Annotated in this window: 54 protein-coding genes and 1 pseudogene (1 of these 55 only partly in view); 19 read left to right on the plus strand and 36 right to left on the minus strand. The window is 63.3% G+C overall.

Annotated features, from left to right (window positions below; genetic code table 11):
- From JWP26_RS16920 to JWP26_RS16940, 5 genes are all read right to left on the minus strand, one after another.
- On the minus strand, positions 1–602 hold a 602-nt coding region (locus tag JWP26_RS16920), incomplete at its 3' end, for a carbohydrate ABC transporter permease (RefSeq protein WP_299730387.1).
- Positions 599–1,480, minus strand: coding sequence for a carbohydrate ABC transporter permease (locus tag JWP26_RS16925; protein WP_299730390.1), 882 nt, complete (start codon positions 1,478–1,480; stop codon positions 599–601). The genes JWP26_RS16920 and JWP26_RS16925, both read right to left, overlap by 4 nt.
- Positions 1,481–1,645: 165 nt before the next feature.
- Complete coding sequence (locus JWP26_RS16930; RefSeq protein ID WP_299730393.1) at positions 1,646–2,920, minus strand: extracellular solute-binding protein; 1,275 nt, start codon at positions 2,918–2,920, stop codon at positions 1,646–1,648.
- Positions 2,921–3,021: 101 nt separating this feature from the next.
- Positions 3,022–4,098 (minus strand): ABC transporter ATP-binding protein, encoded by a 1,077-nt coding sequence (locus JWP26_RS16935; RefSeq protein ID WP_299730396.1) that lies wholly within the window; start codon positions 4,096–4,098, stop codon positions 3,022–3,024.
- An 80-nt stretch (positions 4,099–4,178) separates the two neighbouring features.
- Positions 4,179–6,953 carry a glycoside hydrolase family 2 protein gene (locus JWP26_RS16940; RefSeq protein ID WP_299730399.1) on the minus strand — a complete coding sequence of 925 codons (2,775 nt, stop codon included), beginning with the start codon at positions 6,951–6,953 and terminating at the stop codon, positions 4,179–4,181.
- A 159-nt stretch (positions 6,954–7,112) separates the two neighbouring features.
- Between JWP26_RS16940 and JWP26_RS16945 the strand changes: the two genes are divergently transcribed.
- Positions 7,113–8,135 (plus strand): LacI family DNA-binding transcriptional regulator, encoded by a 1,023-nt coding sequence (locus JWP26_RS16945; RefSeq protein ID WP_299730402.1) that lies wholly within the window; start codon positions 7,113–7,115, stop codon positions 8,133–8,135.
- Here the strand turns inward: JWP26_RS16945 and JWP26_RS16950 are convergent.
- From JWP26_RS16950 to JWP26_RS16970, 5 genes are all read right to left on the minus strand, one after another.
- Positions 8,132–9,223: a LacI family DNA-binding transcriptional regulator gene (locus JWP26_RS16950; protein ID WP_299730405.1), complete on the minus strand. Its 1,092-nt coding sequence runs from the start codon at positions 9,221–9,223 to the stop codon at positions 8,132–8,134. The genes JWP26_RS16945 and JWP26_RS16950 overlap by 4 nt on opposite strands.
- A gap of 127 nt (positions 9,224–9,350) precedes the next feature.
- Entirely contained in the window at positions 9,351–10,421 is a 1,071-nt protein-coding gene (locus JWP26_RS16955) for an HlyD family secretion protein (RefSeq protein WP_299730408.1), read from the minus strand.
- A 20-nt stretch (positions 10,422–10,441) separates the two neighbouring features.
- On the minus strand, positions 10,442–12,097 hold the full coding sequence (locus JWP26_RS16960; RefSeq protein ID WP_299730411.1) for an MFS transporter: 1,656 nt from the start codon (positions 12,095–12,097) through the stop codon (positions 10,442–10,444).
- Entirely contained in the window at positions 12,094–12,549 is a 456-nt protein-coding gene (locus JWP26_RS16965; protein ID WP_299730414.1) for a MarR family winged helix-turn-helix transcriptional regulator, read from the minus strand. The genes JWP26_RS16960 and JWP26_RS16965 overlap by 4 nt, the downstream gene beginning before the upstream one ends.
- Before the next feature lie 157 nt (positions 12,550–12,706).
- Entirely contained in the window at positions 12,707–13,657 is a 951-nt protein-coding gene (locus tag JWP26_RS16970; protein WP_299730417.1) for an AraC family transcriptional regulator, read from the minus strand.
- A 126-nt stretch (positions 13,658–13,783) separates the two neighbouring features.
- On the opposite strand from JWP26_RS16970, the gene JWP26_RS16975 reads away from it, so the two are divergent.
- Positions 13,784–14,659, plus strand: a complete 876-nt coding sequence (locus JWP26_RS16975) for an SDR family oxidoreductase (RefSeq protein WP_299730420.1) — start codon at positions 13,784–13,786, stop codon at positions 14,657–14,659.
- Positions 14,660–14,706: 47 nt separating this feature from the next.
- Here JWP26_RS16975 and JWP26_RS16980 read toward each other — a convergent pair whose 3' ends face one another.
- Positions 14,707–15,636: an aldo/keto reductase family oxidoreductase gene (locus JWP26_RS16980; protein WP_299730423.1), complete on the minus strand. Its 930-nt coding sequence runs from the start codon at positions 15,634–15,636 to the stop codon at positions 14,707–14,709.
- Positions 15,637–15,684: 48 nt separating this feature from the next.
- Positions 15,685–16,212 carry a gamma carbonic anhydrase family protein gene (locus tag JWP26_RS16985; RefSeq protein ID WP_299730426.1) on the minus strand — a complete coding sequence of 176 codons (528 nt, stop codon included), beginning with the start codon at positions 16,210–16,212 and terminating at the stop codon, positions 15,685–15,687.
- 141 nt (positions 16,213–16,353) lie between these two features.
- Between JWP26_RS16985 and JWP26_RS16990 the strand changes: the two genes are divergently transcribed.
- The 8 genes from JWP26_RS16990 to JWP26_RS17025 all read left to right on the plus strand — a co-directional run bounded on the left by JWP26_RS16990 (position 16,354) and on the right by JWP26_RS17025 (position 24,207).
- Positions 16,354–16,590 carry a hypothetical protein gene (locus JWP26_RS16990; RefSeq protein ID WP_299730429.1) on the plus strand — a complete coding sequence of 79 codons (237 nt, stop codon included), beginning with the start codon at positions 16,354–16,356 and terminating at the stop codon, positions 16,588–16,590.
- 293 nt (positions 16,591–16,883) lie between these two features.
- Positions 16,884–17,915 (plus strand): LacI family DNA-binding transcriptional regulator, encoded by a 1,032-nt coding sequence (locus JWP26_RS16995; protein ID WP_299730432.1) that lies wholly within the window; start codon positions 16,884–16,886, stop codon positions 17,913–17,915.
- Positions 17,916–18,028: 113 nt separating this feature from the next.
- Positions 18,029–19,702, plus strand: a complete 1,674-nt coding sequence (locus JWP26_RS17000; RefSeq protein ID WP_299730434.1) for an ABC transporter substrate-binding protein — start codon at positions 18,029–18,031, stop codon at positions 19,700–19,702.
- A gap of 53 nt (positions 19,703–19,755) precedes the next feature.
- Entirely contained in the window at positions 19,756–20,739 is a 984-nt protein-coding gene (locus tag JWP26_RS17005; RefSeq protein WP_299730436.1) for an ABC transporter permease, read from the plus strand.
- Between the two features lies 1 nt (position 20,740).
- Positions 20,741–21,772, plus strand: a complete 1,032-nt coding sequence (locus tag JWP26_RS17010) for an ABC transporter permease (protein WP_299730439.1) — start codon at positions 20,741–20,743, stop codon at positions 21,770–21,772.
- Positions 21,762–22,730, plus strand: coding sequence for an ABC transporter ATP-binding protein (locus JWP26_RS17015; RefSeq protein WP_299730441.1), 969 nt, complete (start codon positions 21,762–21,764; stop codon positions 22,728–22,730). The genes JWP26_RS17010 and JWP26_RS17015 overlap by 11 nt, the downstream gene beginning before the upstream one ends.
- Positions 22,712–23,722 carry an ABC transporter ATP-binding protein gene (locus JWP26_RS17020; RefSeq protein ID WP_299730443.1) on the plus strand — a complete coding sequence of 337 codons (1,011 nt, stop codon included), beginning with the start codon at positions 22,712–22,714 and terminating at the stop codon, positions 23,720–23,722. The genes JWP26_RS17015 and JWP26_RS17020 overlap by 19 nt, the downstream gene beginning before the upstream one ends.
- 17 nt (positions 23,723–23,739) lie before the next feature.
- Complete coding sequence (locus JWP26_RS17025) at positions 23,740–24,207, plus strand: GNAT family N-acetyltransferase (protein WP_299730445.1); 468 nt, start codon at positions 23,740–23,742, stop codon at positions 24,205–24,207.
- Here JWP26_RS17025 and JWP26_RS17030 read toward each other — a convergent pair.
- The 8 genes from JWP26_RS17030 to JWP26_RS17065 all read right to left on the minus strand — a co-directional run bounded on the left by JWP26_RS17030 (position 24,204) and on the right by JWP26_RS17065 (position 32,648).
- Positions 24,204–24,836, minus strand: coding sequence for a TerC family protein (locus tag JWP26_RS17030; RefSeq protein ID WP_299730448.1), 633 nt, complete (start codon positions 24,834–24,836; stop codon positions 24,204–24,206). The two genes, JWP26_RS17025 and JWP26_RS17030, sit on opposite strands and share 4 nt — an antisense overlap.
- A 115-nt stretch (positions 24,837–24,951) precedes the next feature.
- Complete coding sequence (locus JWP26_RS17035; protein WP_299730451.1) at positions 24,952–25,728, minus strand: SDR family NAD(P)-dependent oxidoreductase; 777 nt, start codon at positions 25,726–25,728, stop codon at positions 24,952–24,954.
- A 52-nt stretch (positions 25,729–25,780) separates the two neighbouring features.
- Complete coding sequence (locus tag JWP26_RS17040; protein ID WP_299730455.1) at positions 25,781–26,749, minus strand: aldo/keto reductase; 969 nt, start codon at positions 26,747–26,749, stop codon at positions 25,781–25,783.
- Positions 26,750–27,120: 371 nt separating this feature from the next.
- Entirely contained in the window at positions 27,121–28,248 is a 1,128-nt protein-coding gene (locus tag JWP26_RS17045) for a substrate-binding domain-containing protein (protein WP_299730458.1), read from the minus strand.
- Positions 28,249–28,325: 77 nt separating this feature from the next.
- Positions 28,326–29,312, minus strand: a complete 987-nt coding sequence (locus JWP26_RS17050; RefSeq protein ID WP_299730461.1) for an ABC transporter permease — start codon at positions 29,310–29,312, stop codon at positions 28,326–28,328.
- Complete coding sequence (locus JWP26_RS17055; protein ID WP_299730464.1) at positions 29,309–30,292, minus strand: ABC transporter permease; 984 nt, start codon at positions 30,290–30,292, stop codon at positions 29,309–29,311. Before JWP26_RS17055 ends, JWP26_RS17050 begins: the two co-directional genes overlap by 4 nt.
- Complete coding sequence (locus JWP26_RS17060) at positions 30,289–31,800, minus strand: sugar ABC transporter ATP-binding protein (protein WP_299730466.1); 1,512 nt, start codon at positions 31,798–31,800, stop codon at positions 30,289–30,291. The genes JWP26_RS17055 and JWP26_RS17060 overlap by 4 nt, the downstream gene beginning before the upstream one ends.
- Positions 31,797–32,648 (minus strand): sugar phosphate isomerase/epimerase, encoded by an 852-nt coding sequence (locus tag JWP26_RS17065; RefSeq protein ID WP_299730469.1) that lies wholly within the window; start codon positions 32,646–32,648, stop codon positions 31,797–31,799. The genes JWP26_RS17060 and JWP26_RS17065 overlap by 4 nt, the downstream gene beginning before the upstream one ends.
- 356 nt (positions 32,649–33,004) lie before the next feature.
- On the opposite strand from JWP26_RS17065, the gene JWP26_RS17070 reads away from it, so the two are divergent.
- Positions 33,005–34,036, plus strand: a complete 1,032-nt coding sequence (locus JWP26_RS17070; RefSeq protein WP_299730472.1) for an AraC family transcriptional regulator — start codon at positions 33,005–33,007, stop codon at positions 34,034–34,036.
- A gap of 170 nt (positions 34,037–34,206) precedes the next feature.
- Here JWP26_RS17070 and JWP26_RS17075 read toward each other — a convergent pair whose 3' ends face one another.
- The 6 genes from JWP26_RS17075 to JWP26_RS17100 all read right to left on the minus strand — a co-directional run bounded on the left by JWP26_RS17075 (position 34,207) and on the right by JWP26_RS17100 (position 39,903).
- On the minus strand, positions 34,207–34,962 hold the full coding sequence (locus tag JWP26_RS17075) for a sugar phosphate isomerase/epimerase (RefSeq protein ID WP_299730475.1): 756 nt from the start codon (positions 34,960–34,962) through the stop codon (positions 34,207–34,209).
- A 175-nt stretch (positions 34,963–35,137) separates the two neighbouring features.
- Positions 35,138–35,617, minus strand: a complete 480-nt coding sequence (locus tag JWP26_RS17080) for a VOC family protein (protein ID WP_299730478.1) — start codon at positions 35,615–35,617, stop codon at positions 35,138–35,140.
- Positions 35,618–35,696: 79 nt separating this feature from the next.
- Positions 35,697–36,950: an ABC transporter substrate-binding protein gene (locus tag JWP26_RS17085; RefSeq protein ID WP_299730481.1), complete on the minus strand. Its 1,254-nt coding sequence runs from the start codon at positions 36,948–36,950 to the stop codon at positions 35,697–35,699.
- Positions 36,951–36,975: 25 nt separating this feature from the next.
- Positions 36,976–38,076 carry an ABC transporter ATP-binding protein gene (locus JWP26_RS17090; RefSeq protein ID WP_299730484.1) on the minus strand — a complete coding sequence of 367 codons (1,101 nt, stop codon included), beginning with the start codon at positions 38,074–38,076 and terminating at the stop codon, positions 36,976–36,978.
- 4 nt (positions 38,077–38,080) lie between these two features.
- The gene (locus tag JWP26_RS17095; RefSeq protein WP_299730487.1) at positions 38,081–39,010 is read right to left on the minus strand and encodes a carbohydrate ABC transporter permease; all 930 of its coding nucleotides are present in this window, start codon (positions 39,008–39,010) and stop codon (positions 38,081–38,083) included.
- Positions 39,007–39,903, minus strand: a complete 897-nt coding sequence (locus JWP26_RS17100; RefSeq protein WP_299730490.1) for a carbohydrate ABC transporter permease — start codon at positions 39,901–39,903, stop codon at positions 39,007–39,009. Before JWP26_RS17100 ends, JWP26_RS17095 begins: the two co-directional genes overlap by 4 nt.
- A 194-nt stretch (positions 39,904–40,097) precedes the next feature.
- Here JWP26_RS17100 and JWP26_RS17105 point away from each other — a divergent pair, with 194 nt between their 5' ends.
- From JWP26_RS17105 to JWP26_RS17115, 3 genes are all read left to right on the plus strand, one after another.
- The gene (locus tag JWP26_RS17105; RefSeq protein ID WP_299730493.1) at positions 40,098–40,910 is read left to right on the plus strand and encodes an aldo/keto reductase; all 813 of its coding nucleotides are present in this window, start codon (positions 40,098–40,100) and stop codon (positions 40,908–40,910) included.
- Between the two features lie 145 nt (positions 40,911–41,055).
- Positions 41,056–41,499 (plus strand): VOC family protein, encoded by a 444-nt coding sequence (locus JWP26_RS17110; protein ID WP_299730496.1) that lies wholly within the window; start codon positions 41,056–41,058, stop codon positions 41,497–41,499.
- A 97-nt stretch (positions 41,500–41,596) separates the two neighbouring features.
- The gene (locus JWP26_RS17115; protein WP_299730499.1) at positions 41,597–42,610 is read left to right on the plus strand and encodes a LacI family DNA-binding transcriptional regulator; all 1,014 of its coding nucleotides are present in this window, start codon (positions 41,597–41,599) and stop codon (positions 42,608–42,610) included.
- Between the two features lie 215 nt (positions 42,611–42,825).
- Here JWP26_RS17115 and JWP26_RS17120 read toward each other — a convergent pair whose 3' ends face one another.
- The 8 genes from JWP26_RS17120 to JWP26_RS17155 form a co-directional block, all read right to left on the minus strand.
- Complete coding sequence (locus JWP26_RS17120) at positions 42,826–44,214, minus strand: diguanylate cyclase (protein WP_299730502.1); 1,389 nt, start codon at positions 44,212–44,214, stop codon at positions 42,826–42,828.
- Positions 44,215–44,351: 137 nt separating this feature from the next.
- Positions 44,352–44,618, minus strand: coding sequence for a DUF2277 domain-containing protein (locus JWP26_RS17125; RefSeq protein ID WP_299730505.1), 267 nt, complete (start codon positions 44,616–44,618; stop codon positions 44,352–44,354).
- A gap of 9 nt (positions 44,619–44,627) precedes the next feature.
- Complete coding sequence (locus JWP26_RS17130) at positions 44,628–45,431, minus strand: MBL fold metallo-hydrolase (RefSeq protein WP_299730507.1); 804 nt, start codon at positions 45,429–45,431, stop codon at positions 44,628–44,630.
- A 70-nt stretch (positions 45,432–45,501) separates the two neighbouring features.
- Positions 45,502–45,918, minus strand: coding sequence for a DoxX family protein (locus tag JWP26_RS17135; protein ID WP_299730510.1), 417 nt, complete (start codon positions 45,916–45,918; stop codon positions 45,502–45,504).
- A 21-nt stretch (positions 45,919–45,939) separates the two neighbouring features.
- Positions 45,940–46,341, minus strand: coding sequence for a glyoxalase/bleomycin resistance/extradiol dioxygenase family protein (locus tag JWP26_RS17140; protein WP_299730513.1), 402 nt, complete (start codon positions 46,339–46,341; stop codon positions 45,940–45,942).
- A 73-nt stretch (positions 46,342–46,414) separates the two neighbouring features.
- On the minus strand, positions 46,415–47,683 hold the full coding sequence (locus JWP26_RS17145; RefSeq protein ID WP_299730516.1) for an RNA polymerase sigma factor: 1,269 nt from the start codon (positions 47,681–47,683) through the stop codon (positions 46,415–46,417).
- Complete coding sequence (locus JWP26_RS17150; RefSeq protein ID WP_299730518.1) at positions 47,680–48,069, minus strand: YciI family protein; 390 nt, start codon at positions 48,067–48,069, stop codon at positions 47,680–47,682. Before JWP26_RS17150 ends, JWP26_RS17145 begins: the two co-directional genes overlap by 4 nt.
- A 109-nt stretch (positions 48,070–48,178) precedes the next feature.
- Positions 48,179–49,045: an EamA family transporter gene (locus tag JWP26_RS17155; protein WP_299730520.1), complete on the minus strand. Its 867-nt coding sequence runs from the start codon at positions 49,043–49,045 to the stop codon at positions 48,179–48,181.
- Positions 49,046–49,242: 197 nt separating this feature from the next.
- Between JWP26_RS17155 and JWP26_RS17160 the strand changes: the two genes are divergently transcribed.
- Genes JWP26_RS17160 through JWP26_RS17175 form a run of 4 tightly spaced genes read left to right on the plus strand, consistent with a single transcriptional unit; the run spans position 49,243 to position 52,955 of the window.
- Positions 49,243–50,304, plus strand: a complete 1,062-nt coding sequence (locus JWP26_RS17160; RefSeq protein WP_299730522.1) for an aldo/keto reductase — start codon at positions 49,243–49,245, stop codon at positions 50,302–50,304.
- Positions 50,297–50,980 (plus strand): fumarylacetoacetate hydrolase family protein, encoded by a 684-nt coding sequence (locus tag JWP26_RS17165; RefSeq protein ID WP_299730524.1) that lies wholly within the window; start codon positions 50,297–50,299, stop codon positions 50,978–50,980. The genes JWP26_RS17160 and JWP26_RS17165 overlap by 8 nt, the downstream gene beginning before the upstream one ends.
- A complete protein-coding gene (locus JWP26_RS17170; protein ID WP_299730527.1) occupies positions 50,980–52,068 on the plus strand; it encodes an AAA family ATPase in 1,089 nt (362 codons plus the stop codon). Before JWP26_RS17165 ends, JWP26_RS17170 begins: the two co-directional genes overlap by 1 nt.
- Complete coding sequence (locus JWP26_RS17175; RefSeq protein ID WP_299730530.1) at positions 52,065–52,955, plus strand: transglutaminase family protein; 891 nt, start codon at positions 52,065–52,067, stop codon at positions 52,953–52,955. Before JWP26_RS17170 ends, JWP26_RS17175 begins: the two co-directional genes overlap by 4 nt.
- A gap of 163 nt (positions 52,956–53,118) precedes the next feature.
- Here JWP26_RS17175 and JWP26_RS17180 read toward each other — a convergent pair whose 3' ends face one another.
- Both JWP26_RS17180 and JWP26_RS17185 read right to left on the minus strand, forming a co-directional pair.
- On the minus strand, positions 53,119–53,955 hold the full coding sequence (locus JWP26_RS17180) for a transglutaminase family protein (protein ID WP_299730533.1): 837 nt from the start codon (positions 53,953–53,955) through the stop codon (positions 53,119–53,121).
- A gap of 56 nt (positions 53,956–54,011) precedes the next feature.
- Positions 54,012–54,344, minus strand: a complete 333-nt coding sequence (locus JWP26_RS17185) for a nuclear transport factor 2 family protein (protein WP_299730535.1) — start codon at positions 54,342–54,344, stop codon at positions 54,012–54,014.
- 199 nt (positions 54,345–54,543) lie between these two features.
- On the opposite strand from JWP26_RS17185, the pseudogene JWP26_RS17190 reads away from it, so the two are divergent.
- Positions 54,544–56,058: pseudogene (locus JWP26_RS17190) on the plus strand (cation:proton antiporter); its annotated part runs 234 nt beyond the window's last position; the annotation flags it as partial.

Raw genomic sequence — 56,058 nt, forward strand, 5'->3', positions numbered from 1 at the left:
CGGAACAGGATCTTGAACGGGCCGGCGCTGTCCATCTGGGCGGCCTCCCGGTATTCCTTGGGCACCGAGTCGAAGAACTGCTTGTAGACGATGATCACCACCGGAACGATGAGCTGCGGCAGGATGATGCCGGGCCAGGTGTTGAGCAGCTTGAACTGCGCCATCAAGACGAAATGGTTCACGATCAGCGCCTGCATGGGCACCATGAAACAGGCCAGGATCAGCACGTAGATGACGCGCCGTCCGGGAAAATCGAGCTGGCTCAGCGCATAGGCGCAGCCGGCCGAACTGACGATAACGATGACGGTGATGAGCCCCGAGGTCACCAGCGAGTTGATGTACCAGTAGCCGATGCGGGTGTTATTCCAGATGTGCTGATAGGCCTCGGTATTGAGGTGTTTTGGCCAGAGCGACAGGCCGCCGGAGATGACCTCGCTTTCCGATTTGAACGAGGTGATGACCGCCCAATAGATCGGGAAGAAGGCGGCCAACGCGAAGACGATGGTGATGGCCGAGAGGATCAACCCGCCGACATCGATGGTGCGGTCGCGGCGGGCGCGATCAGGGATGGCGCGGCTTTGGGGAATGGCGTCGGCGCTCATTTCTCACCTCGGGCTCGGAGCAGTTGATACTGCAGGACGGAAAGCACGATGATCATGGCAAACAGGATCACCGAGGCGGCAGCGGCCTCGCCGCCCTTGTTCTGCTGGAACGCGGCTTTGTAGATGTATTGGACCAGCACGATGGTGGCGTCCTGCCGCCCGCCGATCGAGAACAGGTAGACCTGGTCGAAAATCTTGAGCTGGGCGATGAGCTGGATGGTCAGCACCAGGGCGGTCACTGGCCAGATCAACGGCCAGGTGATGCGGCTGAACTGGCGCCAGCGGCCGGCATTGTCTAGCGCGGCGGCCTCGTAAATCTCGGGCGAGACGTTGCGCAGCCCGGCAATGAACAGCAGCACGTTGAAGCCCAGTGTCCACCAGATGGTGACCACGGCAACAGTGGGCATGAAGAACGGAATGGTGCGGGTCAGTGACAGCCCCTGGCCGCCATTGAAGGGGCGCACGAGGTATTGAATCATGCCGTATTGCACGTCGATGATCCAGTTCCAGGTGAGGAACACCACCGAGACGGGCAGGATATAGGGCAGGAAGAAACAGGCCATGACGAAGCCCTGTTTCCAGCCCTTGAGGCGGTTGACCGCCATGGCGATGGCTAGCGAGACCAGCGTATTGGGGATGACGGTCAGCAGGACGAAATAGGCGGTGTTGAGGAACGCGGCGCTGAACAGCTTGTGGGTCAGGATCCGGACGTAGTTCTTGAAGCCGACCCAGTCGCCGGGGCCGATCAGGGGCGCATCGGTGAAGCTCATGATCAGCATCTGGATCGTCGGCCAGACGAAGAGCACGCCGTAGATGACGACGAACGGCCCAACCAGAACCGCCGCGGCGAGATATTCCTTGCGCCTGTCCCTGAGCATCTTCGTTCTCCTCGATATCGGGGCTAAACAACACCCCCTCACAACCTCCCCCATCAAGGGGGAGGTGCCGTTCCGTATTCTGAACTCGATCCGGTTCCACCCACCGGCAGGCACCTCCCCCCTGATGGGGGAGGCGGGGAGGGGGTGAAGCCGCTTGCTCGAAGCCTAAAGCTGGCCGTTGAGGTCGTCGCGCATCTGCGTGGCGGCTTCGGCGGGGTCGATTTCGCCCGAGGTGGCGGGCACGATGTAGTTGGTCCAGGCATCGCCGAGCGGAGCGGCCGGGCCGGCGAGGATCGTGCGCGGATCGAAGACGGCGGTGGCGGCGAAGCCGGCATAATCGGACTGGGGCTTCAGGGCCTTGAACTCGGCGCTTTCACGCACTGCGTTGTAGGCCGGGATATGGCCGGCGCCGGCCCAGGAGATGGAGTGCTCGTCCATCCACTTGATGACCTGGAGCACGGCCGCGCGCTTGGCGGGATCGGCTTCCTTGCCGGCATTGGCGGGGATGACGAAGGAGTGCGAGTCAGACCAGGCGGCCGACTTGTCGAACAGGACGGGGAGCTGCACTGCGCCCCAATCGAACAGTTCTCCCTTGGCCTTGAGATCGGTCATGGTGGGGACTTCCCAATTGCCCATGATGAAGAACGCGGCCTTGCCGGAGGTGAAGGTGGCGAGCGCCGCGGGGGATTCGATCTGCTTGGGCGTCCAGCCGTTTTCGACCCAGCGCGCCATGGTGGCGGTTGCCGTGGTCAGCTTGGCGAGGTCTTCGTCGGTGGGGAAGAACCCGCCGGCATCGGCGTCGAACATGGTGCCGCCCTGCTGGCCGAAGAACGAGTAGACGGCGCGGTAGCGGTCGCCGGTCGGCATGGAGAGGCCGACCTGATCGTCATGGGTGAACTTGGCGAGGGCAGCCTCGAAGTTCGCCATGCCGTCGAGGCCCTTGGGCAGGCCGTCGTCGCCGATATAGCCGGCTTCTGCGAGCATGGCCTTGTTGTAATAGAGAATGAGGCCGTGCTGATCGAAGGGCACCGCATAGCGGACACCATCGACCTTGGCGGCTTCGGCGGCAGCGGGGGTGAACTGATCGTCGGCGAGGCCGACTGCGGCCAGTTCCTCATCGGTGATGGGCGACAGGGTGCCGCTGCTGACCGCCAGCGGAATGCGCGACAGGTGGTAGGTGGCGATATCGGGACCTTCCCCGATGGCCGAGGAGGTCTGCAGCTTGGTGTAGAACGGGGTGCCCCATTCGAGCGTCGTGCCTTCGATCTTGATCTGGCCGTCGTGCTCCTTGTTGAAGCCGTCGATCAGCGCCTTCATGCGCACGCCGTCACCGCCGGCCAAAAAGTCCCACCAGACCACGGTCTGTTGCGCCATGGCGCCGGTGGCGAGCGCGAAGAAGGCCGTCGAGGCCAGGGCGAGGCGTCGTATTGATTTTCTCATGCGTATTCCTCCCATTCGGTTTTCGCTCTATGCGGCTTGTCGAGCGGCTGGTGCGTCGCATTGAGCCTGGTAGGCGCACCGCCGGAAACTGAAGGCCGATCTCAATCGGCGTGGTAGGCCACTCCATCGGCATCGAAGAGATGCGTGCCGTCGCTATCGGCGGCGAGCGAGACGGGCGCGCCGGTTTGCAACAGGCTCTTGCCGACGTCCTCGGCCACGACCAGCGTGCCATCGCGCAGGCGGACATGCAGTAGGGTGCGATCGCCCAGGCGTTCGACGAGTTCGATCGTGCCGGTGAAACTGCCATTGGCGGCGACCCGCAAGGCATCGGGGCGGACGCCGAAGGTGAGAGCGCCATCGGGCAGGCCGGCGCTGGGAATGTTGGTGGCGATCACCGAGCCGCCGGTGGTGACGACGGCGCGACCGTTCTGTTCGGCCAAGGCGGTGACGGGCAGGAAGTTCATGGCCGGGGAGCCCACAAAGGCCGCGACGAAGCGCGAGGCAGGCCGGGAATAGACCTCCATCGGGGTGCCGATCTGCTCGATGCGGCGGTTGTTCATCACCACGATGCGGTCGGCCAAGGTCATGGCCTCGATCTGGTCGTGGGTGACGAAGATCATCGTGGTCTTGAGGCGCTGATGCAGTTGGGCAAGCTCCACGCGGGTGCGGACGCGCAGGCTCGCATCAAGGTTGGACAGGGGTTCATCGAGGAGGAACGCCGCGGGCTCGCGCACGATGGCGCGGCCGATGGCAACGCGCTGGCGTTGACCGCCCGAAAGCTGGGCGGGGCGGCGTTCGAGCAGCGCGGTGATTTCGAGCATGCGGGCGGCTTCATCGACGCGGCGGCCGATTTCGGCCTTGTCGGTGCCGACGTTCTGCAGGCCGAAACTCATGTTTTCGCGCACCGTCATATGCGGATAGAGCGCGTAATTCTGGAACACCATGGCGACGCCGCGCTGGCCGGGCGGAAGCTGATCGACGCGGCGTTCGCCGATGCGGATTTCGCCGTCATTGACCTCTTCGAGGCCGGCGATCATGCGCAGCAGGGTGGACTTGCCGCAGCCCGAGGGGCCGAGGAAGACGATGAACTCGCCGGATTTGATGTGCATCGAGACGCTCTCGAGCACGCTCACGGCGCCATAGGACTTGCTGACCTCGGACAGGACGATATCGGCCATCTTGGTTCCTCCTTCGGGCGATAACCCGAGTTCCTCAGTGGACGCGGCGGCTCTGCGGCCGCTCGCGTCCGTTGCAGGCTTCAGGCGCGATCCACTTGCAGTTCCTTGGCGGTCTGCACCACGGCGTCGAACAGGGCGGCGGCGACCGGATCGGCGTTGGGCGCCTCCCGCGTCAGCCGGAAGGTGGTGGCGACGACACCGCCGCGACCGACGCGCTTTTCGCCGATGATGGCGGCGGCCTTGTGCACCCAGCCGACGACGATGCCGGCATGCACGTTCGAGCCGAATTCCCAGGGGCGGAAGCCGGTCAGCAGGTGATGCGGCACCACGTCGGAAAACGAGAGATCGAAGATCGGGCCGCCCGGAATATTGGCGAAGGGGCCGTCACGACGGATCCAGGAGAAGCCGGCGATCCAGTCGCCGCGATAGATGGTACCGTCGCGCTCCACCAGGGTGATGCCGGGCAGGTGCTGCTCGACACTGGCGCGGAACTGCTTGCCGTCGGCGACGATGCTGCGATGGGGCAGTTCGCCATCGGGCATGTCGGTGCGCAGGTTGTTGTTGGTCTTGACCGTGCCATCGGCGAGGATGGCGTAACGCGCGCCAGCCTTGATGGCTTCGACGTCGTCGCCATCGACGGCGTGGACGAGGTGCACATCGGCTTGTTCGGCGGACACCACGCGATAGCCGAGGCCGGTGGCGTAGGCGGCGAGGGTGCTATCGGCGACCGCGAGAGTGGGCAAGGCCGCTGTCTGGCGGGCGGCATAGACCGAGATATCGAGGCTGTTGCGCGACAGTTCGGTGCCGTTGGCGCTCAGCACGAAATCGAGGTGCAGGATGCGGTTTTCGCCGCCAGCCGGAATGGCCAGATTGAGCGCCGTCTGCGTGGTCGAGACCTTGCCGCTGGCGGCGATGGCGATCGAACCCGAGAGGTCGCCGCTCCAGGTCAGCTGTGCACCGGCCGGGATGGTCTGTCCGCCGCTCGCAATGGTGACATCGACGGACAGGCTGGTGCCCGTATAGGCCGAATAGCGCGATGGGCGCGGCACGATGACGATGTCATTGTTGATCTGGGCAAACACGTCATGGAAGACGCGCGGATTGCGCTCGATATCCAAGAGGCCATTGGCCTCCCAGTGCACGTCGGTGAACTCGGTGATGACGTAGCCCATGATCGAGGCATGCTGGCGCATAGTCTCGATTTCGTAGCGCAGGTTCATGAACTGGTACCACTGTACCGCAGTGATGAAGCCATCGAACGAGCCGAAGGTGCGGTGCAGATCGAGCGCGGCGAAACGGTCCTCGATGCCGTGGGGGAGCGCAACGCCGTCGCCCCAGAGCGAGCCGGTCTCGAACCAGTCGGGCTCGCTGCCATCGGGGCGGCGGAGCTTCTTTGGATCGGGAAGGCCCCAAACGCCGAACTCCGAAACGATGAGTGGCTCATCGCCCCGGCGTTCGGCGTCTCCCAGGGAGGAGAAGGTCCAATCGGCGCCGGCGGCGAACTGGGCGGTGATATCATCCCATTCCTGCCGCCGCTCGGGCACCGAGCGGTAATAGTGATAGTCGTTGAGGTCGGTCTTGACGTGGAAATTGGGGAAGCAGGCCGAGTTATCGACGACAAGGCGCGTCGGGTCCTTGGCCTTGAGCCAATCATAGGTGTCCTTGACCCAACTCCGATGCTCGGCATTTTCGAGCATGCGGGTGCCCCAATCCTCGTTGATGATCGTCCAGGCGATGATCGAGGGATGGTTGCGGTCGCGCTTCAGGATGCCCGTCATGGTATCGCGCATGCGCTGGGCGGATTTGGTGGTGAAATTGGCGACGTTCGGGATTTCGGTCCAGACGAGGAGGCCGAAGCGATCGGCGACTTCGTAATAGCGGGGGTCCGGCACCTTGATGTGGCAGCGCAAGAGGTTCAGGCCGAGATGCTTGGCTTTGCGCGCCTGGTCTTCGAGGAATTCGAGCGAAGGCGGGGTGTAGATACCGTCGGGATAGTAGTCCTGGTCGAGGGCGCCGCGCATGTAGATCGGCTCGCCGTTGAGCAGAAGCTGGCCGCCCTTGGCCTCGATGGTGCGGAAGCCAAACGTGTGGGTGGCGCGGTCGGTGCCGTCATCGAGATCGACGACCAGCGAGTAAAGATTAGGGGCCCCGGGGGACCAGAGCTTGGCATTGGCCACGGGCAGAGAGGCCGAGACGTTTGCGGCAGCGGTCAGCTCGGCGGTGGCGACCGTGGCGCCATCGGCGTCGAGCACGGTGAGCTGGACCGGGAGGCCGGCGGCGGAATCGGTGAAGGCGAGGTCAAGATTGACCGTGCCGTCCATGCCGGCGGTGATGATGACATCCTGGGTGCGGCGGCTGTCGCGGGCTTCGAGCGAGACCGACTGCCAGAGGCCGCCGATGCGGCCGTACCAGCTGATCTTGCCGTGCGGCACTTCGCTGAACGGGAAATCCGGATAGGCGCGCTGATCGGCGGTGGGCATGGTGACGCGCACTTCGATCTGGTTGCTGGCCTTGAGCAGGTGTGTGGGCAGCACGAATTCGAACGGCAGGTACGCGCCCTCATGGGTGCCGATGGCCTCGCCGTTGAGCCAAACTTCGCAGAAATAGCTGACGGCGCCGAACTTGAGCGCGAGTTCCTGGCTGCCCCAGCCTTCTGGCACGGTGAAGCTGCGCTGGTAGACCGCATGGCCGCTGGTATCGACGAGATCGGAGAATTCGGCCTGCCATGGGCCGGGGACGTGGGCATCGCGCCACGGGCCGTCCTCGTGGCGGAAGCGCCAGACGCCATCCAGCGACAGACTGCGGCGCGAGGCCTGTTGCGATTGTTCGGATACGGCCAAATTTTGCTGGCTCATGTCCACCCTCCCCTAAAGCAATATTAGTTATATTATTATCAGCATATGGCGACGGCATGCGTCTGGCAAGGGGGTGAATCGGAAGCGCAATCGGTAGCCATTGGGCGCATCGTTCGGCTAAGACTTTCAGGGAATTGAAGGCCGTAGGGGAATTCGCGAATGGAAAAGCGCGCGACCATGCTCGAAGTGGGCGAACTGGCGGGCGTGTCGCAGGCGACGGTGTCGCTGGTGCTCAACGGGGTGGCCAATGCGCGAATATCCAAGGCAACGCGGCGGCGTGTGCTCGATGCAGCTGAGGCGCTGGGCTATCGCCGTGGCAAGGCCCATCCGGTGCCCGAGGGCCGCAAGCGGGTGATTGGGCTATTCATCGACGAAGTGTCGACCACGCCCTTTTCGGCGCAGTTTATCGAGGGCGCGCGCGACGAGGCGGCGCTGCAGGATGTCAGCGTGGCGACGTTCTGCACCCGAAGCGATCCGGCGCTCGAACAGGCAGCCATTGACCTGCTGGTGTCGCAAAAAACCATTGGGGTGATCTACACATCGTTGATCACACGGCAGCTTGTGGTGCCCGAGATGTTCTCGGCGCTGCCGCTGGTGCTGCTCAATTGTTATGAGCGCAAGCTGCGCTATCCCACGGTGGTGCCGGGCGACATCGTGGGTGGTTATGTGGCGACCGAGGCGCTGCTCAAGGCGGGGCACCGCCGTATTGCGCATCTGGCGGGGGAGAGCTTTATCGAGGCGTCGGTTGATCGCCAGAATGGGTTCCGCCAGGCCATGGCGGATTGGCAGGTGCCGGTAGACGAGTCGCTGGTGTCGCTGGGCGGTTGGACCTTGCGGCATGGGCGCGAGCGGGCACTGGCGCTGCTGTCGCGGCCGGATCGGCCTACGGCGGTGTTTTGCTTCAATGACCGCATGGCGATCGGTTGCTATCAGGCGGCGCAGTCACTGGGCCTGCGCATTCCGCAGGACGTTTCCATCATGGGCTTTGATGACGAGGACCTTTCGGGGTTCCTCGATCCGGGCCTGTCCACCATGGTGCTGCCGCATGACGAAATGGCGCGCTGGGCGGTGGGGCAATTGCTCGATGGCTATGACAGTGCCGACCAGGACGAGCGCCTGCAGAAGATCAAGATAGAGTGCGAATTTGTCGAGCGCGGATCTGTTGGACCACCAAACGCCTAGGCCTTGCGCGGGGCGGCGACGGAGTCGCGCTCGACCAGGGGGCATTCGAGCTTGGTGATGGGGAAGCGTTGCGCGGAGGGTTGGGGTTCGCCGAATTGCTCGATGATCCACTGGCCCATGCCGCGATGCGGCAGGATCGAGGTGGTCAGGCGCGGATGCAGGTGGCGCGAGATTTCCTCGTCGTCATAGCCGATGACCGACATATCGCGGGGGATATCGAGGCCGGCCTCCTTGAGCGCCTCGTAGCAGCCGATGGCGGTGCGGTCGTTCTGGCAGAAGATGGCCGTGGGGGGCTCGGGCAGAGCCAGCAGTTTGCGCGTGGCCTCGTAGCCGGCGCTGGCGGACCAATTGCCCTCGACCACGAGAGCGGGGTCGAACGGAATGTCGGCGGTGGCCAGCGCGCGGCGATAGCCCTTGAGGCGATCCTGCGCGGCTTCCATCCAGATTTCGCCCGTAATGGTGGCGATGTGCCGATGGCCATGCTCGATCAGGTGGCGGGTGCTGCGCTGACCGCCGGCGATCTCGCTGGGCACGACAGCCGGATGCGATTGCTTCTCGGTGTAGCAATTGAGCAGGAAGACCGGCACGTCGAGCGCCAGGATCTCGGGCGGCAGCTCGACCTCGCGGGTGAAGATGGTCATGTAGACGAGGCACGAAATCCCCTGGTCGACGAAGGCACGAACCACCTCGGCCTGCGTTTCGGGATCGTTGGAGGTTTGGGCAACCATGACGATCATACCGTTCGAGCGCGCGGCCGTGTGGGCGCCGTCGATGGCAACCGCAGCTTCGGGGCTGGTGGCCAATTGATCCACCACGAAGCCGACGCGGGGGACGGCGGTCTCGCGCTTGAGCGACGCGCCGCTGAGGGGCGCGATATAACCCAGACGCCGCGCCGCATCGAAAACGCGCTGCCGGGTTTCGGCCGACAGCTTGATGCCCGGCGCGCTGTTCAGCACAAAGGACACCGTGGCCTGCGAGCAGCCGGCCTCGCGCGCCACGTCGGTCATGGTGATGCGGCGGGCCCTTTCCGCCCGGATTACACGAGCGGACCCGGCGGCGGCTACAGTGGTTTCGGAGTGCCGCGGCATGCAGTGCCCAATGCGGTTTGGAAGGCAGGTTCGCTAATAGGTATCAAAAATTAATTCATATTAGCAAGCCATCTTCACCCATGGCCCCTGGCGATTGATTGAAACAATCGCCAGGGTGCCGCTGGGTCTAGCGGGTGGCCGGAGCGGCGGCGACCGCCAGTGCAGTGTCGACCGCGACTTCGACCGACATGCCGGGCAGCAGGCTGGTGCTCAAGGGCTGGTCGGCGTCGATCTCGATGCGGATCGGGATGCGCTGGGCAATCTTGGTATAATTGCCGGTGGCATTATCGGGCTTGAGGACGCTGAACTCGGAGCCGGCGGCGGGCGAGATTTCCGAGATATGGCCGGTCAGGCGGGCATGGTTGAGCGCGTCGACGGTGAAGCTCACCTGTTGGCCGACCGCGATGCCGAACATCTGGGTTTCCTTGAAATTGGCGATCACCCAGGTGTTGGGCGGTGTTACCGAGGTCAGCTGGCTGCCCACCGACACATATTGGCCGACCCGCGCGGTGACTTCGCCGAGTGTGCCATCGACCGGAGCGACGATCTTGGTGTTGCTCAGGTTGATGCGGGCGAGTTCCACGGTTGCCTGGGCACCTTTAACCGCGCCCTGGAGCGCAGGCAGGCCGGCATCCACCAGCGCCAGGTTTTGCTGGGCGATGCTCAGTGACGCTTGCGCCTGGGCGACGGTGGATTGGGCTTGCACCAGAGCCTGGCGGACCACATCGGCCGCGGATTGCGGCGAGATGCCGGAGGCCAAGAGGGAATCGCTGCGGCTGGATGCCGATTGCGCATTCTCAAGGGCCGCTTCCGACGCTGTCAGCTGTGCGTTGGCAAGATCGACGCTGGCTTGCTTACTGGCGTGGTTCTGCTCGAAATTGGCCAGCACGTTTTGCTGCTGCTGCAGGGTCGCCTCCGCCTGGGCGATCTGTTGCAGATAGATGCGATCATCGAGCTGCACCAGCACGTCACCCTTGGCCACATGCTGATAATCGCTCACCGGCACGGCTACCACATAGCCGGGGAGCTGGGGCGCGATCAGCGTGACCTTGCCCTTGACGAAGGCATTGTTGGTGGTCTGGACGGTCGAGGTGAAGGGCGGCAGCTGCCAGGCATAGAGCACGGCCGCGATGCCCAGGATGCCGGCAAGCAGGACGGGAATTGTGGCCTTGGAGAGAACGATTTCTTTGATACGCATGGGACTCTTTCGGAGAACGATTAGGCCGCGGCTGTGGCGAGGGGAACTGCGGGCTTGTTGAGCGCCGTCAGCGCCATTTGAAACAACAGGGCCATGATGGTGAGCAGCGTGCCGTAGAAAATGACCAGGAACAGATCGTTATAGGCCAGGACATTGGCTTGCTGGGTGGCGGACTGGCCGAGCAGGGCCAGCCCCCTGGCGTCGCGCTGGGCCGGATCGGTCAGAACGCGCGCATACACGCCGCCATACTGCTGGATGCGCTGCGCCACGATCGGATCGAGCAGGGTAATACCCTGGCTGATGACGTTGGAATGGTACTGCTCGCGGATGGCCACGAAGGTGGTGAACACCGCGCTGCCCAGAATGCCCCCAAAGGTCTGGGTCGTGAGGAATACCGTCAGGAACGACAGGATATATTGCGGTCCGCGGGTCAGGGCCTTGGTGAAGCCATTGAGCAGAGCGGGCGGCAGGAAAATACCACTGGCGATGCCGATAAGCCCCTGGCTGAGATAGAATTGTTCGGGGCGGCTGAGGGCCGTGCTTTGGCTATCGAGCCAGCAGGCGATGGCAATCAGGATCAGCGCCACCAGGTGGATGGCGGGCGTGCGAGACGGCTTGATGATCATGCTGAGCACGGCAGTCGCCGCAAAGGTGGCGACGCCGATAACGCCGAAAATCGGGATCAGCTGATCGTTCTGCACGTTGAGCACGGTGAACAGCCCAAAGACGCCGACCGATTGTTCCGAGAGCAGCAGACGGAAGGCTACCAGCGCGCCGGCAAAGGCCAGCATGTCTCGGCTCGAGAGCCAGCGCAGATCGATGATCGGGTTCTTGCGGTGCAGTTCCACCAGCACCAGCAGCACCGCGCTGCCAATGCCAATGGCCAGCAGGACCCCAAGCCAAGGAACCTCGAACCACCAATAGGATCGGCCCATCGATAGCACGATGGCGAAACACCCAAAGGCAATGGTCAGCAGCGGGAAGCTGACGATATCGTCGCGGTCGAACACCTTCATGCGCGGGGGTGCGGTGAGGGGCACGCTGAACACGACGCCAAGGCTCAGCAGCGCCAGCCCGACTTCGACCAGGTAAAGACCCTGCCAATCGCCCAATTGCAGCAGATCGGGTGAAATCACGCGGGCCAGTGGCAGAGACATGCTGCTGCCCAGCAGGCCGAAGCAGATGCCGATGCTCATCTTTTTGGCCGGGGGAAGCCATTCGAGCATGTAGAAAAACGCCAGTGTGCTCAGCGGCGCCGCGGCCACGCCCATGATGGCGCGGACCAGAATGGCGGATTGCAGGTCATGGGTGAACAGGTGGGCGATGACCACCAGCACATAGACCAGGATGCCGATCTCGGCGAAGCGACGCAGGCCGAACTGGCTGCGCACCTTGAACATGAAAATGGTGCCGGCCATGTTGGTGGCGAAATAGGCGGCTGGCAGCCAGCCCATTTCCTGCTGGGTGGCGCCGAACGAGGCTTGCAGGCCGGGCAGGTTGGCGGTGATGAGATTGAGGCCCAGCCCTTGGGTAATGCCGAGCAGGACAGAGCTCAGCGCATAGATCGCCGACCAGAACACGGATTTGGGCACGAAAGGCGGGGGCGCAGCCGGGGCCGCGGGCAGGGCTTCGGGCTTCTCGGTCTCGGCAATCGCTAGGCTGCTGGTGTCGCTCATGACGGTTTCCCGGGCGTTGCAGCGTGGGACAGTCCCGTGGACTTTAGGGCTTCGATCTTTGCCGTCAAGCTCGCAAGAACGCGGTCGGTCGCCGCGATATCGGCGGGGTCGAGGTCATCGAGCAATAGCTGTTCCAGGCGGTCGCTCACGGCACCGGCCTGTCGCGCCAGCGGCTCTCCGGTGGGGGTCAGTTCGACAAGCTTGGCGCGCCGATCATTGGGCATCGGGAGCCTGCGGATGTGGCCCAGGGCTTCGAGGCCATCCAGGATGCGCACTGCGGTGGGCGGCTCGACGCGCAGGCGATCGGCAATGCTGGCCTGGGTCATGCCGCCGTCCGAACGGGCGAGCAGCAACAGCACGCGGACCCGTGCCGAGGTCAGCCCGAGGCCCTTGAGCTGGGCGTCGAACTCGGTCCCCAGTTCGCGGGCGGCGATGAACAGGTTTTTCAACACGTGCGGATGTCCGGTTTGTTAGTGCAGCAATAGATAGTGCACTACTGATATTGATCCAATACGAAATGCCGTACTCGCTGTCGATGCGAAAGTCCGCATGGCTGGAATGCGTCAGAGGTGGAGAGGCAGCACAAAGGCCGGACCATCGGTGCGCAAATTAGCGCGCCGAGGCCGTCTCGGCGTCGTTTTGTGACAATGACCCAAGGGTCTGGCGGCGGCCATAATGGCGGGGCGAGGCGCCCATGACGCGCTTGAAGGCGGTGCTGAAGGCGCTCTCGGATTCATAGCCGAGCGACAGGGCAATCACCGAGGTGGGGTCGCCCGAATGGGTCAGCCGGTCGCCGGCCAGCAGCATGCGCCAGCGTGTCAGATAATCCAGCGGGGAGGTTCCTACCGTTTGCTTGAATTTGAGGGCAAAGCTGGAGCGCGACATGCCGGCCTTTTCGGCCAGGGTCAGCAGCGTCCAGCGCCGGGCTGGATCGGCATGCATGGCGTTGATCGCCGCGCCCATCTGCTTGTCGGCGAGGGCGAAGAGCCAGCCGACGCCGCCACCGGCGCTATCCGCCATGTGCAGCCGCAGCGCCTGCACCATCATCATGTGGGCCAAGTGTTCGGCAATCAGGTAGCCGCCGGGTTGCGGCTCGCGCAGTTCTTGCATCATGCGCTCGACGGACCAGCGCAGCGCGGCTTTGTCGGTTTCGGTGCGGATATGCACGATGGGTGGCAGCATGCCAAGGAGCATGCTGGCATTGCCCGTGAGGGTGAAGCGGCTGCCGACAAGGAAGCAATCGCCGCCGCCCTTGTAACGGGCAACGCCGCCTTCGCGAGCCGCCGCAAAGATCGGCTGGGCATCCGCCGAGGGCAAAGCCAAATCGCTGGCGAGGCGGAACGGCCTGCCGCCGGGCAAGAGGAAACAGTCACCGGCCTGCAGCAAGACTGGTTCGGGCACGTCGTCGACGGCAAGCCAGCATTGCCCGGACACGACGGCATAGCACTTGATGCCAGCATTGCGGGGAAAGTGGATGGCCCAGTCGCCGCCCGCGTCGAAACCGGCAGAGAGGTAGCTGCGCGGCTTGAGCAGCGAGAGCACGTCGGAGAGCGGATCCATGCGGGATTCCTGGACGACTGCGAAGATAAGGCGGACGATACAGCATAGATCGTATTTTCTGCGGTGCCTATTGTGTGCATCAACGGGCGGCTGAGGCGGCCCGAGATGATGCCAAGGAGACGGACGATGCGAGTATTTGTTACGGGCGGAAATGGGTTTGTGGGTTCGGTCACGGTCGATGAATTGATCGCGGCGGGCCACCAAGTGGTGGGCTTGGCGCGTTCCGACGCCGCCGCGGCATCGCTGATCGCGGCGGGGGCCGAGGTGCATCGCGGCTCGCTCGAAGACCTCGACAGCCTGCGCCAGGGCGCGGCGGCGGCGGACGGGGTGATCCACACGGCGTTCAACCATAATTTTGCGACCTACCTGGCCAATTGCGCGGCGGACCGGCCGATCATCGAAGCGCTTGGTTCGGCACTGGTGGGGTCCGACCGGCCCTTGATCGTGACGGCGGGGACGGGGTTCCTGCAGGAAAACCAGCGGGCGCCCGATTTCACCGCGCATCCCCGCCTGACCACGGAGGCGGCGGCGGCGGACGTAGCGGCACAAGGCGTGCGCGTATCGGTGGTGCGGCTGCCGCCGTCAGTGCATGGGCATGGCGACCATGGCTTTGTGCCGATGATCATCAAAGCGGCGCGCGAGAAGGGCGTTTCGGCCTATATCGGCGACGGGCTCAACCGGTGGCCGGCAGTGCAGCGGCTGGACGCGGCAGTGCTGTTCCGGCTGGCGCTGGAAAAAGGCGCCAGGGAAGCGTGGTATCACGGGGTCGGCGATGAGGGCGTGCCGTTTCGGAGCATCGCCGAGGTCATCGGGCGCCAATTGAACGTGCCGGTCGTGGCCAAGACGCCGGAGGAAGCGCCCGAGCATTTTGGATTTCTCGCGGGCTTTGCCGGGATAGATGTGCCCAATTCCAGCGCTAAGACGCAGGCGACGCTGGGGTGGAAGCCGGTGGAAAACGGCCTACTGGCCGATCTTGAGCCAAGGTATTATTTCGAAGGGTGAGGCGAGGCTGGGGGCGAAAGTCCCCAGCCCCGGATGCTCGGCAGCCGTTACGGCAGCGTATGACCGGCGGCGGTGAACAGGCGGTACCATTCCTGGCGCGTCAGTTGTACGTCGGAGCCGGCGGCGGATTCGGCGACGCGGCTGGGCTTGGTGGTGCCGAGCACGACCTGGATATTGGCCGGGTGGCGGGTAATCCAGGCGACGGCGATGCCGGTCGGGGTGACGCCATGGGTCGTGGCCAGCTCGTCAATGACATCGTTCAACTCGGGGAAATTCTCGCGGTCGCCGAGGAAGACGCCGTCGAAAAAGGCCTTCTGGAACGGCGACCAGGCCTGCAGCGTCATGTTGTTGAGCCGCGAATAATCGAGCAGGCCAACGTCGCGGCTGATCGATTGATCCAGACCCGCCATATTGGCGGCAACGCCCTGCGCGATCAGCGGGGCATGGGTGATGCTGAGCTGTACCTGATTGACGATCAGGGGCTGCTTGACGGCGGTCTTGAGAAGTTCAATCTGGCCGGGTGTGTGATTGGAGACCCCGAAATTGCGCACCTTGCCCGAAGCCTTGAGAGAATCGAACGCCTTTGCGACATCCTCGGGCTCGACCAGCGTATCGGGACGGTGCAGCAGTAGAAGGTCGAGATAATCGGTCTTGAGGGCGGCCAGCGAGCCGTCCACCGAGGCAAGCATATGCTCGGACGAAAAGTCGAAAAAACCCTTGCGGATGCCGACCTTGCTCTGGATGACGATCTGTTCGCGCTCGGCGGGGGTCAGGGTGATCGCCTCTCCAAAACGGGCCTCGCACACATGAGGTGCGCCGCCATAGATATCGGCGTGATCGAAAACATCGACGCCGGCATCGCGCGCCGCGCCGATCAGGTGCTGAATCTCGGCATTGCTCATCGCCTTGATGCGCATCAGGCCCAGGATGACGCTGGAGACGGTACGGTCGGTCTGCGGCAGTTGGTAGGTTTTCATGGCGAAGGGCCTTGGCTGATTGATTCGTATCGTTCGACGGCAAGGCCCTTATAGCGGACGCAGCCCGGTGCGGAAGCGGGCGGCGTTGGCGACGTAGGTATCGGCGGATTTGCGCAGGCGCGCGATGGCGGCGTCGTCGAGCATGCGCACCACCTTGGCGGGGCTGCCGACGATGAGCGCGCCATCGGGGAATTCCTTGCCTTCGGTCACAAGAGCACCCGCGCCGACGAGGCTGTTATTGCCGATGCGGGCGCCGTTGAGCACGATGGCGCCCATGCCGATCAGGCTGTTGTCGCCAACCGTGCAGCCATGCAGCAGGGCGCGATGGCCGATGGTGCAGCCTGCGCCGACAGTGACGGGGAAGCCCGGATCGGTATGCATGATCACGTGTTCCTGCACATTGGTGCGCGCGCCGACGCTGATCGGTTCGTTATCGCCGCGCAAGACGGCGCCGAACCAGATGCCGACTTCGCGGCCCAGGCTGACGCGGCCGATTACAGTGGCGTCGGGGGCGATCCAGAGGCTGGCTTCGTCATCAAAGTGGGGCGTGATGCCGTCGAGGGCAAAGATTGGCATGGGGGTTCCTCCGGCACGGCGTCTTTGCGTGCATCGTCCCCGGACGGCTCCGATTTGTCGAGGGGCCAATAGGGATCACCATCGTTTTCGCGTTTCGCTTTTCCTGGCGTGCTGCGGTAAGGTTGGGGCATGGGAGACAATATGCAGCGTACAGAGCAGTTCGAGTTCACCGTCGAGTCCTACAACACCAATCCGCTGGGCCGGCCGCAGCAGACCGAGAGCCAGTGCGTCACGGCGGCAACCCCCGAGGCAGCCGCGGCCAAGGTGCTGCAGGAGCAGTTGTTCCGGATCGGCAATGTCGAGCGGTTGCGCGCGACGGTGTGGCGCCTGGATGCCGCGGGCCAGCGGGTGGAAACCAAGCTCTATTTCAAAGGCTGATTGACGTCGTGGCCGCTTGTGGCCAATTCGCAAGCCGGCGGCGGGCGGCGATGGAACTAATACCACTTTGGGACCACTTGCTACCAAAGCAATACCAGCACGGCCCTCTGTCTAGGGACATGACAAGCTAAAAAACCAGCGTCGTCAAAGCCTTGGTGGCGTCGTTCGGCGCCGTTTCCGCAACCAGGCGGGCGCCCGACTATTTTGCGCAAATGGCAAAGTGGTCATCTTGACTTGGCCCGGCGTTACAACTCTGATTGTGGGATCGGTCCCACATGGGACGAGGAGCGGCGATGGCGACGATCACCGATGTATCCAAAAGGGCTGGCGTGTCGCGCTCGACGGTGTCGCGCGTTGTCGCCGACAATGGGTATGTGTCGGAGGAAAAGCGCCAAGCAATCCTCGAGGCGATCGCCGAGCTGGGGTATCGGCCCAACACCATGGCGCGCGGCTTGCGATCGAACCGCAGTGACATTATCGGCGGGGTGGTGGTGAACGTGTCGAGCCCCTTCTACGCGCAGATGGTGGGCGGCACGCAGATGGCCTGCCGGGCGGCGGGCAAGTCGCTGCTGGTGACCTCGGGGCATGCCGAAGTCGAGGCGGAGTCGCGCGCCATTATCGAATTGCTGGACCGGGCCTGCGATGGGCTGATCCTCTATCTCGAAAATCCGATCCAGGGCGATGTGCTGGAGATCGTGCGCAAATCCGGCGTGCCGGTGGTGACCATCGGGGGCGACGATTGCCCGGTGGCGCGGGCCAGGATCACCATCGACAATTTCACCGGCGCCCGCGAAGCGATGCGGCACCTGCTGGCGCTGGGGCATCGGCGGATCGCGCATCTGAGCGGGGGGCTGATCTATCGCGATAGCCGCGAGCGGTTGCGCGGCATCGAGGCGGCGCTGGGCGAATATGGGATGGGGCTGAGCGATATCCGCGTGGAATATGGTGAGTTCGAAGAGCGGTTCGGCTTTGCCGGCATCGAGACGTTGCTGAGTTCGGGCGAGGATTTTACTGCGATTTTCGCCGGTGACGATGACATCGCGGCCGGGGCGCTGCTGGCGTTGAAACGCCATGGCAAACGCGTGCCCGAGGATGTGTCGCTGATCGGGTTCGATGACAATTTCCACGCACGTCACCTGACGCCAGCGCTGACCACGGTACGGCAGCCGGTCGGCGAGGCGGGGCAATTGGCGGCGAACCTGCTGTTGCAATTGCTGGCTGGCGAGAAGCTTGAACACACTGAAATTATTGTCCCGACCCTGTTGGTTTTACGGGAAAGCGTGACATCGCCTCGATTGCTCGAGGCCGTGAAGGAAAGGGCCTGACCACGCTGCCTACGGGTAGCCAAACCGTGTCGCGCTGCTGAGGGGCGCGCGGCATCGGCGCCAAAGCGGCGAAACTTACGTTTCTGGGATCGATCTCACACAGGGAGTGCAAGATGAGCAGGACATTGATGATGCTGGCCGGCGCGGCGTTGCTGGGCACGGCTTTGACCACGGGGGCGCAGGCCGAAGTGATCATTCGCCTGGCCCCGGTGCATACCGACGCCATGGTGGAAAACTACAATCCCTATAACTATTCGGGCCCACAGGCCTATGTGCAGGATTTCGCCTACGAGCCGCTGTGGATCTATAATGTTTGGCATCCCGATGCCGATTTTCCGGGGCTGGCGACCAGCTTCGATATCGCGCCAGACCTGATGAGCGTGACCTATCATCTGCGCGAGGGCGAGAAGTGGAGCGACGGTCAGCCCTTCACGGCCGACGACGTGGTATTCACCTACAATTACGCCAAGGAGCACCGCGACTATCCGGTCGGCTTCGATTTTTATGATGAGGCCCAGCAGAGCGGCATCCTGACTGGCGTCGAGAAGGTCGATGACCACACGGTCAAGTTCCTGCTGCAGCATCCCGACTCGCTGGCGCATTTGAATATCGGCTCGATCTTCCCACTGCCCGAGCACATCTGGAAGGACGTGGCGGACCCCAAGAATTTCGCCAATCCGAACCTGGTGGGCACAGGGCCGTTTACGCAGGTTCGCGATTTCTCGCGCAATTCGTTCAAGCTGTGCCGCAATCCGAACTATCGCGAGAACGCCACCAACACGATCGACTGCATTGAATATCCGCAGCTATCGGACAACCTGCAGGTGATCGCCGCGATCACCAATGGCGACCTCGACTGGGCGACCGACGGCATCACCGACCCCGACATCACCTATACGCCCAAGAGCCCGGACAACCATTACTGGTTGCCCGCCGATGCCGGCACCAATTTGCAGCTCAACACCACCAAGGCGCCGTTCAATAATCTGGAATTCCGCAAGGCGATGTCGATGGCGATCGACCGCGAGACGCTGTTGGATATCGCCACCTTCGGGCTGACCAGCCCGGCGAAATATCCGATCGGCGAGGGCATGTTCTACAAGGACTGGATCGATGATAAGGCGCTGGAGCCATACGCGTACCTGCTCAACTACGATCCCGATGCGGCCAAGAAGGTGCTGGACGATGCCGGGTTCGTCGACAAGGACGGCGACGGCTGGCGCGATAATCCTGATGGCACGCCAATCGCCTTCAAGATGGCAGTGCCTTCGGGCTGGGACGATTGGGTCAATTCGCTGCAGACCATTTCGGAGAACCTCGCTGATATCGGCGTCAACGCCAAGATGGAGACGCCCGAGGAAGGCGCCTGGTTCGAGAATATCCCGACGGGGAATTTCGACGTCTACATCATGTGGACCAATCTCTCCTCGACGCCGTGGTTCACCTATCACTCGATGTTCAACCCGCGCACCATGACGCCGGGCACGCTCAACGAGCAGTCGATGCACCAGATGCGCATTCCTGGGATTGAGGCCGATCTCGACGCCATCAGCGGCACGGCCGATATTGCGGTGCAGAAGGCCAAGGTGACCGACATCATGACCCAGGTGGCGGAAAACCTGCCGGTGATCACGCTGTTCTCCAACCCGGCTTGGTACGAATATTCGACGCGCAACTTCACCGGGTGGCCCGACGCGGACAATCCGTGGGCGCGGCCGAACAATCCGGCCGGCGTGCATGAGCGGGTCAAGGTGCTGCTGAGCTTGAAGCCGAAGGCAGCGCAGTAGGTCGAGGACAATGGCCGGGGCGGTTCGCCGCCCCGGTTGTCGGGAGACGGAACATGGCATTTCTAGCACGAAGATTGGGGTTCTATTTCGCCGCGTTCATGGTGGCGATTACGCTCAACTTCTTTTTGCCGCGCTGGATGCCGGGCGATCCGACGACGCGCATCTTCATGGCTTTGCGCGGCAAGATGCGGCCCGACCAGATGGAAATGCTGAAGAAAGCTTATGGGTATGATGGCTCGCTGCTGGAGCAATATGGGCAATATCTGTGGAAGCTGCTGCATCTGGATTTCGGCATTTCGACGGTCAATTTTCCCGAGCCGACTTCCAGTCTCTTATTTTATGCCGCGGGGTGGACGCTGTTCCTCGTCGGGGTGGCGACCTTCCTGTCGTTCGGCATCGGGTTGGTGATGGGGATTTATTCGGCGTGGCATCGAGGCGGGTTTTTCGACAGCGTGTTTACGCCGATCAATGTGATGATGAATGCCTTCACGCCGGCCGTGGTAGCGCTGCTGTTGTGGTACGCCTTTGCGCTGGAATGGGCGGTGTTTCCGCTGGGCCGGGCGCATGACATCAACCTCGTGCCCGGCTGGAATTGGGAGAGCGCAGTCAGCATCTCTTGGCACGCGGTGCTGCCGGTGCTGTCCATCGTGCTGGTCAATTTCGGCTCGTGGCACCTGGGTATGCGCAACACCATGATCAACCTGCTGAATGAGGATTTCGTGGTTCTCGCCAAGGCCAAGGGCTTGTCCGACCGGCGCGTGCGCTATCGTTATGTGGCGCGCAATGCCATCCTGCCGCAGATCACTTCGCTGGCGCTGTCGGTGGGGTTCGTGTTCGGAGGGGCATTCATTTCGGAGGTGGTGTTCAACTATCCCGGCCTGGGCAAGTTCACCCTCAATGCCATCGAGTCACGCGACTACACGTTCATTCAGGCGCAGTTGACGCTGCTGACATGCAGCGTGCTGATCGCCAACCTGATTAGCGACGTGCTCAACGTCATCTTCGATCCGCGCCTGCGCACGTCGGGAGGGCATTAGCATGAGCGAATTGACCGAGATCGGGCCGTTTATCGCCAGCCTGTCGCAGGGGGCGCAAGGCAATCCGGCGCCGACGCTGGATGAGCTGATGGGTGAGCTGAAGATCAAGCGGCGGCCGGGATTTTTGCGGAAATTTCCCTCGGGCGTGCAGACGTTTTTGACCAATGGCAAGGGCGTGGCCGGGCTGATCATCCTGACGGTGTTCGTGGTGATGGCGGCGCTGGCGCCGCTGCTGTCGCCATTTGATCCGTATCGGCGCGCCGGCAAGCCGCATGTGCAGCCGGGGGTGGAGCACTTTCTGGGCACCTCGCGGCAGGGCAAGGATATTTTTAGTCAGCTTTTGGAGGGCGGGCGGACCAGCCTGACGGTAGGCTTCATCGCCGGCATCAGCGCGACGCTGATCGGATTGGGCGTGGGGATTTCGGCCGGTTATTTCGGCGGCAAGGTGGATGAGGTGCTGACGTTTTTCGTCAATGTGGCGCTGGTGTTGCCGGCGCTGCCGCTCATCATCGTGCTGGCCTCCTTTGTCGAGGAGGCAAGCCCGACAATCATCGGCCTGGTGCTGGCCTTTACCGGCTGGGGCTGGAGTGCGCGGACCATCCGCACGCAGACGCTGTCGATCAAGAGCCGGGAATTCGTGCTGGCGGCCGAGCTGATGGGCGAGAAGAAATGGCGCATCATCGTGCGCGAGATATTGCCCAATATGAGCTCGTTCGTGGTCGGCGGCGCGGTACTGGCGACGATCTACGGGATCTTGGCGGAAGCGGCGCTGGAGTTCATCGGGCTGGGTAGCCCGAGTTCAGTGACCTGGGGCACGATGCTCTATTGGGCGCAGCGGTCGCAGTCGCTGCAGACCGGAGCGTGGTGGGAAGTGTGGCCGCCGGCAGTGGCGATCATGGTGACTGGCGCCGCTTTGGTGCTGATCAATTTCGGGGTCGACGAGATCACCAGCCCGCAACTGCGCGCCGCGCGGCTCAGCGGCCGGATCAAAAAATTCCTCAAGCGCCGGGGAAGGTCCGTCGATGTTTTCTGAGAGCTTGATGGAGGTTCGCAACCTCACCGTCGACTATGTGGGCGAGACCTCGATCGCGCGGGCGGTGAACGGGATTTCCTTCGATATCCGCAAGGGCGAGGCCTTCGGGTTGGCGGGCGAGAGCGGTTGCGGCAAGTCCACCGTGGCTTTCGCGCTGGCGCGGTTGACGCGATTGCCGGGGTTGGTGAGCGGCGGCACGGTCCGCTTCGAGGGGCACGATGTGCTGCAATTCGACAAGGCGCGGCTCAAGGCCTATCGCTGGCGCGAGACCAGCTTTGTGTTCCAGAGCGCGATGAACGCGCTCAATCCGGTGATCCCGGTGGCCGAGCAGATCATGGACGTGGTCGAAACGCACCAGCCGGAATTGGGCAAACGCGGGGCGCGAGCCCGGGCGGTCGAGATGTTCGAGCTGGTGGGCATACCGCCGCAGCGGCTGGACGATTTTCCGCATCAGTTCTCCGGCGGCATGCGGCAGCGCATCTGCATCGCCATCGCGCTGGCGCTCAATCCCAAACTGATCATCATGGACGAGCCGACGACGGCGCTCGATGTGGTGGTGCAGCGTGACATCATCGAGCAGATCGTCGAGCTGAAAAGCCGGTTGGGCTTTTCGGTGCTGTTCATCACCCATGACCTGGGGCTGATGATCGAATTCTGCGACCGCATCGGGGTGATGTATTCGGGCGAACTGGTTGAGGTCGCGGCGGCGTCCTCGATCCTGACGGCGCCGCAGCATCCCTATACGCGGGCGCTGGGCAATTCGTTTCCGCCGCTGACCGGGCCGCGGCAGCGGCTGGAGGGGATCGCTGGCTCGCCGCCAGATTTGCGCGCGCTACCGCAAGGCTGCCGGTTTTCGCCGCGTTGCCAGCATGCCATGGCGGTGTGCGCAGAGGTGGCGCCGGAGCTTCGTTATTATCCGCAAAGCGAGGGGCAGGCCGCATGTCACTTGCTGCAGTAGAATTGGACACGCCGGTGATGCCGGCCGGCCGGACCGTGGTCGAAATGGACAATGTCACCGCCGAATTCGTGCTGGGTGGCGCGTTCTTCGGGCAGGTGGTGTTGCGGGCGCTATCGGGCGTGTCACTGAAGCTGGTGAGCGGGCGGGCACTGGCGCTGGTGGGCGAGTCGGGTTCGGGCAAGAGCACCTGCGCGCGGATGCTGGCGCGGGTCTATTCGCCGCAGCGTGGCAGGATCACCTTCGAGGGCGAGGATATTTCGGCGTTCAAGGGGCGGCGGCTCGATCAATATCGCAGCGACGTGCAGATGGTGTTCCAGGACCCGTTCGGCTCGCTCAATCCGGTGCAGACTATCGGCTATCATCTGGAGCGGCCGATCCGGCTGCACCGGCCCGACCTGCGCGGGGCGGCGGTCAACGAGGAAATGCTGGCGCTGTTGGATCGGGTGGGCTTGAAGCCGGCGGCGGATTATCTGGCGCGGCGGCCCCATGAACTTTCGGGCGGGCAGCGCCAGCGGGTTGCCATTGCGCGGGCGCTGTCGGTACAGCCGGTGGTGCTGTTGGCGGACGAGCCGACCTCGATGCTCGACGTATCGGTGCGGCTGGGGATTTTGAACCTGCTGGAAGACATGAAGGTGCAACGCAACCTCGCGGCGCTCTACATCACCCATGACATCGCCACGGCGCGGTATTTTGCCGAGGATACGGCGGTGCTCTATGCCGGCCATCTGGTGGAGCAGGGACCGAGCGAGGAGATTACCGAGCGGCCCCAGCATCCCTATACGCAATTGCTGATCGAGGCCGTGCCGAACCCGGCGCGCAAAATTTCCACCACGCGGACACGGCGGGCCACGGATATTCCGCTGTGGACCAACAAAAGTGTCGGCTGTCCATTCGTGTCGCGCTGCCCGCGCGTCACCGCCATCTGCAAGCAGGTGATGCCCGATCCGGTCTTTGTCGGCGCGGCCCATAGCGTGCGGTGTCATCATATCTGAATGCATAGGAGCCTAGTGTGACTGACCTTCTGGTCCGCCTTTACGACCTGCCCGTGTTCGAAGCCGAAGCGCGCGTTGCCGCCGCCGGTATCGTCGTGCGGCGCGCGATCGCGCCCGAGGCGCATGTGGTGCTGGCGTGGATAGCCAAACATTTTGGACCGGCCTGGGTATCGGAGGCGACACATGGCCTGGCGCTGGCGCCGATCACGGTGTGGATCGCGGTGCGCGACGGCAAGATGGTTGGTTTTGCCTGCCATGATACCTCGGCCAAGGGCTTTTTTGGTCCCACCGGGGTGGATGAAGCCGAGCGCGGTCAGGGCATTGGGGAGGCGCTGTTGATCGCAACGCTCAAGGGCATGCGCGAAGCCGGCTACGGCTACGCGGTGATCGGCGATCCGGGTCCGGTGGCGTTTTATCAGAAGCGGCTGGATGCCATGGACATCCCGAAGTCCAAGCCGGGGGTGTATGCGGGGATGTTGCGCTAGCCCTTGAGCAGCGGAATATCCGGCAAAGTATGCCCCATCAACTGGTCGGCGCCTTCATACAGCATGGTGACGGCGACGTAGACGATGATCAAGAGGCCGATCCAGGCAATCCAGCGATAACGATCCAGAATCCTGGCGACGAGGCTGGCGGCTAGACCCATCAAGACCACCGAGAGCACGAGGCCGAATACGAGAGCCGCGATGTTGTGTTTGGCGGCACCGGCGACGGCCAGAACGTTGTCGAGCGACATCGACACGTCGGCGATGATGATCTGGGTGACAGCCTGGCGCAGGGTTTTACGCGGAAGGCGGGCGATTTCCTCAGCCGTCGGATGCTCGGCCTGGTCCTGCGCGCGCAGTTCCTCGTACATTTTCCAGCAGACCCAGAGCAGCAGCAGGCCGCCGACCAGTTGCAGGCCGGGAACGGCGAGCAATTGGGTCGCCAGCAGCGCAAAGCCGATGCGGATCACGGTGGCAGCGGCGATGCCGGCCAGGATCGCCTTGGAGCGCAATTCGGGCGCCAGGGTCGCCGCCGCCATGCCGATAACAACGACATTGTCGCCCGAGAGCACGACATTGATGGTGATGATTTCGAGATAGGCGGAGATGGTGGCGGCGTCGAAAAGCATCAACAATGTTCCAGGGCCGGGCCGGTGATCAGGCCAATTCCTGACGCGGGATCGTAGCAAGAATTGCGGGGTCGTAGACCTAGCCGATAGTGCTATGGCGCAACAACTGCCACGGCTACGGCATCAACTGGCCGCCATTGACCTCGATGGTCTGGCCGATGATGTAGCCGGACAGGGCCGCGGACGCCAGGAACAGGAACGTGCCGAGGCAATCCTCGGCGGTGCCGACACGGCCCTGTGGGATGGTGGCCAGCATGGCCTGCATCTGCGCCTCGGTGGAGTAGCGTTCGTGGAATGGGGTATCGATGACGCCGGGCGCTACCGCATTGACGCGGATGCCGTGGGCGATGAGTTCCTTGGCCATGCCGCGGGTGACGTTGGAGACGAAGGCTTTGGACGAGCCATAAATGCCCGCGCCGTTGCTGGCGCCATTGCGGGCGGCGATCGAGGTGGTGTTGATGATGAAGCCGCCGTGCTGGCGCTTCAAATGCGGGATGGCGGCGGTGCAAGCGGCCAGCACTGAGCGGCCGTTGAGGTCCATCACCGCGTCGTAATGGGCGTCGGTCATGTCCTCATATTTGACGCGGGCCACCATGCCGCCGGCATTGTTGATCAGCCCGTCGAGGCGGCCGAACTTTTGCGCAGTTTCGTCGACGGCGCGGGCCATTCCGCTGGAATGATTGGCGTCGGCCTTGATCAACACGACCGTGCCGCCGGCCGCTTCGATGTCTCTCGCGACCGCATTGGCAGCGTCACTGCTGGAATTGTAATGCAGGCCAACCAGCGCGCCTTGGGCGGCGAAGCCACGCGCCAGCGCGGCGCCTATGCCGGTGGAGGCGCCGGTGATGAGTACGGCCTTGCCGGCGAGATCTGGAATAGTGAGCGTAGTCATGGGACTGCCTTGTGATGGGGTGGGGCCGGACATGCGTCCGGCCCAATAAAGCCTAGAAGCCGGTGACGACCAAGGGCTTGTAGGGCGCTTCGAGCTTGGCGATCTCGTCGGCGGTCAGCACCAGATCGACCGACGCCACGGCGTCTTCCAAATGGCTCATCTTGCTGACGCCGACGATGGGCGAGGTGACGTCCAGCTGGGCGAACACCCAGGCCATGGCGACCTGCGCCATCGGCACGCCGCGGGCCTTGGCGACGGCTTCGACCGCGTCGACGATGGGCTTGGCGTCGTCCTTTTCATACATCGACTTGTTGTAGCGGTCGGTGGTGGCGCGCTTCGTGGCAGCGCCCCAGGGGCGGGTGACTTTGCCACCGCCCAACGGGCTCCAAGGCAGGACGGCAATGCCCTGGTCGTGGCAGAGGGGGAGCATTTCGCGCTGTTCCTCGCGATAGACTAGGCTGAGCTGGTCCTGCATGGAGACGAACTTGGTCCAGCCATGCGCGGCAGCGGCGTTCTGCAGCTTGGCGAATTGCCAAGCATACATGGAGGAGGCGCCGATGTAGCGGGCCTTGCCGGCGCGGACGACGTCATTGAGCGCTTCCATGGTCTCTTCGACCGGGGTGAACGGATCGAAGCGGTGGATTTGGTAGAGGTCAACATAATCGGTGCCGAGGCGGCGCAGACTATTGTCAATTTCGGCCATGATGGCGCCGCGCGACAGGCCCTGACCATTGGGGCCCGGACGCATGCGGCCGAACACCTTGGTGGCCAGTACGATCTCCTGGCGCGGCGCCAGTTCCTTGATCAGGGCGCCGGTGATTTCCTCGCTGGTGCCCTGGGCATAGACATTGGCGGTGTCGAAGAAGTTGATGCCCTCGTTCCAGGCGCGCTGGAACAGTGGGCGGGCTTCGTCGAGGCCGAGCACCCAGGGGCGTTCTTCCGTTACTTTGCCAAAGGACATGCAGCCCAAGCAGATGCGGCTGACTTCGAGGCCAGTGCGGCCAAGCCGAACGGTTTTCATGGCAATTTCCTTTTGCGATGCGCCGGGCGGTCGCTGCCAGAGCAATATCTGGGCGGGGGAGCCGGCGCTGAATGAGATGGTGATGACCAATGGACGCGCGGGGAGGCGCGGCTGAAGGTTACACCGGGGTTTGGACGCGCGGCAACCCGATTATTGACATTTGTTCGCGAGGACGAGGCGTGGGGCGGTGGCCCGGCGGCGCCGGAGTGGAGCGCAGGGGTGCGGTTGGCGTGGCGGGCAGGCGTCGCGCGAGCAAAGCGGTCGCAGATCGGAGCGCAGTTCGAGCGAAGCTGGGAGCATTACATCGACGCATAAAAAAGGGCGCTCCGAGGAGCGCCCAGTGTTGGCCGTTGGGTGGCCGAAATTGTGGTTTACTGGCCGCCCCAGGCGGTGGGGTAGTTGGCCATGGCTTCGCAGCCGCACATCGCATAATGCAGCGGCGGCATTTTGGGGCTCACGAACTTATCGAGCGTTTCCATGGTGATGGCAGGCTGCGGCAGGATCCATTCCGGGCTGGGGACCGCTTCGCCCTTCAGCGTCTTGACGGCGGCGATGATCGCCGTGCGCCACTGATAGGTCGGGTAGGTGGGGGCAATGGCAGTCATGCCATTGGCCTGCCAGGTCTGCAGGTAATCCTGCTGGTCTTCGCCCACGAAGACCGGGATGGGGTAGCCGCCATCCTGGAAGGCTTCGACGGCTGCGACGGCAGTGGCGCCGGCATCCATCCACACGGCGTCGATGGTGCCGCGCTGCAGGTAATCCTCGACGATCGACTTGGTCTTGGCATTGTCGCCGTCGGTGAATTCGGCACCGACGATGTTGAGGCCTGCGTCTTCAAGCACGTGCTTGCCACCCGAATAGCGGGTTTCGAGCACGTCCACGCCGGGCAGGATGCGCAGCATCAGCACATTGGCGCCCTTCTTGACGTTGGCGGCGATGAACTCGGCGCCCTGGATGCCGAAGCCGTAACCGCCGACCGGATGCACGAAGGTGACCGGGCAATCGGTGTTAACGCCACGGTCGAAGACGATGACCGGCAGTACGGCGCAGGCTTTTTCGACGGCCGGCGTAAGGGCGGCAGTGGTGTTGGGCGAGACGATCAGGATCGAACACTTGCCGCCGGCGAGCAGGTCATCGATATCGGCGATCTGCTTGTCATCGGAGCCTTCGGCATCGACATGGACGAGTTCGCCGATTTCAGGATGCAGTGCAACTTCCTGCTGCAGATCGGTGAAGCCGACCACGCGCCAGGGGTTGTTCACGCCGGCATTGGAGAAGCAGACCGTATAGGGGCCGTCCTTCTTGAACGAAGCGGTGTCCTTCATGCCATCGACAAGATACTGCTCCCAAGGCATGTCCGCCGGGCCCATCGGGGCGGTGGTCAGCAGGGTCTTCTGGCGGGCGAATTCGGCGGGATCGTCAAAATTGGGGGCTTGCGCGAACGCGGCCCCGGTCAGTGCCAGCCCGGCGGCGAGCGCCAGAGCCAAAATCTTCTTCATGATAAAATCCTCCCTAGGGTTGCGGTCGTCGTTCGCGCGACCGGGTTGACCGGCTCGTGCGAATGCAGGATCGGGCACTAGCGCCCGGTATGCTTGCGCCGTTGCATGGCCACGGCCACGGCGGCGATGAGAATGAGGCCCTGGACCACCTGCCGGATCGGCTGCGGCAGGCCCAGGAAATTGAGCAGGGTGAAAATGGCGTTGAGTGTCAGCGCGCCGGCGATGGCAGCCGGGACCGAGCCACGCCCGCCGAGCAATTGGGCGCCACCGAGCACGGCGGCGGTGATGGCCTGCAGCTCATAGCCGGTGCCCACGTCGGTCGAGACGCCGGCAAACCCGCCGAGCAGGATGCCTGCCGCGACGGCGCTGAGCGAGGAAACCATGAAGGCCAGGATGCGGACGCGATTGACCGGCACGCCAGCCAGATTGGCGGCGCGCGGATTGTCGCCGATGGCGTGGATCATGCGGCCCAGATTGGTGCGATGCATCAGCCAATAGAGCGCAAAGCCCAGCACGATCAGCACGATGAGGGCGACAGGCAGGATCCGGATCAGCGGCAGATCGGGGATGTTGAAGCGGCCGAAGAAGCGGAACTGGTCGGTGAGGTAGCCACGCGGCGAGCCGCCGGACCACATGAAGGCGACGCCGTTCAGCGTGATCATCATGCCCAGGGTGGCGATAAGGGACGGCACCTTGAGGTAGCAGACCACGAGCCCATTGATCAGGCCGACGCCGGCGCCGATGGCGAACATGGTGGCGATGACCCACCAGGTGGAGTTGGGATCGTTGTTGGAGAGGATCGAGGAGCCGACCACCACGAGCGTGATGACCGAGCCGACCGAGAGATCAAAGCCACCCGAGACGATGACGTAGAGCTGCCCGGCGGCGAGGATCGCCAAAGGCGCGGCGCGCTTGAGGAAATTCATGTAGCCGGTGGGTTCGGCAAAGGCCGGGTTCATGACCACGATGGCGACGATTAGCGCGGCCAGCACGAAATAGACCGGGTTGATCTGCGGGAGCTGGCGCTTGCGCCTGTCGGCATGGGGCAGGGTCTGTTCGGTCATGCTACCAGCCTCTTGGAGCGCACGGCATAGAAGGCGACGGCTGCCACGATGATGATGCCGCGCAGCACCTGCTTGGCGAAGGCGTCGACGCCGGCCAGGTTGAAGATCGAGTCGATCAGGGAGAAGATGATGACTCCCGCCATGGTGCCCCAGATGCCGCCGCGGCCGCCGGCCAGGATGGTGCCGCCGATGACGACGACGGCGATGGATTCCAGATCGTAGACGCCATCGCTGCCGATCCACGGCGCGCCCGAGCGCAGACGGCTGGCGAGATAAAGCCCCGCCATGGCGGCGCAAAGACTGCACAGGATATGGGCGCCAATGGTGACGCGGGCGGTCTTGATGCCGGCCACGCGGGCCGCGTCCTTGTTGCCGCCGACCGCGTAGATATCGGAACCGAAGCGGGTGTGGCGCAGCACGAACCAGGCGGCGACGGCCAGCAGGGCCAGGAAGATCAGGCTATAGGACAGGCTGCCAAAACCCCCATAGGCGAAGACCTGGAATTCGGGTGGGACGGAGCCGGCGAAATTGGACACGAAGGCCGACAGGCATCCCTGGATGATCAGGCTCATGCCCAGCGTGGCGATCAGCGGATTGACCTCGAGCCGGGTGATGATGAGTCCGTTGACGAGGCCGACCACAAGCCCAAGGGCGAGCGCGGCGACGATGGCCGGGATCACCATGGCGGGATTGCCGTTCATGATCACCGAAGTCAGCACCGAGACGGCAGAGATGAGGCTGGCGACCGACAGGTCGATCGAGGCGACCAGGATGGCGAAGGTCTGGCCGACGGCAGTGATGCCCAGCGCGATGGAGCGGCCGAGCACGGAGATGAGGTTGTCCACGGTCAGGTACTGGGTCTGGCCGGTATAGAGCGCGATGGCGATGTAGGCGAGGAGGGCGATGGCCAGCAACAAAGCCGGTGCCCAGCGGTCGAAACGGAATGTCAGTTTTGGCCGGGTTGCGATGAGGTCGGTCATGCGGCCACCTCCGTCTCGCCGGTTGCCGCCAGCATGAGGTCGGTTTCGGCGGCGCCGTGGGGGAATTCGGCCACGATGCTGCCGGCGCGCATGACCAGAATCCGGTCAGCCGCGCCGATGACTTCGGGCAGGTCCGAGGAAATCATCATGATTGCGGTGCCGGCGCGGGCCAGATCACGCATCAGGTGGTAAATGCCGGCCTTGGCGTTGACGTCGATGCCGCGCGTGGGTTCGACGAAGATCAGCACTTTGGGTTTGAGCGCCAACCAGCGGGCGACCACGGCCTTCTGCTGGTTGCCACCGGAAAGGAACTTGATGTCCTGCTCATAGGAGGCGGCCTTGACCTGCATCTGGTCGAAGAGCGCGTCCATGCTGGAGAGGCTGGCATGAGCGTTGGATTTTTGCGTGCCGACCAGCGGCGCGAAGGCGCGGGCGGTGAGGAGGCCATTGTCGCGGACCGATTGCATCAGCACCAGGGCTTCGGCCTTGCGGTCGCCGGGGAGCAGGCCGATACCGCCGCGAATGGCGTCGCGCGGATTGGCGAAGGCCGCATTGGCGCCGTTGAGGGTGACGGTGCCCGTCGTGAACGGCACCTGGCCGAACAGCGCCATGGCCAGGGCGACGCGGCCGGCGCCCTGGATGCCGGCAAAACCGACGATTTCACCGGCGCGCAGGTCGAGATCGATATGGCGCAGGAAGGCGTTGCCGCCATTGCGCACGCTCAGTACCGGGGCGCCGATTTCGGCTTGCGTGGCGGGTGGGGCGTAATAATCGGCGATGTCGCGGCCCACCATGGCGCGGACGATGGCGTCGGGGGCTGGGGGCGTGTCGAAGTGGGCGGCGACTTCACCGTCCTTGAGCACGGTGACGCGGTCGGCGAGACGGGTGACTTCGCGCATGCGGTGGGTGATGTAGATGATCGCCGTGCCGCGCTCGCGCAGCTTGTCGACGGTGGCGAACAGCACTTCGCATTCGGCCTCGTTGAGGGCTGCGGTGGGCTCGTCCATCACCACGACGCGGGCGTCCAGAGAAATAGCCTTAGCGATTTCAACCATTTGCTGGGTGGCGACGTCGAGATCGGCGACCAGCGCATCGGGCGAAACGCGGGCGCCGGCGCCGAACAGGTCGAGCACGCGGCGGGTCTCGGAGCGCATGGCGGCATGGTCGAGCAAGAGGCCTTTGCGGGGTTCGCGGCCGAGAAAGATGTTTTGCGCCACGGTACGTTCGGGGAGCAGAGAGAATTCCTGGTAGATGACGGAGATGCCAGCACGCAGGGATTCGACCGGGTGCTTAAAGTTGGCGTTGGCGCCGTTGAGCACGATATTGCCGGCATCGGGGCGGTAGACGCCTGAGAGAATCTTGATCAGTGTCGACTTGCCGGCACCATTTTCTCCAACCAAAGCATGTACTTGGCCGGCATGGCAGGCGAAGCTGACATCGTTGAGCGCTCGCACGCCGGGGAAGGATTTGGAGATGTGGGCCATGGCTATGACGGGTGCGTCGCTCATGCGGCAGCCTTCCAGCCGGCGCGGATGAAGGCGATGGATTCGGCGAACAGGGTCTCGAAATCGGGAAACAAGGGGCGCCAGACGCGGGTGGCGGCGGCGAGTTCGGGCAGGCCGGCGCCGAAGGCCTCCAGCGTTACCCAGCCGTCGAAGCCGGTTTTTCTGGTGGCGGCGAAAACCTCGGCGAAGTCGATATGGCCGCGACCGGGAATGCCGCGGTCGTTTTCGGAAATGTGCAGCACGCCCATGCCGTCGCCCAGTTTGGCGATGGCAAGTGGTTGTTTCTGTTCTTCAATATTGGCGTGGAAGGTGTCGTACATGATGCGGAAGGCGGGGTGGTCGACGCGGTCCACATAGGCGCGGGCCTGATCCATGGTGTTGAGAAAATAGGTCTCGAAGCGGTTCAAATGCTCGAGCGCGAGGAACATGCCATTGGCGCTGGCGCGGATTGCCATGCGGTGGTGGGCCTCGGCGCCGTGGGCCAATTCGCTCTCGGTGGGGCCGGAGCCGGTGAAGTGGCCGATGGGGGCGTGGAAGGGTCCGCCGACGCTTTCGGCACCAATCGCGATGGCGCAATCGAGCGCCCAATCGAGGTGTTTTTGTCCAGCATGCTGGATTTCTGGATCGCTGCTGACCGGACTGGCTTCGGGCGAGGGAATGACCGAGGTGGTGGTGCGGCGCAAACCGATGGAATCGAGCTCGCGACCGAGCCAGGCATAGTGAGATGGGTCACCGCGCAGCACGGGGACTTCGACGCCATCATAGCCGAGTTCCTTCAGCCGCCTGATCTGAGGCAGGTGATGGTCTTCGATGAACCCGCTTAGGCACAGCAGATTGATGCCGACCTGCATTGCTTCTCCCCACCGGCCTCTTTTGCGAGGCCTTGTTATGCATTCAGTATTTTGGAAGCTGGGTGAGCGTGCAATGCGCAAACTTTACCCAAAGTCCGATAGTTGACACAAAACGGCTTGAGGTGCGTGCCTCAAAATCCGTTCCGGCGATTTTCGAACGTCAGCGATACTGACCCTTCCGGCGGGGCCGACCCGGTCCCGCCTTGTCGGCTAGCCGGGAAATTGCCCGTAGCGTTGACTTTTCCGGCGTCTCCTCCCTAGGATCACGGCGCGGCTGGTGTTGGGCGATCATTGTCCAGCCGCTGGTGATTTGCGTTCGAAATGGCGCGCCGGTAAATTTTGAACACGAGGGCGGGATGGATATCAGGGCCGTGGCATTGGGGCGACCGGCGGTGTTCCGCGAGCCGGGCGCCCTGCTCTATGCCGGCAATTGCAAGGATTTGCTGGATGCCTCGCTGGCCGGGAAGGTAACGCTGAACGCCTGGACGCGGCGGGGTTATCCGGGGCGCGATCTGGGCGAAGCGCTGCCGCAGGTCTGTTCGGTGGGGGGCTGGGACGCGACGGCGCCGCAGGATTGGGGCCTCAAGGTGCATTGCAACGAGGGCGTCAAGATCGCCTATCTGGCGCGGGGCAGCCTGACGCTGACGCTGGATGGCCGGAAGCACGATATCCAAGAAGGCCAGATGTTCGTGGTGCGGCCGTGGCAATTGCACGCCATGGGCGATCCGCATGTGGTGGCGAGCCAGATCGTCTGGGTGCTGTTCGACATGGGCACGCGGCGACCGCACGATCCGTGGCTGTGGCCGGACTGGCTGGCCTGGCCGGAGCGGGACCAGAGGCGGCTGACCGAGCTGCTGTCCAAGAACGAACAGCCGTTTTACCAGGCGTCACGCGAGGTGGCGCGCGACTTCGAGAGCATTGCGGATATCGTGGCGACTGGCGATATCGAGGGCGGCGAAATCCGGCTGCGGCTTACCATTTCGATGATGCTGATGCATTTCATGGTGCAGATCGAAGCGCAGGCGCCGGCGCTGGATCAGGCCCTGGCGCATTCCAAGCGCACGGTGCAGATCTTTCTCGAACGGCTGCGTCATGCGCTGGATGAGGACTGGACGCTGGAGAACATGGCGGCGGAGTGCAATCTGTCGCGCACCCAGTTTACCCAGCATTGCCTGGGGCTGACCAATATCACGCCGGTGCGATATCTGCAGATGATAAGGCTGGACGCGGCGCGGAGGCTTTTAGTGGAGCAGCCCGGATTGGCGGTGACGGCGGTGGCCTATGATTGCGGGTTTTCGTCGAGCCAGTATTTCGCGACCTGCTTCAAGAAGCGGTTCGGGATTTCGCCGGTGGATGCGCGGCGGCAGGTGATGGTAGCGGCGGAGTAACGACCCCTGACCCTGACCATTCTGCCGGACGCAGAACGGTCCCCTCTCCCTTGAGGGGAGAGGGGAGCAAAGGGCGGATGAGGGGGCGTTGCCCCAACATCGAGCTTGGTAAAGGCCCCCTCACCCGACCCAAGAGGTCGACCTCTCCCCCAAAGGGAGAGGTGAAGAGCCTAAAGCCCGATCTTTTTCATGTAGTCGATGGAGCGTTTGGCGAAGGCTTGCCAGTCGGTGGGGTTGTCGTGTTCGGCGACCAGGTGGTCGGCGGTGGTGGCGCGGAACAGGGGGGTGAGGTGGCCCCACTCGATGATGCCGTCGCCGGTGGCGGTCCAGCCGTCATCTTCCTTCGTGCCGATCGGCGCGGTGTCCTTAAGCTGGATGGCGATGATGCGCGAGGCATAGCGCTTGAGCTCGGCGGCGGGGTCGGCGCCGGCGCGGACGATCCAGCCGCAGTCGATCTCGAACCAGGCGTCGCCGCTCTCGGCAAAGATGTGCTCGATGGGGCGGGTACCGTCGGGCAGGGCGTAATATTCGAAATCGTGGTTGTGCCAGGCAACCTTGAGGCTGTGCGGCTTGGCGGCGTCGGCGCCCTTGGCGAGCTTGTGGCCGAGGGCCTGCCAGTAGGCGGGCGTGTTCTCGCGCTCTTCGGCGGTGACATAGGGCGGGATCAGGACGGTGGCGCCCAGGGTCAGCGCGATGTCGATGAAGCGGTTGGGGTCGGAGACGAGGCCGGCCAGCGGCATGTGGAAGCCGTAGCAGGCGAGGCCCGCGTCATCGAGCTGGCGGCGGAAGAGTTTGGGATCGGCTTCGTAGGCGGGGAGCCAAGGCTCGATGGCGTCGTAGCCCATGGATTTGAGGATAGGAAGCTGGTCGGCCAGCGGGGGGAAATTGCGGGAGGAATAGAGCTGGTAGGCGATAGGGTAGGTCATGGGGGTTCCACGTGGTTTGGCGAGGGCAGGCACCCTCATCCGGCCCTTCGGGCCACCTTCTCCCCCGACGGGGAGAAGAATAAGGGGGTCTTTCCGAGCATCGCGTGTTGGAAAGGCCCCTCACCCGACCCAAGAGGGTCGACCTCTCCCCCAGGGGAGAGGTGAAGAGGTGCTCTTAGTTCTGTGGCTCTTTGTCGTTGTCGAATTCGAGCAGTTCGATCATGACGCCCAGGGCTTTGACGGTGTCGTAGTAGGCGTAGCGGCCGTGGGAGCCGTCGAATTCGCCGCGCTGCAGCAGTTGGTGGCCCTTGGATTCAAGGTATTCGTTGCGCTTGGTGAGGTTGCGGGTCTTGAAGGCGATGTGGTGGCAGCCGGGGCCTTTTTCTTCCAGCAGGTCGCGCCAGGCGCTCTTTTCCGGGCCGGGCTCGAGGAATTCGACGTCGATATTGCCGAACTTGAACATCATGATGCGGCAGCCTACTTCGGCCGGCTTGCCCATATAGATGGCCTGCGCCTCTTCGGGGTCGGCGGCGCGGCCTTCGGAGGGAACCGGCTTGCCGGTCAAGTCGGAAAACCATTGCGCTGATTTCACCACGTCGTCGGTGACGAAGCAGATCTGCATCACCGCATCTTCATCAAGCAAGCGCTTGTCCATTTAGGCATCCACTGGTTGGATTTTGAAACAGAGCGGCCCGGTGCGAGGGGGCACCGGGCCGCTTTCCTTGGGAGGAAACTTAGCCGAGGATGGTCTCGTAGTTTTCTTTCATCTTGGCGATGGCGTCTTCGACGGTCATCGAGGGATCGCTCCAGTAGTTGAAGACGACGTCCCAGATGGAATTGCGCCAATCGGCATCGGTGATGGCGTTAGGCGTCTGCACGCCTTTCGTCGGGTCCGACAGGATGCTCAGAACTTCGCTCGAGCAGGCGTCGAGGCTGGCGGCAGGCGCATCGCTGCGCACTGGCGTCGAGCCCTTGGCAGCGGCGAACTTGGCCTGGATTTCCGGATCGACGACGATCGAAGCGAAGTCCAGTTCGGCCTTCTTGACGTCGTCGGCGACGCCGCTACCGCCCAGCAGGCCCCAGGAGTCGACCGAAGCCGAAACGGCCATAGCGCCCGGAATCGGCAAGCAACCGAAATCGGTGCCTGCCTTCTTGCCGGCGGCCAGCCATTCGCCCTTCATCCAGTCACCGTGGATCTGCATCAGCGCCTTGCCGGAGATGACCTCGTTGGTGGTCTCGTTCCAGGGACGGTTCTGCGACTCTGGGCCGGCTTCGTTGGCGAACAGGCGCAGCTCTTCGAGGGCCTTGGCAAATGCCGGATCGTCCAGCGCGGTCTCGTCGACATCCTCGCCATAGACGCGGTTGTAGAGTTCCTGGCCGGCAACGGCTGCCACCAGCGTGTGGAACAGGTAGCCGACCTGGAAAGGCTGGCTGCCGACGGCGAGCGGGGCGAAGCCGGCTTCACGGATCTTGGGGAAATCGGCGAACATGGCGTCGAGCGAAGTCCAGCTCGCGGGATCGACACCGGCCTTCTTGGCCACGTCCATGTTGTAATAGACCATGCCGTCGATGTGCAGAGCCATCGGCACCTTGACGATCTTGCCATCGACCGAGAGCGAGTCGGCGACGGCCTTGGGTAGGTTCTCAAGGATGTGGTTGTCGGCGTACCACTGGGTCAGGTCGAATTCATAACCGAGGCCCGCGAGGTCGCGATAAATGCCGGGATTGGATTCAACGAACAGGTTCGGTGGCGAGCCGCCGGTGACCATGCTCATCAGGTTCACGTTGGAGCCGGTATCGTGCGGAATGGCGATATCGGTCCAGGAGTGGCCCTTGGCCTCGAGCGCTGACTTGAGCACGTTGAGGGCGGCGACTTCGGGGCCAGCGGACCAGGTGTGGTAAATTACCAGATCGGTGGCCATGGCGCTGAACGAGGCCGTGCTCAGCATGAGCCCGGCCATGACGGCGGCTAGAGTTCTCTTAGACATCGGTCTCTCTCCCTTTGATGTCGACTTACATTCTCTGCCCGGTCTGGGCGTCGAATAGGTGGGCCTTGCCCTTGAGGTAATGCACCGGCACCAGCTGGCCGGGCTTGAGGCCCGCCGCGACTGCCGGTTCGACCCGGAGGGCAAGAAGATCGTTTTCCAGCACGAAATAGGCGCTGGCATCGGGGCCGGTGCGCTCGGCATATTGCACCGGCACTTCGAAGGTGGCGGCGCTATCGGCCGCAGTGCCAGCGCCGACCAAGAAGTGCTCGGGGCGCAGGCCCAAGGTGACGGTCGTTCCATCCTGGGGCGGGGTCATGAAGCGGTAATCGGACAGCTCGAAACGGACGCCCGAGGCGAAGACGGCCTCGGTCTTGCCATTGGCGACGCTGAGCGTGACGCGGCGCAGGTTCATGGCGGGGGAGCCGATGAAGCCGGCAACGAACAGGTTGGCGGGCTGCTCATAGATTTCGTCGGGGGTACCGAACTGCTGGATCACGCCGCCATTCATCACCGCGATCTTGGTGGCCATGGTCATGGCCTCGATTTGGTCGTGGGTGACGTAGACGATGGTGTGGTGCAGCGTGTCGTGCAGCTTCTTGATCTCGAGACGCATTTCGGTGCGCAGCTTGGCATCGAGGTTGGAGAGCGGCTCGTCGAACAGGAACACGCCGACATTCTTGACCAGAGCACGGCCGATGGCGACGCGCTGGCGCTGGCCGCCCGACAGATGGGCGGGCTTGCGATCGAGCAGCGGCTCGATCTGGAGCAGCTTGGCGGCCCAGGCGATGCGGCGCTCGACCTCGTCCTTGGGCAGCTTGCTGGCCGAGAGGCCGAACTTGAGATTGCCGTAGACGGTCTTGGTCGGATAGAGCGCGTAGGACTGGAACACCATGGCGAGGCCCCGGTCCTTGGGGTCGACATCGGTAACGTCGCGGTCGCCGATCATGATGCGGCCATCGGTGACGTCGAGCAGCCCGGCCAGCAGGTTCAGCAGCGTGGTCTTGCCGCAGCCCGATGGCCCGAGCAGGACGAGGAAGTCGCCGTCATTGATCGCCAGGTTAAGGTCCTTGAGGACGGGCACCTGGCCGTAGGTCTTGGTGATGTGCTCGAAGCTGACTTGTGGCATGGGTTCAACCCTTGATGGCGCCGGCGGTAATGCCCTGGACGAAGAGCTTGCCGACGAAGAAGTAGATGACGAGCGGGGGAATGGCGGTCTGCAGGGCGGCTGCCATGTTGTCATTGTAGCGGGTGGTGCCGGTCGAGATGGTGATCAGGTTGGCCAGGTTAACCGTCATGGGCTGGCTGCCCATGCCACCGAAGGTGACGCCGATCAGGTAATCGTTCCAGATCGAGGTGATCTGCATGATCAGCACCACGATCAGGATATTGCCGCTCATGGGCAGGATGATCTCGGTGAAAATCTTCCAGAACGAGCCGGAATCCATCACCGCCGCGTTCATGATCTCCTGCGGGATGTCTTTGTAGTAATTGCGGAAGATCAGGGTCAGCACCGGCATGGCCAGCACGGCATGGACGATGGCGACACCCCAGATATTGCCATAGACCTTGATCGCGGCCGTCATCGAGATCAGCGGGAACATGATGATCTGGAACGGCACGAAGGCGCAGATGAACAACAGGAACAGGAAGCCGCCGGCCCAGCGCACATTCCACAAGGCCAGCGCATAACCGGTGATCATGGAAATGGCGATGGAGAGAATCAGCGAGGGGAAGAGGATTTGGACGGAGTTCCAGAAGCCGACCTTGAGGCCGTTGCAATTGATGCCGGAGCAGGCGCTGTTCCAGGCGTGATCCCAGGCTTCCAGCGTCCACACGCTCGGGAGCGAGAACATGGCGCCCTGGCGGATCTGCTCCATGGTCTTGAACGAAGTGATGACCACCACGTAGAGCGGAATGCAGAAGAACAGCGCGCAGATCGACAGGAAGACGATGATGCCGATCGAGCGGCTGGAGATGCGCTTTTTCTGGCGCGGGAAGTAGGGGGCGCTGCGGACGGCGACTTCGGCGCCGAGAGCCTTTTGGGCCATGGTGTCGCTCAATGTGCTGCCCTCCCGGTGCGGCGTTGCTGCCAGGCGGTGAGCATGACCAGCGGCAGGAAAATCACGGCAGTGATGACCAGCATCATGACGGCGGCGGCGGAGGCGAAGCCAAGATTGCCCTTGGCCGACAGCGCCTGAATGGTGAAATAGGCCGGCACGAAGGTGGACTGGCCGGGGCCGCCATTGGTCATGGCGACGATCACGTCATAGGCCTTGATCACGCCCAGCGAGAGCAGGATGGCGCAGGTGACGAAGGTGAACTTCATCATCGGAATGATGATTTCGGTATAGAGGCGGAAGAGGCTGACGCCGTCGAGGCGGGCGGCGCTCCAGATTTCCGAATTGATCGACTTCAGGCCCGCCAGCATCAGGGCCATGTAGAAGCCCGAGCTCTGCCAGACCGACGCCAGGATCACGCCGTACATGGCGGTTTCGCCGGTGGCGAGCCAGGAGAAGTTGATCCAGGTCAGGCCGATGGAATGGAGCGCATGCTCGACGCCCAATTCCGGATTGAACAGCCAGCGCCACGCGGTGCCGGTGACGATCAGTGAGACGGCCAGCGGATAGAGGAAGACGGTGCGGAACAGGCTCTCGCCGCGCTTTTCCTTGTCCATCATGGCTGCAAGGATGAAGCCGAAGACGATGGCCAGGGCGCTCCCGAGGCCGAGGATGATCAGGTTCTTGAGGGAAATCGCCCAGGCGTCGTCGGCGAACAGGCGGGTATATTGCCGCAACGGTTCGGACCAGTCGATCTCGTATTCCGGCAAGCGCCGGCTGCGGGTCAGCGACAGGTAGATGGTCCAGCCGATCGCGCCCACAAAGGCGACGGCTGTGACGGCAACCGCAGGCACCAAAGCCAGTTGCGGCGACCATCGGCTCCACCGAAAGGCCATATCCCTCTCCCTTTCACATGCACCAGGTCAGATTGTTCTGCTCTTCGGCATCTGAGCCCTTGCGAGCTATATTATCGTTAAACTAAGGTCATCCGGAACAGTCCGTCAATAAAAAAATCGGCCTGTGCTAGCGGCAGCATCGAGGCTGTGGAAAATAGGAAGCGGCCCGAGGAGGCCCGTGGAGGGTAAAAGTGATGACAAATCAATATGGTATCCCGGCAATGGGGTTCGGCACTTATGGGCGGACCGGGGAGGCGGGAATCGCCGCCATGCTGGTGGCGCTGGAGACCGGTTATCGACATTTGGACACGGCGCAAGATTATGGCACCGAGACGGAAGTGGGCGAAACGGTGAAGCTCTCGTCTCTCAAGCGTTCCGAAGTGTTTGTCACCACCAAGATCAAGACCGGCAATTTCGGGAAGGGCATGCTGGTGCCATCGCTGCGCCAGAGCTGCGACAACCTGCAGGTGGACCAGCTCGATTTGACGCTGATCCATTGGCCGTCACCCAACGAGGAAATCGCGCTGGAGGTCTATATCGAGCAATTGGCCGAGGCGCATGCACTGGGGCTGACGCGGCTGGTGGGGGTTTCCAACTTCACCATCGCGTTGATCGAACAGGCGAAAACCGTTTTGGGCGAGGTACCGATCGCCAACAATCAGTTTGAGCTGAACCCGCTGCTGCAAAATCGTAAGCTTGCAAACTATTGTTTAAGCAACGGAATTTCGGTGACCTGCTATCTGCCGATCGCGCGGGGCGTGCTGGGGGGCGAGCCGGTGGTGCGTGCAATCGCCGACAAGCATGGGGCTACGCCCGAGCAAGTGGCTTTGGCCTTCGAATTCGCCAAGGGCTACATCGCCATCCCCACTTCAGGCAAAGCGGAGCGCATCCGCTCGAACTTCGAGGCGACAAAACTGCGCCTGAGCGCTGAGGATATCGTGGCCATCGAGGGCGTGGATCGCGGTCAGCGCGAGATCAATCCGGGCTGGGGCCCGGCCTGGGACTGACGCCGCCGAGGGCTGTTGACAAGCTCAAAGCGTGGCGTATGGTCCGTCGTATTAACGTTCCTACAAGTGGAACAGGACCTCCGGGTGCATTGGCGCCCGGGGCTCCGGGGAAGTTTGGCCGCAATGACGGCCGGGAGGATTTCGCATGAAGGGCATTACCAGCATCGGGCACGTGGCTATCAACACCGCTGACCTCGGCAAGTCGCTGGATTTCTACATCGGCACGATGGGATTTCCCGAGATGATGCGGATCAACCATGATAGCGGCGAGCCATGGCTGGTCTATCTGCGGGTCACCGATGATCAGTTTATCGAAATCTTTCCCGGCGCCGAAACCGAGAAGACCTCGGAGAGCTGGCATGCCAATGGCTTTGGGCATCTGTGCCTGATGGTGGACGATCTGGACGCTGTGGTGGGGGAACTCAAGGGTAAGGGCGTCACCATTATGATCGAGCCGAAATCGGGCGCCGACGGCAATAGCCAGGCCTGGCTGCTGGATCCCGATGGCAACAAGATCGAGCTGATGCAGATGCACCCCAATAGCCAGCAATTGCAGGCGATCGCGCGATTGCGTCAACAGGGCATTTGATTGGATAACGCCAGTGGGTTCGATTACCGCTCGCCGCCGTATTTAAGCGTGCTAGTGAGCCACAATCGAGCGGCTGAAGCGGGATAGACAGCAAGCCATGGGCCGATCCATCGTACGCCTGAAGGACATCGCCGAGCGCACCGGGTTTTCGGTGAACACGGTGTCGCTGGCCTTGCGTCAAAGCGCACGCATTCCCGAAGATACGCGCCTCGTCATCCAGCAGGCCGCCGAGGCGCTGAACTACGCGCCCAATCATGTAGCCAAGTCCCTGGTGAGCCGGCAGACCATGACGATTGGGCTGGTGCTGACGGAAATCACCAATCCGATGCTGACCCATGTGGCGCAGGCGATTGAGCTGGCACTGGCGGAACGCGGCTATTCCACCCTGTTTGCGACCTCGAACAATGACCTGGCGACCGAGAAGAGGGTCATCGAGATGTTCCGCTCGCGCCAGGTGGACGGCATGCTGATCTATCCGCGCAACCATCGCGATCTCGATCACATCAGGCGGCTGCGCGACAACAATTATCCGGTGGTGCTGCTGGTGGCCGATCTCGATGCGGGGATCGACGCGGTGTGCATGGACGAGAGGCGGGGCGCCTATCAGGCGACGCGGCACCTGATCGATATCGGCCACCAGCGCATCGGCATCATCGATGGCGCCAAGCCGGGCGGCAATTTCGAAAAGCGCGAGGGTTATGCAAAGGCCCTGACCGAAGCGGGATTGAGCACCGACGAAAACCTCGTCGCCGACCCGCAGGGCAATGCGGTCATTCGCGGCTATTGGGCCATGGATCGTCTGATGAATCTTCCTCAGCGGCCCACCGCCTTGCTGGCGGCCTGCGACAGCCTGGCGATGGGGGCACTGCGCTGGACCCAGAAGAATGGCTATCGGGTGCCGCAGGACGTCGCCATCATGGGGTTCGACAATATCGAATTCGCCGAGCACGCGGCGACGCCGATATCGAGCGTCAATTACGCGGTGCAGATGGTGACCGAGCAGGCCGTGGAGCGGCTGATCGGGCTGATCGGCGCCGGCGACGTGCTGCCCGAGCCGCGCGTCACGATGATCGAGCCGGATCTGGTCATCCGCGATAGCACCAACGGCTAGGTGCGCCGATATTCAGGTGAGGCCGGTCTGCAAACTGCACTCTTCTGCGCTTCCGGTGCTCACGTACTTGAGTACGCTCCCCTCCGGTTCTCCAAGAGCACAGTTTTCGCTAACGCGGACCTACGGTTCGACTCGGCCTGACCTGAATCTCGACGCACCTCGGCGCAAGCGGCGAAGAGGGGATTTGGGTTTCCTCCGAGCCGTCACAGGAAGTGTCAGGCGGGGCTGAACAGGCGGAAAGTCTTTCGGCCGGCGGCTTTGGCGGCGTAGAGGGCGGTGTCGGCTTGTTTGAAGAGCTGGTCCGGAGAAACCTCGGGCGTGGCGCGGGCAATGCCGACGGAGGCGCCGAGCTGCAGGATCTGATCGCCGCGGGTGACCGGGCGACCGAGGATTTCGACGATCTTGCCGGCCAGCGCTTCGGCGGTGGCGCAATCGGTCTGGGGGCCCAGCAGGACTGCGAATTCGTCGCCGCCGATGCGGGCAACCAGTTCCGCCTCGATGCCGACGGCTTCGAGACGCAAAGCGGTTTCCTTGAGGCATTCGTCACCCAGGGCATGCCCGAAGGTGTCGTTGATCGACTTGAAGCCATCGAGGTCGACCAGCAGCAGCGCGCCGATCGCCTGGGCCGGGTCGGCAAGGCGGGACTGGAAGCGGCTGCGGTTGGCCAGCCCGGTCATGACATCGAATTCGGCCAGATAGCGGGTGCGATCAGCGAGTATCTTTTCTTCGGTGATATCCTGCTTCATGCCAAACAGGCGGGTCGCGACGCCGTTTGCGGTTTCGACGCTGGTGGTCAGCCGCATCCAACGCCGATTGCCCTTATGGGTGGTGATTTCGGCGTCCAGCGTGAAGCCAATGCCCTGTGCCACGGCTTGGGCGCGCAGTTTTTGCAATAGCGCCAGGGACGCCGGGGCATAGCATTGCAGGGTCGTGGCGCGGTCGACGGAACTGCCACGCGGCAGTTCGAACATGTCGTAGACGCCGTCGGTCCAAGTCAATTCCTCGGTCGCCAGATCGCATTCCCAAACGCCGATCCGCGCGGTGGCGGCGGCGCGTTCGAAGATCAGCCGGCTATGGTCCAGCGCATCGGCCTGCTCGTGGATCAGGCGGGCCTGGTCTGCTAATTGCCCCCGGAGGGTGGCGATGAGCCGCTGCTGGCTCGGCGGTTCGTCGACCGGCCGCATGGCGTTGGCCGCCAGAACGGCGAGGCGCGCGGCCAGTTTGAGAGGACGCGGCGAATGGTCGAACAGGCTGAGCAGCCCGATAGTGGCGCCCTCGGCGGTCACCAGCGGAATGCCGGCGTAAAACCGGATCGTGCGGTGGTCGCTGAACCGGGCATCCAGCGCCGTGTCCGGCACGACGAGGGGAGCGATCAGGGCACGGCTGGAGAAACGGGCTTCATTTTCGAGCGCCGGGGGCGGTGCGCCGGCCGAACCGGCAAGCACCAGACGATCATCATCGAGTAGCCGCAGCGTAGCGAAATCGACATCGAGACGCTGGCGGATGCTTTCGAGCAGGGGCGCCAGGCCGCTGGCGGCACGACCGACCCGAGAGGGGGTTTGGAACGGTGCGGAAGCCATCTGGGCCGAAGCGGCGGCGAGCATCGCTGAACTCGGTTGACGTGCGGGTGCACAATTGGTGAACCCTAGCGCGGGGGCGATTAAGAATTTCTGTTCATCGAGGGACAGGAGACTAAGACATTGTGCGCAGTTGCCCTTGGGCACGCCCGCGACGGCAGCGATCAGGCGAAACGCACTTTGGACCGTTCGCGCGCCTTGGCAGCCTCGATTTCGCGATCATGGGGCGGTGCATTGGTTTCGAGGGCGGCGAGCAGGCGGCGCGTGGCGGCGGCGACTTCCTCGACGGCATGCTCGAAAGCGGCCTGATTTTTCTGCGAGGGATGGGTGGAGCCGCTCAGCTTGCGCACATATTGCAGGGCCGAGGCGTGGATTTCATCGCCGGTGGCGGGGGGCTCGAAATTGAACAGGGTTTTGATGTTGCGGCACATAGAGGGCTCCTACGCGATCAGTTCGATGTATCGGGCGGCCGAGCGGGCGACGATGGCAGGGGCGTCCGTGGGAATATATTGGCCGGCGAAGGCGCCGTAAATGCGATCATAGCGCCAGGGGGCGATGGCGTCGGTGACGTGGCGAATTTTGGCGGCGGAGAGCGGCATCATGTTGGGATAGCTCCACATGAAGGAGACGCGGTGGCCGCCGGGGGTGACCTGCAGGATATCGCCGACGAGAAGGGCACCGGCCTTGTCTTCGGTATCGGCCCAATGCAGCACGGTGCCGCCCTCGAAGTGGCCGCCGGCGCGGATCAGGGTGACGCCGGGCAGGAGCGTGCGGGTTTCCTCGTGCCACAGATGCACATTAGCGTCGGGACGCACGATATGGGCTGCGTCGGCGGCATGCAGGTGGATGGTGGCGCCGAAGGCTTCGGCCCAATCCTGCATCAGGGTGTAATAGTGCGGGTGGGAGATGGCGATGGCAGCAATGCCGCCCAGGCTATCGACCAGGGCTTTGGTGGCATCATCGAGCAGGGCGACACAGTCCCAGAGCACATTGCCGGACGGCGTGCGGAGCAGGAAGGCGCGCTGGTTGATGCCGAGAGCCGGCACCGGCTGGATGGAGAACAGGTTGGGTTCGTGGTGCTGCCAGGCATTGCGATAGGTTTTGGCGAGGGCTTCGCGCGTGGTCCAGGACTGCCCCGTGGCGGGGACATATTGGCGCTCGTCGTCGCAGATGGGGCAGGCGGCGGGGGGCTGGGGGGCGTCGGGAAACGAGGTGCCGCAGGTGGCGCAGAGAAAAATGGTCATGGGTTGCTCCGGCAGTCTCATTCCGCAGCCGCCAAACTGGCAGGCTGGGAATGAGACCGCAAGATCGTGGCTAGCGGATGATCGGGAAGATGGCGCGCAGTTTGGCATTGCGCAGCCACAGACCGCCCCAGGCAAAGAGGCCCATATAGACGCCGAACAGGTCGTGGGTGAACAGCGGGGAGCCGATGCGCAGGTGGGCGGAGACGGCGCCGCCCAAATAGGCGGTGAGCAGAACCGCGCCCAGGATCGAGGTGCGTGGGATGGCGTAGAGCAGGGTCGCGCCCAGGCCCAGCGCGCCGAGCAGGCGGGCATATTCGACGGGGTAGCCCAGCTCGGTCAGGCTATCGATCACCGGCTGGATCGGCACCAGCTTGATGCCGCCATCGAAGATCATGAAGGCGATAAACAGGCCCGACAGGACCCAGCCGAGCCAGAAGGTCCAGTTGCGGGGCGTGGCGAGCGCGGTAGAATTGTCGATGGTGGTCATGATGGGTCTCCTGCTCGCGCGTTATTTCTTGACTGACTGGCCGATGGTCCAGACGACGCCGTAGGGGTCGGTGAGCTGGCCATAGATATCGCCCCAGAACTCCACCTTGATGGGCGACTTGATGGTGCAGCCGGCCGCGACGGCGCGATCCCACCAGACCTGGGCGTCCTCGACCTGCAGGTGCAGCATGAAGGCGGCAGGGGCGACGGCGGGATAGCCGTAATCGGGGAAGAAATCGGAGATGAACAGCGGCGCATTGTTGATCTGGATCTGGCTGTGGATGACTTTGCCTTCCATGCCATCGGCGTCGCGAACGTCGATAATCTGGCCGGCAAAGGCTTTTTCGTAGAAGGCGAGGGCGGCCTTGGTGCCGTCGATGCTGATATAGGGCGTTAGGCCGCTGGTGGCTGGTGCGTCGGTCATGGTGTGGTCCTCCGTTGATTGGTGTCTGCAAGTACGACGAGTGGCATCTGGCGACTTCGACAGAGCGCGTCGCTTATTTTGCAATCGCCGCCGGATCAGGCAGCGCGGGCGCGCTCAGGGCATCAAGATGGGTGCGGATATGAGCGGCTTCGGCGGGTGAATTGGCCAGCGCGATGGCGCGGTTGAAGGCGGTGCGGGCGGCAGTTGCATTGCCGAGCTGCTGCAACAAGCCGCCGCGGACGCCGTGGAAATGGAAATAGTTGTCGAGCTGGTCGGCGAGGGGGGCGATGAGGGCGAGGGCGGCTGCCGGTCCGCGGGATTTGGAGACGGCCACGGCGCGGTTGAGGGTGATGACCGGGGACGGCTGGATCACTTCGAGAATTTGGTAGAGGCGATCGATGGCGGCCCAATCGGTGCCCTCGGCGCGCAGGGCGCGGGCGTGCTGGGCGGCGATGGCGGCTTGCACCTGGTAGCTGCCGGGCGTGCCGTGGCGCACCGCCTTGTCGACCAGCGCCAGGCCTTCGGCGATCATGGGGCGGCTCCAAAGGGTGCGGTCCTGTGCGTCGAGCAGCACGATCTGGCCATTGGCATCGGTGCGGGCGGGTGAGCGCGAGTGTTGCAGCAGCATCAGGGCGCAAAGGCCCATGATTTCGGGCTCGGCGGGGAACAATTGCAGCAGCAGGCGGGTGAGGCGGATGGCCTCGTCGCAGAGTTGGGCGGCGGCGGGATCGGCATGGCCGCGCGAATAGCCCTCGTTGAACACCAGATAGAGCATGATGGCGACAGTGCCGAGCCGTTCCTGCCGCGCCACGGCGTCGGGCGGATCGAAGGGCGTGTCATTGGCGGCGACGCGGGCCTTGGCGCGGGTTATGCGCTGTTCCATCGCCGTCTCGCGGACAAGGAAGGCGCGGGCGATCTGCGCGGTGGGAACGCCGGCGACGATGCGGAGCGCCAGCGCGATCTGCTGGTTGGCGGGCAGGTCGGGGTGGCAGCAGATGAACAGCAGGCGCAGAATGTCGTCGCGGTAATGCTCGCCGTCGAGGCGCTCGGCCATATCGGCTTCGGTGTCATCGAGATCCGACAGCAGGTCTTCGGGCGGCAGGGCGACATTGCGGCGGGTCTTGCGGATGGCGTCGACGCCCGAATTGCGGCCGACAAAGATCAGCCAGGCAGTCGGATCGCGCGGTGGACCCTTTTCGGGCCAAGTGCGAATGGCGCGCAGGCACGCCTCCTGGAAGGCTTCCTCGGCGGTATCGAGCTGGCGGAAATAGCGCAACAGCGCACTGACCGCCTGTGGGCGGGCGGCGGCAAGCGCAGCGCCGATCCAGGCATTGTCGGTCATGTGGCCCCGCTTCCTGCCGCGATGGTGTGGGGGAAGAACAGGGAGACAGGGCGCAGTTCATAGGCGCCGATGCCGGGATTGGCCACGGCCAGGTCCTTGGCAAAGGCGATGGCCTCATCGAGCGTATCGGCCTCGACGACGTAGAAGCCGAGGAACTGCTCCTTGGTTTCAGCAAACGGGCCATCGATGACCATGGTGCCGGTGGCGGACTTGCGCAAAGTGGTGGCCGCAGTGGTGGGCAGCAGGCGGGCGACCGGGCCCATCTTGCCCTTGGCAGCCATATCGCCCTGGACCTTGGCGAGACGTGCCATGCAGGCATCGTCCTCCTCCTTGGTCCAGGAAGCGACGGCGTTTTCATCGTTATAGCAGAGGATGGCGTATTGCATGGCGTGTCCCTGTCATGAGGTTATGACGGACGACTATGCCCAAGACAGACACGGCTTGCAGCCTTTTTTGCTTTCTCACCTCGCCCCTCTGGGGAGAGGTGAGGAAGGGTTACGCGATTGGCGGGGATTGACTGCGAGCGATGGTCGCGGTGCCGCCGATGGAGGCGAGGACGATGCAGGCGATGCCGGCGATCTGCGAGGGGCTGAGCCGTTCGGACAGGATGATGAAGCCTGCAATCGCCGCGAGGCCCGGATGGGCGCTGGCGAGGATGGAGAACAGGCGCGTCGGGATGTGGGGCAGGGCGATCATGTCGAGGGTGTAGGGGATGGCGCTGGACAGCAGGGCCACGCCCAGGGCAATTGGCAGGATGGCGGGATCGATGAGGGCCATGCCGGCTTCGGCGATGCCGAAGGGCAGGGCGATGATGGCTGCAAGGCCGACGCCGAGGGCGGCGATATGGGGGCCACCACCGGTGCCGGCGCGCTGGCCGAAGACGATATAGCCGGCCCAGCAGATGCCGGTGGCAAGCGCCAGGGCAATGCCGAAGGGGTCAAGCGCGCCGCTCATCTTGCCGAAGGGCAGGAGGGCGACAAAGCCGAGCAAGGCCATGGCAATCCAGACGAAATCGAGCGGTTTGCGGGAGCCCGCCAGAGCCACGGCGAGCGGGCCGGTGAATTCGAGGGCGACGGCAATGCCTAGAGGAATGCGGGCGATTGCGCCATAGAACAGCAGGTTCATGGCGCCCATGGCGGCGCCGTAGAGCAGTACGGCACGCCATTGGCGGGCGTCGAGCTTATGGCGCCAGGGGCGGAACAGGGCCAGCAACACCAGCGCCGCCAGGGTCAGCCGCAGCGCGGTAGCGCCCGAGGCACCGACTGCGGGAAACAGGCCCTTGGCCAGCGAGGCGCCGATTTGCGTCGCCACCATGCCGAGGGCGATGAGGGTGACGGGCAGGATGATGGAGGACGGGCGCACAGGAAGGCCTTCGGAATTGCGCCGCTGGCCTAGCAGGGTTTGTGGGCAATTCCCACTGCGTCATTCCGGCGACGGGGAGAATCCATTCGTTCTTTTTGTGTTCCCACGCCTTCGCGGCAATGGCGCCGTGCTTTATGTAGGTGCGATAGGTTCCGTGAGTCTGCCTCGCCGCAGCATCGGGCAAGAGGAGGTTGATTATGGAATATCGGTTGCTGGGCCGTTCAGGGCTCAAGGTTTCGGTGCTGACCATGGGCACGATGACGTTTGGCGGCAGCGAGAAGGTCGGCCATACCGACCAGGCCAATGCCAACCGGCAGATCGACCTGTGTCTCGACCATGGCATCAACCTGCTCGATACGGCCAATGTCTACAATGCGGGCGTCTCCGAGGAGATGATCGGCGTGGCGCTGAGCGAGAACGGGCGTCGCGACAAGGCGCTGGTGGCCACCAAGGTGCGCTTCAAGATGGGCAATGGGCCCAACGAGATCGGCCTGAGCCGGCACCATATCGTGGCGCAGGCGGAGGCCAGCCTCAAGCGGCTCAAGACCGATGCCATCGACCTCTATCAGGTGCATGAATGGGATGGGCTGACCCCCATCGAAGAGACGATGGAAGCGCTCGACACGCTCGTGAAGCAGGGCAAGGTGCGCTATATCGGCTGCTCGAATTATTCGGGCTGGCACATCATGAAGGCGCTCGCCGCCGCCGATGCGCGCCACGGACAGCGTTTCGTCAGCCAGCAGATCCACTACACGCTGCATTCGCGCGAAGCCGAATATGAGCTGGTGCCGATCACGCTCGACCAGGGCCTGGGCATCCTGATCTGGTCGCCGCTGGCCGGCGGATTGCTGAGTGGCAAGTATCGTCGCGATGGCGGGCCGGAGGCGGGGCGCCATGTGGGGGGCTCGAAGGAGCCGCCGGTTCCCGATTGGAACCGTCTCTATGATATCGTCGACGTGGTCGTGGAGATTGCGGATGCACGTGGCGTATCGGGCGCACAGGTGGCGCTGGCGTGGGAACTGGGTCGCCCGGGCGTGACCTCGGTGATTATAGGCGGGCGCAGCGAAGCGCAATTCCAGGATAATCTGGCTGCGGCCGAGCTCAAGCTGACGAACGACGAGCGTGCTCGGCTGGACAAAGTCAGCCAGCCGCCGATGCTCTATCCCTATTGGCACCAGACGTTCACCGCTGCTGATCGCGCGGGCCCGATCGACATGACCCTGTTGGCCCCCTTTGTGGAAGAAGACCGCCGTGGCTGATTTTCTGTTTGAACCTTATGCTCCTGCCAGCGTGCCGATTGCACGGGGTGGGCTGTTCGCCGTGCGTCGCATCTATTGCGTGGGGCGCAACTATGCCGAGCACATCCGCGAGATGGGCAATGACGAGCGCGATCCGCCGTTCTTTTTTGCCAAGCCCGCCGATGCGCTGGTGATTGGCGGCGCGGATACGCCCTATCCCAGCCTGACCAGCGATTTCCATCACGAGATCGAACTGGTCGTCGCGATTGGCAAGGATGGCGAGAACATTGCCGAGGCCGATGCGCTGGACCATGTTTATGGTTATGCGGCGGGCATCGACATGACGCGGCGCGACCTGCAGGCCGTGGCCAAGAAGGCCGGGCGGCCGTGGGAAATGGCCAAGGGGTTTGATCATTCGGCGCCGATCGGCTCAATCGAACCGGCCAGCAATATCGGACATCCGGACAAGGGCGCGATTACACTGAGCGTCAATGGGCAGGAACGGCAGCGCGGCGATCTGGGTGATCAGATCTGGAGCGTGGCGGCGACGATTGCCGAACTGTCGCGCTTCGTGGCGCTCAAGGCCGGCGACCTGATCATGACCGGCACGCCTTCGGGCGTTAGCGCGGTGGTGCGTGGCGATGTGCTCGAAGGCAAGATCGAGGGTGTCGGCACGGTTCGGACCAAGATCATCTGATGGTTGAATGGTCGCCCCAGCAGGACGCGGCGCTCGTCGCTGTCGCCGAATGGCTCAAGGACAAGAACGGGCCGCAAGTGTTCCGCCTGTTCGGCTGGGCGGGCACGGGCAAGTCGACGCTGGCGGTGCATCTGGCGCAGGATGTGAAGAGCGTCAAATATGCGGCCTTTACGGGCAAGGCGGCGCTGGTGATGCGCAAGCGCGGCTGCAAGGGCGCGCAGACCATCCATAGCCTGATCTATACGCTGGTCAGCGAAAAGGAAGGCGAGCCGCGCTTCGTGCTGGATCCCGAATCCTCGGCTGCCGACGCCGACCTGATCGTCATCGATGAAGTCTCGATGGTGGACGAGCAGCTTGGACGGGACCTACTTTCGTTCGGGGTCAAAGTTCTCGTGTTGGGCGATCCGTTCCAATTGCCACCGGTGCAGGGGGCGGGCTTCTTCACGGCCGAAGAACCCGATATCATGCTGACCGAAATTCATCGCCAGGCGGCGGATAATCCGATCATTCACCTCTCCATGCAGGTGCGCGAGGGCGGCTTCCTCGAGCGGGGTAGTTATGGCGAGTCTGTCGTGGTCGGCCGCGAGGACGTCGATCGCGGTGCGGTGCTGCTGGCCGACCAGGTGCTGGTGGGACGCAACAAGACGCGCTTGCAATACAATGACCGGCTGCGCGAGCTGAAAGGTTTGCCCTTCCACGAGCCGGTCGAGGGCGATCGCATGGTGTGCCTGCGCAATAATCCGCGCAAGAAGCTGCTCAATGGGCAGATCTGGATTTGCACCGAAGTGACGCGCCGTACCAATGGCAAGTGGAGCCTGCTGATGGCTGATGACGAGGGCAAAGGCGAGACGCGCGTCTTGACGCACAAAGCGTTCTTTTCGGGTGAGGAAGACGCCATGAGCTGGCCCGAGCGGCGGCAATTCGACGAGTTCACTTTTGGCTATTGTCTGACTGTGCACAAGGCGCAGGGCAGCCAGTGGGACGATGTCTATCTGTTCGACGAGAGCTTTGTGTTCCGCGAGGAGCGGGCGCGCTGGCTTTATACCGGCATTACCCGCGCGGCCGAAAAGATCACGGTCGTTTCGTGACCCTGCTGCAAGTCAGTCATCAGACGGTCTACAGCTACGCCACGCCGGTGCGGTTCGGCGAGCATCGCATTCTGGTGCGGCCGCGCGACAGCATGGAGCAGACGCTGGAGCAGTTCAGCCTGCGCATCTGGCCGGAGCCCAAGGTTGTGCGCTGGATTCACGACGTGTTCGGCAATGGCATCGCCATCGCGGAGTTCGAGGGCGAGGCCAGGGAGCTGCGGATCGAGGCCAATATGGTGCTCGATCACACGCCAGAACTGACGCCGGATTTCGAGATCGATACGCGGGCGCGCCTCTATCCGTTCGAGTATGCGGCCGGAGACGCGATCGACCTGGCATCGACGACGCTGCGACAGTTTCCGGAGCAGACCGAAGTCGGCGCCTGGGCGCTGCGGTTCGTCAATGCGAGCGGGGCGACCAATACGGGCAACCTGTTGATGACGATGACTTATGCCATCAAGGAAGGGTTCAAATATCTGCGCCGGCCCGATCCGGGCACGCAGACGCCGGCGGTGACGCTGTCGAGCCGGCAGGGGACATGTCGCGATTTCGCCTGGCTGATGATGGAGGCGTGCCGGTCGCTGGGTTTTTCGGCGCGGTTCGTGACGGGCTATCTCTATTCGCCGGCGCGGGACGGCTATCATCGGGGCGGCGGGGCGACGCATGCCTGGTGCCAGGTGTATCTGCCCGGCGCTGGCTGGGTGGAGTTCGATCCGACAAATGGCATTATCGGCACGCGAGATTTGATCCGGGTGGGGGTGGCGCGGGAGCCGAGGCAGGCGATCCCGATTGCGGGAACGTTTATCGGTAGCAAAGGGGATTATATCGGCATGGAGGTCGAGGTGAAGGTGGAGCGCGTGACCTCGCCGCAGGATAGTATGGGCTGAGCGTTCATTCGTAAACGCGTTTTGACGGCCATCTAGCGCGAGTTTTCTGCGCTCCGCTGCTCACGTACTTGAGTACGCTCCGCTCCCGTGCTCAAAAACTCACGCTATCTGACTCGCCATAACACGTTTCCAAACGAACGCTGCGGCGCGGGGGAAAGTAGAATTAAACCCGCGCCACGCTCACCGCGTCGGTGGTCCATTCCTCGGTCTTGTCGCCGTCGATGGCTTCGCTCCACACCCGGATGGGCATGGAATTGACGTTGCCGTAGATGGTGGCGAAGGCCGTGTCGGCAGCGTCGCGGCCGCAGCCGATGCGGACCATGCCATCGAGCGCGGCCATGCGGGTGGCGTCGAACAGATACCAGCGGTCGCCCAGATAAGCCTCGAACACGGCATGGAAATCCTGCGGCTGCAATTGCCAGGCGTAGCACGAGACAAAGCGGGCCGGGATGCCGAGCGCGCGGCAGAAGGTGATGCCCAGATGGGCAAAATCGCGGCAGACGCCGGCGCGGGTCGAGAAGGTGTCGGCGGCGGTGGTGCTGGTGTCGCTGGAGCCGAACATGTAGTCGACTTCGCTATTGATCCAGTTGCAGATTTCGGTAACGCGCTGGAAGCCGGGCTGGATATTGCCGAACTGGCGGCCGGCAAAGCGGGCGAGCTGGTCGGAGGGGCAATACCGCGACGGATTGATATACGCCATGGTGTCGAGCGGCAGCTTTGCCACCGGCACCTCGCCGATGAAATCGGGCTGCCGGTGCACCGGATCGAGCTCGACAACGGCCTCGTAGCGCAACTGCACCGGGCCTTGCGGCGCGGTGAGGCGGAGATAGCGGTTGCCCGTATCTGCGGCGGTGTTCTCGTCGGCCTCGTATTGGGGGGTGATGGTGAGGGTTTCGTGCAGAATGGACTGCCGCCCGCCGCGCATGGCCTCGATGTTGAAAATCAGCGTTGCCGCGTCATTGACCTCATAGCCGATTTCACAGCCGACATTGAATTTCACGGGCGTTCCTCTGCCATATCGGCGTTAAACACTGGCGACGGGCCGAAGTTCCGAGGTCAGGCGCCCGAAATCTTCATCTCGCGGATTTTGCCATCGGCAAGAACGAAGGTGAAGACGCCCGGGCCGGTGTAGAAGCTGCTGGTCCAGTCGACGTTCAGGCTAATGCGATCTGGCGTCTCTTCGATGACGGAGCCGAAGGTCATGGTGCCCTTGGCGCCGATCAGTTCCTTGTCGCTCCAGCCGCGAATGGCGGTGAGGCCGGAAAAGCGGCGGCCCCAGTCTTCGACAATGCCCGACGGGGGAAAAAAGCCCAGGAAGGCGTCGGTGTCGCCGCCATTGATGGCATCGCGGACCTGAATGAGGATAGGTGGAAGGCTTTCGTGCGCCATTGCAAATCCTCCGGCGTGCTGGTTACGCCATGACAAAGCCGAACTTATCCTGATGTATCGCCTAATGTGAAGGCTTGCGGCCAAACATGCGGGATTGCTCGATTTTCCGACGCCATGCGCTTGCATGCGGAAGGCCGATACCCCATCTTGTCCGTAGAGTTTTAGTTCGACAGGTTTTTACCCACTCCGGAGGCGCCCCATGCAGCATGAAACCCCCCTGATCACCATGATCGTCGCGGGTCTTGTGCTTGCATATATATTTGGGATGATCGCGAACCGGTTCAAGATGCCCCCCTTGGTGGGATATCTGTTCGCCGGCATGCTGGCCGGGCCCTATACGCCAGGCTTTGTGGCCGACCAGGCGCTGAGCGCCGAACTTGCCGAAATAGGCGTGATCCTGCTTATGTTCGGCGTCGGCCTGCATTTTTCGCTCAAGGACCTGTTGAGCGTGCGGGCCCTGGCTATTCCCGGGGCATTGGTACAGATCGCCTTCGCCACACTGCTCGGACTGGGGCTGGCGACGCTGCTGGGCTGGGGCCTGGGCGCCGGCATCCTGTTTGGCCTGGCGCTATCGGTGGCCTCCACCGTGGTGCTGCTTAAGGCCCTGCAGGACAAGCGCCTGATCGAGACTGAAAAGGGCCGCATCGCCGTCGGCTGGCTGATCGTCGAAGATCTCGCCATGGTGCTGGCTCTGGTGCTGATCCCCGCCTTTGCCAGCCTGTCAGGCAATGCCGAAAGCGCCATCCACGATCCCTTCGTGTCGTTCGTCGAGCGCATCCTGGGCATGCAGATCGGCATTTATGGCGTGATTGCACTGACCCTGGTCAAGGTTGCGGCCTTTGTGGGCTTCATGCTGATCGTCGGACGCCGGGCGATTCCCTGGGCCTTGCATGCCACGGCCCATACCGGCTCGCGCGAATTGTTCCGTCTGGCGGTTCTGGCCATTGCGCTGGGCGTGGCGCTGGGTTCCTCGCTATTGTTCGGCGTGTCGCTGGCGCTGGGCGCATTCTTTGCCGGCATGATGCTGGCGGAAAGCGAACTGAGCCAGCGGGCAGCGCAGGAAACCCTACCGCTGCGTGATGCTTTCGCGGTGCTGTTTTTCGTTTCCATCGGCATGCTGTTCGACCCCTCCATTCTGGTCAGCCAGCCGCTGCAGGTATTGGCGACGGTGTTCATCATCGTCATCGGCAAGTCGGTGGCGGCCTTTGCGATCGTGCTGCTGTTCCGTCGACCGGTGGCCACGGCGCTGACGATTTCGGCCAGTCTGGCGCAGATCGGTGAATTCTCGTTCATCCTGGCGAGTATGGGCGTGTCGCTGGCGATCCTGCCCAAGGAAGGGCAGGATTTGATCTTGGCCGGTGCGTTGATTTCCATCGTGCTCAATCCCGTGGTGTTCTGGGCCGTCGAGATGGCCAAGCCGCGGCTGGAGCAGCGGGTAGCGCGCCGTCGCGGCGAGCCCGAAGTGCGGATCGAGCCGGGCGACAATACCGTTGCGGTCGAAGGCGCGGTTGTGCCCGAAGCGCCCGCGGCAGAGGCGCCGGTTTCGGACCATGAGGACGAAGCGCAGCCAACGCGGCAGAAGGATCATACGATCCTCGTCGGTTTTGGCCGGGTAGGTCGCGTCGTCGGGCAGGGCCTCAAGGATGCAGGCGCATCGCTGGTGGTGATCGAGGATTCCGATCACAGCATCGCTTATGCGCGCTCCAAGGGCATC

This window comes from Devosia sp. (genome assembly GCF_028290435.1).
Classification (GTDB): Bacteria; Pseudomonadota; Alphaproteobacteria; order Rhizobiales; family Devosiaceae; genus Devosia.

What these genes read in the sequence shown, in the direction of transcription:
- JWP26_RS16935 (WP_299730396.1), bottom strand. Translation starts at nt 4,098, where the DNA reads ATGGCCGATATCGTCCTGTCCGAGGTCAGCAAGTCCTATGGCGCCGTG.
- JWP26_RS17130 (WP_299730507.1), bottom strand. Translation starts at nt 45,431, where the DNA reads ATGACCATTTTTCTCTGCGCCACCTGCGGCACCTCGTTTCCCGACGCC.
- JWP26_RS17040 (WP_299730455.1), bottom strand. Translation starts at nt 26,749, where the DNA reads ATGAAAACCGTTCGGCTTGGCCGCACTGGCCTCGAAGTCAGCCGCATC.
- JWP26_RS17080 (WP_299730478.1), bottom strand. Translation starts at nt 35,617, where the DNA reads ATGGACAAGCGCTTGCTTGATGAAGATGCGGTGATGCAGATCTGCTTC.
- JWP26_RS17185 (WP_299730535.1), bottom strand. Translation starts at nt 54,344, where the DNA reads ATGGCGCACGAAAGCCTTCCACCTATCCTCATTCAGGTCCGCGATGCC.
- JWP26_RS17030 (WP_299730448.1), bottom strand. Translation starts at nt 24,836, where the DNA reads ATGCTTTTCGACGCCGCCACCATCTCCGCCTATCTCGAAATCATCACC.
- JWP26_RS16960 (WP_299730411.1), bottom strand. Translation starts at nt 12,097, where the DNA reads ATGAGCGACACCAGCAGCCTAGCGATTGCCGAGACCGAGAAGCCCGAA.
- JWP26_RS17035 (WP_299730451.1), bottom strand. Translation starts at nt 25,728, where the DNA reads ATGACTACGCTCACTATTCCAGATCTCGCCGGCAAGGCCGTACTCATC.
- JWP26_RS17125 (WP_299730505.1), bottom strand. Translation starts at nt 44,618, where the DNA reads ATGTGCCGCAACATCAAAACCCTGTTCAATTTCGAGCCCCCCGCCACC.
- JWP26_RS17145 (WP_299730516.1), bottom strand. Translation starts at nt 47,683, where the DNA reads ATGACCGACAATGCCTGGATCGGCGCTGCGCTTGCCGCCGCCCGCCCA.
- JWP26_RS16950 (WP_299730405.1), bottom strand. Translation starts at nt 9,223, where the DNA reads ATGCCGCGGCACTCCGAAACCACTGTAGCCGCCGCCGGGTCCGCTCGT.
- JWP26_RS17000 (WP_299730434.1), top strand. Translation starts at nt 18,029, where the DNA reads ATGAGCAGGACATTGATGATGCTGGCCGGCGCGGCGTTGCTGGGCACG.
- JWP26_RS17100 (WP_299730490.1), bottom strand. Translation starts at nt 39,903, where the DNA reads ATGGCCTTTCGGTGGAGCCGATGGTCGCCGCAACTGGCTTTGGTGCCT.
- JWP26_RS16980 (WP_299730423.1), bottom strand. Translation starts at nt 15,636, where the DNA reads ATGAAAACCTACCAACTGCCGCAGACCGACCGTACCGTCTCCAGCGTC.
- JWP26_RS16925 (WP_299730390.1), bottom strand. Translation starts at nt 1,480, where the DNA reads ATGCTCAGGGACAGGCGCAAGGAATATCTCGCCGCGGCGGTTCTGGTT.
- JWP26_RS16995 (WP_299730432.1), top strand. Translation starts at nt 16,884, where the DNA reads ATGGCGACGATCACCGATGTATCCAAAAGGGCTGGCGTGTCGCGCTCG.
- JWP26_RS16990 (WP_299730429.1), top strand. Translation starts at nt 16,354, where the DNA reads ATGCAGCGTACAGAGCAGTTCGAGTTCACCGTCGAGTCCTACAACACC.
- JWP26_RS17085 (WP_299730481.1), bottom strand. Translation starts at nt 36,950, where the DNA reads ATGTCTAAGAGAACTCTAGCCGCCGTCATGGCCGGGCTCATGCTGAGC.
- JWP26_RS16975 (WP_299730420.1), top strand. Translation starts at nt 13,784, where the DNA reads ATGCGAGTATTTGTTACGGGCGGAAATGGGTTTGTGGGTTCGGTCACG.
- JWP26_RS17110 (WP_299730496.1), top strand. Translation starts at nt 41,056, where the DNA reads ATGAAGGGCATTACCAGCATCGGGCACGTGGCTATCAACACCGCTGAC.
- JWP26_RS17105 (WP_299730493.1), top strand. Translation starts at nt 40,098, where the DNA reads ATGACAAATCAATATGGTATCCCGGCAATGGGGTTCGGCACTTATGGG.
- JWP26_RS17020 (WP_299730443.1), top strand. Translation starts at nt 22,712, where the DNA reads ATGTCACTTGCTGCAGTAGAATTGGACACGCCGGTGATGCCGGCCGGC.
- JWP26_RS17075 (WP_299730475.1), bottom strand. Translation starts at nt 34,962, where the DNA reads ATGACCTACCCTATCGCCTACCAGCTCTATTCCTCCCGCAATTTCCCC.
- JWP26_RS17005 (WP_299730436.1), top strand. Translation starts at nt 19,756, where the DNA reads ATGGCATTTCTAGCACGAAGATTGGGGTTCTATTTCGCCGCGTTCATG.
- JWP26_RS16985 (WP_299730426.1), bottom strand. Translation starts at nt 16,212, where the DNA reads ATGCCAATCTTTGCCCTCGACGGCATCACGCCCCACTTTGATGACGAA.
- JWP26_RS16945 (WP_299730402.1), top strand. Translation starts at nt 7,113, where the DNA reads ATGGAAAAGCGCGCGACCATGCTCGAAGTGGGCGAACTGGCGGGCGTG.
- JWP26_RS17010 (WP_299730439.1), top strand. Translation starts at nt 20,741, where the DNA reads ATGAGCGAATTGACCGAGATCGGGCCGTTTATCGCCAGCCTGTCGCAG.
- JWP26_RS17050 (WP_299730461.1), bottom strand. Translation starts at nt 29,312, where the DNA reads ATGACCGAACAGACCCTGCCCCATGCCGACAGGCGCAAGCGCCAGCTC.
- JWP26_RS17070 (WP_299730472.1), top strand. Translation starts at nt 33,005, where the DNA reads ATGGATATCAGGGCCGTGGCATTGGGGCGACCGGCGGTGTTCCGCGAG.
- JWP26_RS17120 (WP_299730502.1), bottom strand. Translation starts at nt 44,214, where the DNA reads ATGCTCGCCGCCGCTTCGGCCCAGATGGCTTCCGCACCGTTCCAAACC.
- JWP26_RS16955 (WP_299730408.1), bottom strand. Translation starts at nt 10,421, where the DNA reads ATGCGTATCAAAGAAATCGTTCTCTCCAAGGCCACAATTCCCGTCCTG.
- JWP26_RS16970 (WP_299730417.1), bottom strand. Translation starts at nt 13,657, where the DNA reads ATGGATCCGCTCTCCGACGTGCTCTCGCTGCTCAAGCCGCGCAGCTAC.
- JWP26_RS17115 (WP_299730499.1), top strand. Translation starts at nt 41,597, where the DNA reads ATGGGCCGATCCATCGTACGCCTGAAGGACATCGCCGAGCGCACCGGG.
- JWP26_RS17140 (WP_299730513.1), bottom strand. Translation starts at nt 46,341, where the DNA reads ATGACCGACGCACCAGCCACCAGCGGCCTAACGCCCTATATCAGCATC.
- JWP26_RS17090 (WP_299730484.1), bottom strand. Translation starts at nt 38,076, where the DNA reads ATGCCACAAGTCAGCTTCGAGCACATCACCAAGACCTACGGCCAGGTG.
- JWP26_RS16940 (WP_299730399.1), bottom strand. Translation starts at nt 6,953, where the DNA reads ATGAGCCAGCAAAATTTGGCCGTATCCGAACAATCGCAACAGGCCTCG.
- JWP26_RS17065 (WP_299730469.1), bottom strand. Translation starts at nt 32,648, where the DNA reads ATGCAGGTCGGCATCAATCTGCTGTGCCTAAGCGGGTTCATCGAAGAC.
- JWP26_RS17170 (WP_299730527.1), top strand. Translation starts at nt 50,980, where the DNA reads ATGGTTGAATGGTCGCCCCAGCAGGACGCGGCGCTCGTCGCTGTCGCC.
- JWP26_RS16930 (WP_299730393.1), bottom strand. Translation starts at nt 2,920, where the DNA reads ATGAGAAAATCAATACGACGCCTCGCCCTGGCCTCGACGGCCTTCTTC.
- JWP26_RS17055 (WP_299730464.1), bottom strand. Translation starts at nt 30,292, where the DNA reads ATGACCGACCTCATCGCAACCCGGCCAAAACTGACATTCCGTTTCGAC.
- JWP26_RS17150 (WP_299730518.1), bottom strand. Translation starts at nt 48,069, where the DNA reads ATGCAATACGCCATCCTCTGCTATAACGATGAAAACGCCGTCGCTTCC.
- JWP26_RS17160 (WP_299730522.1), top strand. Translation starts at nt 49,243, where the DNA reads ATGGAATATCGGTTGCTGGGCCGTTCAGGGCTCAAGGTTTCGGTGCTG.
- JWP26_RS17015 (WP_299730441.1), top strand. Translation starts at nt 21,762, where the DNA reads ATGTTTTCTGAGAGCTTGATGGAGGTTCGCAACCTCACCGTCGACTAT.
- JWP26_RS17135 (WP_299730510.1), bottom strand. Translation starts at nt 45,918, where the DNA reads ATGACCACCATCGACAATTCTACCGCGCTCGCCACGCCCCGCAACTGG.
- JWP26_RS17045 (WP_299730458.1), bottom strand. Translation starts at nt 28,248, where the DNA reads ATGAAGAAGATTTTGGCTCTGGCGCTCGCCGCCGGGCTGGCACTGACC.
- JWP26_RS17060 (WP_299730466.1), bottom strand. Translation starts at nt 31,800, where the DNA reads ATGAGCGACGCACCCGTCATAGCCATGGCCCACATCTCCAAATCCTTC.